The 57671-nt window shown below is 46.0% G+C and carries 40 protein-coding genes (2 of these 40 only partly in view); 26 read left to right on the top strand and 14 right to left on the bottom strand.

Annotation, left to right across the window (positions count from 1 at the left end; all coding sequences use genetic code 11):
* From EAH55_RS14000 to EAH55_RS13980, 4 genes are all read left to right on the top strand, one after another.
* Positions 1 to 6129, top strand: the 3' portion of a protein-coding gene (locus EAH55_RS14000) for a DUF6443 domain-containing protein (protein WP_121810217.1). It extends 798 nt beyond the left edge of the window; the window shows 6129 of its 6927 coding nt (coding positions 799–6927); its start codon lies beyond the left edge, outside the window; it ends in the stop codon at positions 6127 to 6129.
* On the top strand, positions 6126 to 6563 hold the full coding sequence (locus EAH55_RS13995; RefSeq protein ID WP_121810216.1) for a hypothetical protein: 438 nt from the start codon (positions 6126 to 6128) through the stop codon (positions 6561 to 6563). Before EAH55_RS14000 ends, EAH55_RS13995 begins: the two co-directional genes overlap by 4 nt.
* Positions 6564 to 7222: 659 nt before the next feature.
* Positions 7223 to 14122 carry a DUF6443 domain-containing protein gene (locus tag EAH55_RS13985; RefSeq protein WP_121810214.1) on the top strand — a complete coding sequence of 2300 codons (6900 nt, stop codon included), beginning with the start codon at positions 7223 to 7225 and terminating at the stop codon, positions 14120 to 14122.
* Positions 14119 to 14619 (top strand): hypothetical protein, encoded by a 501-nt coding sequence (locus EAH55_RS13980; protein ID WP_121810213.1) that lies wholly within the window; start codon positions 14119 to 14121, stop codon positions 14617 to 14619. The genes EAH55_RS13985 and EAH55_RS13980 overlap by 4 nt, the downstream gene beginning before the upstream one ends.
* Positions 14620 to 14653: 34 nt before the next feature.
* Here EAH55_RS13980 and EAH55_RS13975 read toward each other — a convergent pair whose 3' ends face one another.
* The 4 genes from EAH55_RS13975 to EAH55_RS13960 form a co-directional block, all read right to left on the bottom strand.
* On the bottom strand, positions 14654 to 17536 hold the full coding sequence (locus tag EAH55_RS13975; RefSeq protein ID WP_162996869.1) for a gliding motility-associated C-terminal domain-containing protein: 2883 nt from the start codon (positions 17534 to 17536) through the stop codon (positions 14654 to 14656).
* A 551-nt stretch (positions 17537 to 18087) separates the two neighbouring features.
* Positions 18088 to 19014, bottom strand: coding sequence for a hypothetical protein (locus EAH55_RS13970; protein WP_162996868.1), 927 nt, complete (start codon positions 19012 to 19014; stop codon positions 18088 to 18090).
* A gap of 11 nt (positions 19015 to 19025) precedes the next feature.
* Positions 19026 to 20111 (bottom strand): S8 family peptidase, encoded by a 1086-nt coding sequence (locus EAH55_RS13965; protein WP_121810210.1) that lies wholly within the window; start codon positions 20109 to 20111, stop codon positions 19026 to 19028.
* Positions 20111 to 21343: a cell envelope integrity protein TolA gene (locus EAH55_RS13960; protein ID WP_121810209.1), complete on the bottom strand. Its 1233-nt coding sequence runs from the start codon at positions 21341 to 21343 to the stop codon at positions 20111 to 20113. The genes EAH55_RS13965 and EAH55_RS13960 overlap by 1 nt, the downstream gene beginning before the upstream one ends.
* A 721-nt stretch (positions 21344 to 22064) precedes the next feature.
* Between EAH55_RS13960 and EAH55_RS13955 the strand changes: the two genes are divergently transcribed.
* The 8 genes from EAH55_RS13955 to EAH55_RS13920 all read left to right on the top strand — a co-directional run bounded on the left by EAH55_RS13955 (position 22065) and on the right by EAH55_RS13920 (position 35148).
* Positions 22065 to 22745, top strand: a complete 681-nt coding sequence (locus EAH55_RS13955; RefSeq protein ID WP_121810208.1) for an RNA polymerase sigma-70 factor — start codon at positions 22065 to 22067, stop codon at positions 22743 to 22745.
* A gap of 28 nt (positions 22746 to 22773) precedes the next feature.
* Positions 22774 to 23946 (top strand): FecR family protein, encoded by a 1173-nt coding sequence (locus tag EAH55_RS13950; RefSeq protein WP_121810207.1) that lies wholly within the window; start codon positions 22774 to 22776, stop codon positions 23944 to 23946.
* A gap of 285 nt (positions 23947 to 24231) precedes the next feature.
* Positions 24232 to 27522: a SusC/RagA family TonB-linked outer membrane protein gene (locus EAH55_RS13945; RefSeq protein WP_162996867.1), complete on the top strand. Its 3291-nt coding sequence runs from the start codon at positions 24232 to 24234 to the stop codon at positions 27520 to 27522.
* 6 nt (positions 27523 to 27528) lie between these two features.
* Positions 27529 to 29037, top strand: a complete 1509-nt coding sequence (locus EAH55_RS13940) for a RagB/SusD family nutrient uptake outer membrane protein (RefSeq protein WP_121810205.1) — start codon at positions 27529 to 27531, stop codon at positions 29035 to 29037.
* Positions 29038 to 29091: 54 nt separating this feature from the next.
* Positions 29092 to 29628, top strand: coding sequence for a hypothetical protein (locus EAH55_RS13935; protein WP_121810204.1), 537 nt, complete (start codon positions 29092 to 29094; stop codon positions 29626 to 29628).
* A gap of 17 nt (positions 29629 to 29645) precedes the next feature.
* Positions 29646 to 30413 (top strand): hypothetical protein, encoded by a 768-nt coding sequence (locus EAH55_RS13930; RefSeq protein ID WP_121810203.1) that lies wholly within the window; start codon positions 29646 to 29648, stop codon positions 30411 to 30413.
* 14 nt (positions 30414 to 30427) lie between these two features.
* Positions 30428 to 32899, top strand: a complete 2472-nt coding sequence (locus EAH55_RS13925) for a zinc-dependent metalloprotease (protein WP_121810202.1) — start codon at positions 30428 to 30430, stop codon at positions 32897 to 32899.
* 86 nt (positions 32900 to 32985) lie between these two features.
* Positions 32986 to 35148 (top strand): TonB-dependent receptor, encoded by a 2163-nt coding sequence (locus EAH55_RS13920; protein WP_162996866.1) that lies wholly within the window; start codon positions 32986 to 32988, stop codon positions 35146 to 35148.
* Positions 35149 to 35368: 220 nt separating this feature from the next.
* Here the strand turns inward: EAH55_RS13920 and EAH55_RS13915 are convergent, their stop codons facing one another.
* Positions 35369 to 35692: a M15 family metallopeptidase gene (locus tag EAH55_RS13915; RefSeq protein WP_162996865.1), complete on the bottom strand. Its 324-nt coding sequence runs from the start codon at positions 35690 to 35692 to the stop codon at positions 35369 to 35371.
* Positions 35693 to 36375: 683 nt separating this feature from the next.
* Here EAH55_RS13915 and EAH55_RS13905 point away from each other — a divergent pair.
* The 9 genes from EAH55_RS13905 (at position 36376) to EAH55_RS13865 (ending at position 45098) form a co-directional block, all read left to right on the top strand.
* A complete protein-coding gene (locus tag EAH55_RS13905) occupies positions 36376 to 37062 on the top strand; it encodes a hypothetical protein (RefSeq protein WP_121810198.1) in 687 nt (228 codons plus the stop codon).
* A complete protein-coding gene (locus tag EAH55_RS13900) occupies positions 37059 to 37376 on the top strand; it encodes a hypothetical protein (RefSeq protein ID WP_162996864.1) in 318 nt (105 codons plus the stop codon). The genes EAH55_RS13905 and EAH55_RS13900 overlap by 4 nt, the downstream gene beginning before the upstream one ends.
* Positions 37377 to 37891: 515 nt before the next feature.
* Positions 37892 to 38317: a type IV pilin protein gene (locus tag EAH55_RS13895; RefSeq protein ID WP_121810196.1), complete on the top strand. Its 426-nt coding sequence runs from the start codon at positions 37892 to 37894 to the stop codon at positions 38315 to 38317.
* 1 nt (position 38318) lies between these two features.
* Positions 38319 to 38846 (top strand): hypothetical protein, encoded by a 528-nt coding sequence (locus tag EAH55_RS13890; protein ID WP_121810195.1) that lies wholly within the window; start codon positions 38319 to 38321, stop codon positions 38844 to 38846.
* On the top strand, positions 38846 to 40276 hold the full coding sequence (locus EAH55_RS13885) for a GspE/PulE family protein (protein ID WP_121810194.1): 1431 nt from the start codon (positions 38846 to 38848) through the stop codon (positions 40274 to 40276). The genes EAH55_RS13890 and EAH55_RS13885 overlap by 1 nt, the downstream gene beginning before the upstream one ends.
* Positions 40277 to 40284: 8 nt before the next feature.
* On the top strand, positions 40285 to 42213 hold the full coding sequence (locus EAH55_RS13880; RefSeq protein ID WP_244228186.1) for a general secretion pathway protein GspD: 1929 nt from the start codon (positions 40285 to 40287) through the stop codon (positions 42211 to 42213).
* 4 nt (positions 42214 to 42217) lie between these two features.
* Positions 42218 to 43432 carry a hypothetical protein gene (locus EAH55_RS13875; protein ID WP_121810193.1) on the top strand — a complete coding sequence of 405 codons (1215 nt, stop codon included), beginning with the start codon at positions 42218 to 42220 and terminating at the stop codon, positions 43430 to 43432.
* 1 nt (position 43433) lies between these two features.
* Positions 43434 to 43955 (top strand): hypothetical protein, encoded by a 522-nt coding sequence (locus tag EAH55_RS13870; protein WP_121810192.1) that lies wholly within the window; start codon positions 43434 to 43436, stop codon positions 43953 to 43955.
* A 102-nt stretch (positions 43956 to 44057) separates the two neighbouring features.
* Positions 44058 to 45098, top strand: a complete 1041-nt coding sequence (locus EAH55_RS13865; RefSeq protein ID WP_121810191.1) for a hypothetical protein — start codon at positions 44058 to 44060, stop codon at positions 45096 to 45098.
* A gap of 103 nt (positions 45099 to 45201) precedes the next feature.
* Here the strand turns inward: EAH55_RS13865 and EAH55_RS13860 are convergent, their stop codons facing one another.
* From EAH55_RS13860 to EAH55_RS13830, 7 genes are read right to left on the bottom strand one after another with little or no spacing between them, the layout of a single operon-like run.
* Positions 45202 to 46350: a type II secretion system F family protein gene (locus EAH55_RS13860; RefSeq protein ID WP_121810190.1), complete on the bottom strand. Its 1149-nt coding sequence runs from the start codon at positions 46348 to 46350 to the stop codon at positions 45202 to 45204.
* A complete protein-coding gene (locus EAH55_RS13855; protein WP_121810189.1) occupies positions 46350 to 46832 on the bottom strand; it encodes a hypothetical protein in 483 nt (160 codons plus the stop codon). Before EAH55_RS13855 ends, EAH55_RS13860 begins: the two co-directional genes overlap by 1 nt.
* Entirely contained in the window at positions 46822 to 47190 is a 369-nt protein-coding gene (locus EAH55_RS13850) for a hypothetical protein (RefSeq protein WP_121810188.1), read from the bottom strand. Before EAH55_RS13850 ends, EAH55_RS13855 begins: the two co-directional genes overlap by 11 nt.
* Positions 47172 to 48440 (bottom strand): hypothetical protein, encoded by a 1269-nt coding sequence (locus EAH55_RS13845; protein ID WP_162996863.1) that lies wholly within the window; start codon positions 48438 to 48440, stop codon positions 47172 to 47174. Before EAH55_RS13845 ends, EAH55_RS13850 begins: the two co-directional genes overlap by 19 nt.
* A gap of 2 nt (positions 48441 to 48442) precedes the next feature.
* Positions 48443 to 49042, bottom strand: a complete 600-nt coding sequence (locus EAH55_RS13840) for a toxin-antitoxin system YwqK family antitoxin (protein WP_121810186.1) — start codon at positions 49040 to 49042, stop codon at positions 48443 to 48445.
* The gene (locus EAH55_RS13835) at positions 49039 to 49539 is read right to left on the bottom strand and encodes a hypothetical protein (RefSeq protein WP_121810185.1); all 501 of its coding nucleotides are present in this window, start codon (positions 49537 to 49539) and stop codon (positions 49039 to 49041) included. The genes EAH55_RS13840 and EAH55_RS13835 overlap by 4 nt, the downstream gene beginning before the upstream one ends.
* An 8-nt stretch (positions 49540 to 49547) precedes the next feature.
* On the bottom strand, positions 49548 to 50507 hold the full coding sequence (locus EAH55_RS13830; RefSeq protein ID WP_121810184.1) for a fibronectin type III domain-containing protein: 960 nt from the start codon (positions 50505 to 50507) through the stop codon (positions 49548 to 49550).
* 323 nt (positions 50508 to 50830) lie between these two features.
* Here EAH55_RS13830 and EAH55_RS13825 point away from each other — a divergent pair, with 323 nt between their 5' ends.
* The 4 genes from EAH55_RS13825 to EAH55_RS13810 are packed head-to-tail and all read left to right on the top strand — an operon-like array spanning position 50831 to position 54543.
* Positions 50831 to 51745 carry a hypothetical protein gene (locus tag EAH55_RS13825; RefSeq protein ID WP_121810183.1) on the top strand — a complete coding sequence of 305 codons (915 nt, stop codon included), beginning with the start codon at positions 50831 to 50833 and terminating at the stop codon, positions 51743 to 51745.
* A gap of 40 nt (positions 51746 to 51785) precedes the next feature.
* Positions 51786 to 52706: a hypothetical protein gene (locus EAH55_RS13820; protein ID WP_121810182.1), complete on the top strand. Its 921-nt coding sequence runs from the start codon at positions 51786 to 51788 to the stop codon at positions 52704 to 52706.
* On the top strand, positions 52703 to 53617 hold the full coding sequence (locus tag EAH55_RS13815; protein ID WP_121810181.1) for a hypothetical protein: 915 nt from the start codon (positions 52703 to 52705) through the stop codon (positions 53615 to 53617). The genes EAH55_RS13820 and EAH55_RS13815 overlap by 4 nt, the downstream gene beginning before the upstream one ends.
* Positions 53614 to 54543, top strand: a complete 930-nt coding sequence (locus EAH55_RS13810; RefSeq protein WP_162996862.1) for a hypothetical protein — start codon at positions 53614 to 53616, stop codon at positions 54541 to 54543. The genes EAH55_RS13815 and EAH55_RS13810 overlap by 4 nt, the downstream gene beginning before the upstream one ends.
* A 441-nt stretch (positions 54544 to 54984) precedes the next feature.
* Here EAH55_RS13810 and EAH55_RS13805 read toward each other — a convergent pair whose 3' ends face one another.
* Together EAH55_RS13805 and EAH55_RS13800 are read right to left on the bottom strand one after the other, a co-directional pair.
* Positions 54985 to 55875 carry a winged helix-turn-helix domain-containing protein gene (locus EAH55_RS13805; protein ID WP_121810179.1) on the bottom strand — a complete coding sequence of 297 codons (891 nt, stop codon included), beginning with the start codon at positions 55873 to 55875 and terminating at the stop codon, positions 54985 to 54987.
* A 199-nt stretch (positions 55876 to 56074) separates the two neighbouring features.
* Complete coding sequence (locus EAH55_RS13800; protein WP_121810178.1) at positions 56075 to 56641, bottom strand: NUDIX hydrolase; 567 nt, start codon at positions 56639 to 56641, stop codon at positions 56075 to 56077.
* Positions 56642 to 56709: 68 nt separating this feature from the next.
* On the opposite strand from EAH55_RS13800, the gene EAH55_RS13795 reads away from it, so the two are divergent.
* Positions 56710 to 57671: the 5' portion of an FAD:protein FMN transferase gene (locus tag EAH55_RS13795; RefSeq protein ID WP_121810177.1), read on the top strand. The gene runs 43 nt beyond the window's last position; the window shows 962 of its 1005 coding nt (coding positions 1–962); the start codon lies at positions 56710 to 56712; the stop codon falls past the right edge of the window.

Here is a 57671-nt window from a genome sequence, read left to right as displayed (position 1 = left end):
CCTATCTCAGGGGCGACATCCTCATCGTATAGCCCACCTGTACTGACGCAGACGATGTATTATCAGTTGCGTGTGACCTGCGGCAGTGAATCAGCCAATTCGAGTACGGCGGTAGTAAATGTTTACCCTCATCTGGCGGCAGGTAACATCAGCTCCGCAGGGTCAAGTATAAACTACAACAGTGCTCCAGGAACGATCAGTGCGGCTGCGGCAACCGGTGGTAACTGCGGCGGAAGTTACGGATACCAGTGGCAGCAAAGTACAGATGGGAATAACACCTTCACGGACATTGGCGGCGCTACGGGACTTAGTTATACGCCTGGAAACCTGACAGCGACGACGGGCTACCGTCTGCGCGTAAGCTGTAATACAGAGACGGTTTATACGGGGATCTATACAACTACGGTGTACCCACAGGTGAGCCCCGGAAGTATAAGTACAGCGACAGGTACTGTTAATTATAATACAGCGGTGAGCCTGAGCGGTACGGCCCCCGGGGGCGGAAATGGGAGCTATGTTTACCAATGGCAGAGCTCACCGGGAAGCGGTGGCACGTATACGGACATTTCCGGGGCCACGGGAGCGAACTACGGCCCGGTGAACCTGACGGCGACAACGACCTACCGGCGGGTGGTGACCAGCAACGGTGCGCCGGCGACAAGCAATACGTTAACAGTAACGGTTTACCCTCAGGTGGTGGCCGGAACAGCAAGCGGTACTCAAAGTATCAATTATAACACGTCGCCCGCCGGCCTGAGTTCGGCTGCGGCTACGGGCGGTAACGGGAGCTATAGCTACCAGTGGCAAAGCTCAGTAAATTCAGGCGGGCCATTTACGGATATCAGCGGGGCAACCGCACTAACGTACAGTCCCGGGGCGTTGACGTCGACGGTGTACTACCGGTTGGTGTCCACGAGCAATGGTGCAACGGCTACGGGGAATACGGTAACGGTGACGGTATACCCGCAGTTACAGACAGGTACCCTTTCTCCGGGTTCTCAAACGATCAATTATGGGGCGGTGCCGGCCACGATGACGGCCACGGCAAGCGGAGGGAACGGCAGTTACACCTACCAGTGGCAGAGTTCAGCAGCGTCAGGCGGCCCTTTCTCCGCGATCAGCGGCGCAACAGCTGCGACGTATACACCGGGGGCCCTGACGTCAACCACGTATTATCAGCGAAATGTTAGCAGTAACGGCGTTACGGTAAGTACGGCAGCGGCGGCAGTGACGGTATATCCTCAATTGTCACCAGGTAGTATAAGCGCGTCGCCCTCAACGATCAATTATAATGCATCGGCTACGCTGTCCGGATCAGCCGCTACGGGCGGTAACGGCACTTATACTTATCAATGGCAAAGCTCGCCGGGAACAGGTGGCACCTATACGGATATCAGCGGGGCGACGGGCAGCAGCTATGCGCCCGCCAACCTGACGGCAACGACGACATACCGTCGTGTTGCTACCAGCAACGGGGCGAGTGCTACGAGCAATACGGCGACAGTGACAGTTTATCCGCAGCTTGTGGCGGGAGCGGTTACGGGAACGCAGACGATCAATTACAATACCAGTCCTGCAGCATTGAGCTCGGCGGCGGGTACCGGGGGCAACGGCACCTATACTTATCAATGGCAAAGCGCACCGGGAACAGGGGGGACGTTTACCAACATCACGGGAGCAACGGCGCAGAGCTATAATCCCGGTCCGCTGACGGCAACAACATCCTACCGGGTTGTGTTGACCAGTAATGGCGTAACGGCGACCAGCAATCAGGTGACGGTAACTGTTAATCCTCAGCTGACAGCGGGAACGATCAGCCCTGCATCGCAAACGATCAATTATGGCGCGGTGCCGGCGGCGATGACGGCGACAGCAGGCGGGGGTAACGGAACATTTACTTACCAGTGGCAGAGCTCGGCAGCAGCGGGAGGGCCATTTACGGATATCAGCGGGGCGACGGGCGTATCTTATACGCCTGGTGCACTGATCTCTACGGTGTATTACCAGCGTAAGGTGAGCAGTAACGGGATATCGGCCAGTACAGCGACGGCAACGGTAACTGTTTACCCGCAAGTCTCCGCAGGAACGGTGACAGCCTCGGCGACAACGTTGAATTATAATGCTGCGGTGACCCTGTTCAGTTCGGGGGCATCAGGCGGGAACGGTACTTATAGCTATCAATGGCAGAGCGCGCCTGGAACTGGCGGTACTTATACCAATATTACAGGGGCGACAGGATCAGGTTACGGCCCTGTGAACCTGACTTCGACAACGACGTACCGTCGTGTAGTAACGAGTAACGGGGCGATTGCCACGAGCAACACGCTGACCGTGACGGTGTATCCGCAACTGTTAAGCGGGCAGATCAGCCCGTTAAGCCAGACGATCCCGCCGAACACAAGCCCGGTAGCGTTTACGGTAGGAGCAGGAACTGGGGGTAGCGGGACATATACCTATCAATGGCAGCAGTCGGCGGACAATACGACCTTTACGAATATCAGCGGAGCAACAGCGCAGAGCTACCTTCCGCCGGCAGGTGCGGCAACGGTATACTACCGGGTTGTTACCCAGAGCAACGGGGTGAACGTAAACAGCGCGTCGTCGGCCGTGATCGTAACAGCCTGTGTGGCATTGAATACGGCACCAAGCCAGGACCGGAATTATATCATGACAAGCGTTCCGCTGAAAGAAGGGATCAACCCGGATAATGCAGGCAACACTGCCTGCCAGGTACGTCAGAGCATCTCGTACATAGACGGGCTCGGCCGTCCGGTACAGCTGGTACAGGTAAAAGGCTCTTTTAACGGGCGGGACGTAGTTCAGGCAAGGTCTTATGATCAGTACGGACGGGAAGACAAAAAGTACTTACCTTATGCGCTGAGCGACCTGTCCGGCAGCAACGGGAGCTATAAACCGAATGCGCTGTCCACGGGGGATGGTTTGTGGGCATTCTATTACCCGGTCGGAAGCACGGCGGTTTCCGGCGCACAGCAGGGGAGCGGCATGGTATATAACCCGCAGCCGGTATCAGTAAGCCGGTTTGAGAGTTCATCGTTGTCCCGGATAACCGAACAAGGCGGTCCTGGTGTAGACTGGCAGCCGGACCCGGCAGGCCCTTTCGGGCATACCAAAAAATTAGACTATTATACGAATAACACGATCACCTTTGCGTCCGATACGGCGAATGCGTATTCCGCAGCATTATATCGTGTCAGCATCAATGCAGATCAGAGCCGTACGCTAAGCCGTGGAAGCGGTACAGACGGATATTACCCTGCGGGTTCACTGTACATAACGGTAATGAGAGATGAGAACTGGAAGTCAGGCCGCGGAGGCACGACAGAAGAGTATAAGGATAAGAACGGGCATATAGTGCTCAAGCGGACGTTCAATTATGTAACTGTACCTTCGGTTGCGCTACAGGTGATATCGACTTATTATGTATATGACGATTTGGGCAACCTATCCTATGTGCTGACACCGATGAGCCAGGCAGATGCTTCTCAGCCGGTACCGGCCCTGATAGATAATGTGTGTTACCAATACCGTTATGATGTGCGGGGGCGGCTGACACAGAAGAAACTTCCGGGGAAAGGCTGGGAGAAGATATATTACAATAAGCTGGACCAGCCGGTACTGACCCAGGATGCCCGTCAGGCGGCTGTCAATCAGTTTACAGTGACAAAATACGATGGCCTTAACCGGGTAATCATGAACGGGCTTTGGACAGCGACAGCAGCGCAGTTATCCACCCTGCAGGCGGACATGGACAGCCACGCGCAATGGGACAGCCGTGATAACACAAACACCGTCACAGGATACACATCTTCGAGCTATCCAGTTCCCGATAAAATATTGTCGGTCGATTACTATGATGATTATACTTACACAAATATTACAGGTATCCCAGCTACCTTTGCGGTGAGCGGTTACAGCAGTATGACCAAAGGCGTTTTGACAGGAAGCAAGACAGCAGTCTTAAATACCCTGGGCAATACTACCCCGGATATGCTTTGGACTGTACATTACTTTGACGATAAAGGTCGGGCGGCTAAAAGCTTTACCCAGCATTACCTTGGCGGGGCACTGAGCGTGAACAACTATGATGAAGTGTCTAATGAATACAGCTTTGTCAACCAACTGTTCAAAACGACGCGTATCCACCGGAAAGATGTAAGCGGCAGCGCGGCAACGCAGTTCACGATATATAATGAATACGGGTATGATAACTGGGGACGTAAGCTTACTACGCTGGAGCGGATCACCAATGGCCAGAATCCCGTGGATCCGAAATCACTGATCATATTGTCCCAGTCATCCTATAATGAAGCGGGCCAACTGCTTACCAAAAGCCTTCACGGCGATGGAGGCAGCTTTAAACAGCCGATAACCTATACCTATAATGAGCGTGGATGGATGCAGTCAGCCAGTTCGCCGCTGTTTACGGAGACCCTGCAGTATAATACGGATAATGTAGAAAATACGATGACCCCATCCAAGCGGTATAACGGGGATATATCAGCACAGACCTGGGGCGTTCCCGGGGCTATGAATAAGACGTATGTGTATAAGTATGATCAGTTGAACCGTTTAAAAGACGGCCTGTCCTCGGATAAAAACAATGAGCAGAACATCAGCTACGACCTGGCAGGCAATATTCTGAAACTACAGCGCACCACGGGCAGTACCACATTGACAGACGACCTGGTTTATACTTATACCTCCGGAAGCTATACGACGAACCAGCTTCAGAATATCAACGACCAGACCCTGAGTGATGCAGGGCTGACGCATGGTTCATTTGCCTATGGTTATGATGTTTGCGGGAACATGGTATCGGACGGCAGCAAAGGCATCACCGGGGCTAACGGGATAACCTATAACCTACTGAACCTTCCGGAGACCGTACCTGTGAAGAATATCACCTATGTCTACGATGCGACGGGCCGGAAATTGAGGAAGCTATCAAACGGTGCTACCACAGATTATGTTGACGGGATCCAGTATGAAGGAACCACGACGATCACCCCTGTACTGAGCTTTATCCAGACGGAAGAGGGAAGGGCGATCCCGGACGGCCCTTTAAATTACAATTATGAATATGCGCTTGCCGATCATCTGGGGAACGCGCGGGTGAGCTTCGATACCGGTACGGGAACAGCAAGGCAGGTACAGACGGATGATTATTACCCTTACGGGCTGGATATCGCGCGAGGTACGCGTCCGAATCCGCCAAATAACTATCTTTATAATAAAAAAGAATTGCAGGCGGACCTGAAGCTTTATGATTACGGTTCCAGATTCTATGATCCTATCATTGCCAGGTGGATAAGTGTTGATCCACTGATGGAAAAATCGAGGAGGTTCAGCCCTTACAATTACGTTGAAGGTAATCCGTTAAGAAATATAGACCCGGATGGAATGGCTGCTTATCCTGTGATAACAGTAACGAATGAGGTCGTAGGCTCTGCCCCTCAGCATGTTCTTGGAGATGGCGGTCAGGGTTATACTAATCATAAACATTCCACAACCCGAGTGTCTACTTACAAAGTTGTGGTGACAGATACGGAGGACAAAAATTATCGTTTAGAATTTCAGGTAACAAGAGATGCTTATGTTGTTACAAGTAAGAGCTATATTGACGCGTATAACAAAGACCGGTCAGGCGACGGTCCAAGGACTGCATCGAATATAGCATTTGATCCGGCCAGTTCTAGCGATAATACATTTGAAGCACATCAGAAAGAGGGGGGATTTCCAAAGGGTAGTCCGGCGTTATATCTTACCCAGAACGGGGATTTAAGTTTGGATTCAAAACCGCGTTCTGCTGCAGTTGAATTAGGTTATTCGAAAGCCGCAGACAAAGCCTCTCAGGTGATGTTTCATATCGGGGGATGGTATCTGGCGAAAATAGGGCCTATTCTTGCCGGTTCGGAGGCCTGTTACGGTATTGTAAATGAAAATAATTCAAAACGAAATCCATCCAATGACATTACCGCAATGGTTATCAGGTCAATACTTGAACAGGCTGCTAAAAGTAAAGAGGCGCCGGGGAAAATTGAAGTTATCATACAGCCTCGGGCGAAAGTTCCGGGCGACAAAACCGTTACACCAAATCTTACACCATGAAGAAAATATTATTAATAACACTGGCCTTCCTGTTTTTAGGTATCCATCAGAGGATTAAAGTACGTGAACGGTTAACCGCGAGAAGAATTGAAAAACATTTTCCGGTACCGAGTACAGGTGAAATTATCAGATACCGGAATAATACTTATGTAGTGAAAACCATTGAGGGGTTTGATGAGGACGGAACACTTAATGATGTGCAGTTCTGGAAATCAGAAGGTTTTCTTGAATTCAAGAGGGACGAATTTTTAAAGCTCAAAAATTTTCTGGAAGAGAACGATCTGCAAGCAAAAGTAGAGTTCAGTTTAATAGATAAGAAGTTAATGAAGGTTAACTCCGATACGGTCGCATACGAGTTAAAGCATACCAATCGCCACAGGATTTATTATTTTAAAAAAGGTAATGACAAGGAGTTGTTCATTTTGAAATTTTAGCAGATTGGGCGCGTCCCATCCAATGGACCTTTATCTTGGCGATTTTAGATTGGAGCATATTGGGATACTTGATTTTCCGGTATAGGAAATAATGTTAAACGTAGGTGCTGGTTTGATGGCAGTATCGGAACGTTATACTTTTATTTATCAAGGGCGACTTTTAGTGTTTCTCAAATAAGAAATATGCGGATGGCAGGATGATGGCCGATCAAAAGCACTTAATCGGTAACAACTGAAGAGAACACAGTCAGCATCAGCGGACACGAAATACTATATAAACCACTTATCATATATGACAACAATAACTGCTCCTGCCCTGCGACGACCTATTTTAGCCTTTAAAACTGAAGCGTCAGTATTCCGGTTTCCGCAAAGGGTCACTTTTTCTTGAAATTTAGAAAAGTTGCGCAGCCGTATTTTCAACCTTTGTTTCTTATTCAGATGGCAAATAATAAGCATCATTTATCATGCACAGTTGAAAAGAAAGAATTCCGGTGCGACTGCATATTGCAGGGCGTTGAAGGGATTGGCAGCATATTTTCAAATTGTCCATGATTGCTTGCAAAGCGGATTGTGTTTTAATTGATTTACAACATTAAGGACCGGTTGGTCTTTATTACCAGCAATAACCGAGACCAATAATTTATCACAGATTGAGTATGAAAAGGAGCAGTATGGCCCGGGTTACGGGTCGTTATATCGGGATGATATTGTTCATTGTTTTATGTTTTTCGGGTGTGGGGGCATCTGGCCAGATGACGATATCAGGGCCGACATGTGCGACGATAGGTCAGAGCAACACGTATAGTGTGAGCAGCAGTTATACCTCGGGTTATCCAACGCAATGGCAGATAAGCGGGGGGACGATTACGGCGACGGGATCGATCAGCCAGAACGGTACGGGCCTGTCCTCGATCACGGTGGTTTGGAATTCGTCCTCCTGTACGGTTAACGTGCACGTTTACAGTCCCTCGGGGCCGAGTGCAACGCTGAACGTCAGCGGGACGTCAGCGCTGGTACCGGGAACGATATCCGGTAATGCAAGCCAAACGGTGTATAATACGACACCTGGAACGATCAGCTGCACGGCGGCAACATATGGGGGGTGTTCGCCGGTAACGTATAATTATCAGTGGCAGCAAAGCACAGACCAGTCTAACTGGTCTGATATCTCCGGGGCAACGGGCCAGAACCTGAGTTTTTCGGGGGTGCCGGCGGTAACGACATATTACCGGCGTTACGTGGTTTCGAATGCCTACCAGAACGGCTATTCGGGTACCGCTGTCGTCAATGTATTGCCTCCGCTGAACGGAGGTACAGCCTTACCCTCCACGCAGACTATTTTCAGCGGTTCAGCACCAGGTTCGCTTAGCGTGAACACGATCAATTCGGGCGGTAATTGCGGCGGGAGCTATAGTTATCAGTGGTTGAATTCCTTTAACGGGAGTTCGTTTTCGCCTATCTCAGGGGCGACATCCTCATCGTATAGCCCACCTGTACTGACGCAGACGATGTATTATCAGTTGCGTGTGACCTGCGGCAGTGAATCAGCCAATTCGAGTACGGCGGTAGTAAATGTTTACCCTCATCTGGCGGCAGGTAACATCAGCTCCGCAGGGTCAAGTATAAACTACAACAGTGCTCCAGGAACGATCAGTGCGGCTGCGGCAACCGGTGGTAACTGCGGCGGAAGTTACGGATACCAGTGGCAGCAAAGTACAGATGGGAATAACACCTTCACGGACATTGGCGGCGCTACGGGACTTAGTTATACGCCTGGAAACCTGACAGCGACGACGGGCTACCGTCTGCGCGTAAGCTGTAATACAGAGACGGTTTATACGGGGATCTATACAACTACGGTGTACCCACAGGTGAGCCCCGGAAGTATAAGTACAGCGACAGGTACTGTTAATTATAATACAGCGGTGAGCCTGAGCGGTACGGCCCCCGGGGGCGGAAATGGGAGCTATGTTTACCAATGGCAGAGCTCACCGGGAAGCGGTGGCACGTATACGGACATTTCCGGGGCCACGGGAGCGAACTACGGCCCGGTGAACCTGACGGCGACAACGACCTACCGGCGGGTGGTGACCAGCAACGGTGCGCCGGCGACAAGCAATACGTTAACAGTAACGGTTTACCCTCAGGTGGTGGCCGGAACAGCAAGCGGTACTCAAAGTATCAATTATAACACGTCGCCCGCCGGCCTGAGTTCGGCTGCGGCTACGGGCGGTAACGGGAGCTATAGCTACCAGTGGCAAAGCTCAGTAAATTCAGGCGGGCCATTTACGGATATCAGCGGGGCAACCGCACTAACGTACAGTCCCGGGGCGTTGACGTCGACGGTGTACTACCGGTTGGTGTCCACGAGCAATGGTGCAACGGCTACGGGGAATACGGTAACGGTGACGGTATACCCGCAGTTACAGACAGGTACCCTTTCTCCGGGTTCTCAAACGATCAATTATGGGGCGGTGCCGGCCACGATGACGGCCACGGCAAGCGGAGGGAACGGCAGTTACACCTACCAGTGGCAGAGTTCAGCAGCGTCAGGCGGCCCTTTCTCCGCGATCAGCGGCGCAACAGCTGCGACGTATACACCGGGGGCCCTGACGTCAACCACGTATTATCAGCGAAATGTTAGCAGTAACGGCGTTACGGTAAGTACGGCAGCGGCGGCAGTGACGGTATATCCTCAATTGTCACCAGGTAGTATAAGCGCGTCGCCCTCAACGATCAATTATAATGCATCGGCTACGCTGTCCGGATCAGCCGCTACGGGCGGTAACGGCACTTATACTTATCAATGGCAAAGCTCGCCGGGAACAGGTGGCACCTATACGGATATCAGCGGGGCGACGGGCAGCAGCTATGCGCCCGCCAACCTGACGGCAACGACGACATACCGTCGTGTTGCTACCAGCAACGGGGCGAGTGCTACGAGCAATACGGCGACAGTGACAGTTTATCCGCAGCTTGTGGCGGGAGCGGTTACGGGAACGCAGACGATCAATTACAATACCAGTCCTGCAGCATTGAGCTCGGCGGCGGGTACCGGGGGCAACGGCACCTATACTTATCAATGGCAAAGCGCACCGGGAACAGGGGGGACGTTTACCAACATCACGGGAGCAACGGCGCAGAGCTATAATCCCGGTCCGCTGACGGCAACAACATCCTACCGGGTTGTGTTGACCAGTAATGGCGTAACGGCGACCAGCAATCAGGTGACGGTAACTGTTAATCCTCAGCTGACAGCGGGAACGATCAGCCCTGCATCGCAAACGATCAATTATGGCGCGGTGCCGGCGGCGATGACGGCGACAGCAGGCGGGGGTAACGGAACATTTACTTACCAGTGGCAGAGCTCGGCAGCAGCGGGAGGGCCATTTACGGATATCAGCGGGGCGACGGGCGTATCTTATACGCCTGGTGCACTGATCTCTACGGTGTATTACCAGCGTAAGGTGAGCAGTAACGGGATATCGGCCAGTACAGCGACGGCAACGGTAACTGTTTACCCGCAAGTCTCCGCAGGAACGGTGACAGCCTCGGCGACAACGTTGAATTATAATGCTGCGGTGACCCTGTTCAGTTCGGGGGCATCAGGCGGGAACGGTACTTATAGCTATCAATGGCAGAGCGCGCCTGGAACTGGCGGTACTTATACCAATATTACAGGGGCGACAGGATCAGGTTACGGCCCTGTGAACCTGACTTCGACAACGACGTACCGTCGTGTAGTAACGAGTAACGGGGCGATTGCCACGAGCAACACGCTGACCGTGACGGTGTATCCGCAACTGTTAAGCGGGCAGATCAGCCCGTTAAGCCAGACGATCCCGCCGAACACAAGCCCGGTAGCGTTTACGGTAGGAGCAGGAACTGGGGGTAGCGGGACATATACCTATCAATGGCAGCAGTCGGCGGACAATACGACCTTTACGAATATCAGCGGAGCAACAGCGCAGAGCTACCTTCCGCCGGCAGGTGCGGCAACGGTATACTACCGGGTTGTTACCCAGAGCAACGGGGTGAACGTAAACAGCGCGTCGTCGGCCGTGATCGTAACAGCCTGTGTGGCATTGAATACGGCACCAAGCCAGGACCGGAATTATATCATGACAAGCGTTCCGCTGAAAGAAGGGATCAACCCGGATAATGCAGGCAACACTGCCTGCCAGGTACGTCAGAGCATCTCGTACATAGACGGGCTCGGCCGTCCGGTACAGCTGGTACAGGTAAAAGGCTCTTTTAACGGGCGGGACGTAGTTCAGGCAAGGTCTTATGATCAGTACGGACGGGAAGACAAAAAGTACTTACCTTATGCGCTGAGCGACCTGTCCGGCAGCAACGGGAGCTATAAACCGAATGCGCTGTCCACGGGGGATGGTTTGTGGGCATTCTATTACCCGGTCGGAAGCACGGCGGTTTCCGGCGCACAGCAGGGGAGCGGCATGGTATATAACCCGCAGCCGGTATCAGTAAGCCGGTTTGAGAGTTCATCGTTGTCCCGGATAACCGAACAAGGCGGTCCTGGTGTAGACTGGCAGCCGGACCCGGCAGGCCCTTTCGGGCATACCAAAAAATTAGACTATTATACGAATAACACGATCACCTTTGCGTCCGATACGGCGAATGCGTATTCCGCAGCATTATATCGTGTCAGCATCAATGCAGATCAGAGCCGTACGCTAAGCCGTGGAAGCGGTACAGACGGATATTACCCTGCGGGTTCACTGTACATAACGGTAATGAGAGATGAGAACTGGAAGTCAGGCCGCGGAGGCACGACAGAAGAGTATAAGGATAAGAACGGGCATATAGTGCTCAAGCGGACGTTCAATTATGTAACTGTACCTTCGGTTGCGCTACAGGTGATATCGACTTATTATGTATATGACGATTTGGGCAACCTATCCTATGTGCTGACACCGATGAGCCAGGCAGATGCTTCTCAGCCGGTACCGGCCCTGATAGATAATGTGTGTTACCAATACCGTTATGATGTGCGGGGGCGGCTGACACAGAAGAAACTTCCGGGGAAAGGCTGGGAGAAGATATATTACAATAAGCTGGACCAGCCGGTACTGACCCAGGATGCCCGTCAGGCGGCTGTCAATCAGTTTACAGTGACAAAATACGATGGCCTTAACCGGGTAATCATGAACGGGCTTTGGACAGCGACAGCAGCGCAGTTATCCACCCTGCAGGCGGACATGGACAGCCACGCGCAATGGGACAGCCGTGATAACACAAACACCGTCACAGGATACACATCTTCGAGCTATCCAGTTCCCGATAAAATATTGTCGGTCGATTACTATGATGATTATACTTACACAAATATTACAGGTATCCCAGCTACCTTTGCGGTGAGCGGTTACAGCAGTATGACCAAAGGCGTTTTGACAGGAAGCAAGACAGCAGTCTTAAATACCCTGGGCAATACTACCCCGGATATGCTTTGGACTGTACATTACTTTGACGATAAAGGTCGGGCGGCTAAAAGCTTTACCCAGCATTACCTTGGCGGGGCACTGAGCGTGAACAACTATGATGAAGTGTCTAATGAATACAGCTTTGTCAACCAACTGTTCAAAACGACGCGTATCCACCGGAAAGATGTAAGCGGCAGCGCGGCAACGCAGTTCACGATATATAATGAATACGGGTATGATAACTGGGGACGTAAGCTTACTACGCTGGAGCGGATCACCAATGGCCAGAATCCCGTGGATCCGAAATCACTGATCATATTGTCCCAGTCATCCTATAATGAAGCGGGCCAACTGCTTACCAAAAGCCTTCACGGCGATGGAGGCAGCTTTAAACAGCCGATAACCTATACCTATAATGAGCGTGGATGGATGCAGTCAGCCAGTTCGCCGCTGTTTACGGAGACCCTGCAGTATAATACGGATAATGTAGAAAATACGATGACCCCATCCAAGCGGTATAACGGGGATATATCAGCACAGACCTGGGGCGTTCCCGGGGCTATGAATAAGACGTATGTGTATAAGTATGATCAGTTGAACCGTTTAAAAGACGGCCTGTCCTCGGATAAAAACAATGAGCAGAACATCAGCTACGACCTGGCAGGCAATATTCTGAAACTACAGCGCACCACGGGCAGTACCACATTGACAGACGACCTGGTTTATACTTATACCTCCGGAAGCTATACGACGAACCAGCTTCAGAATATCAACGACCAGACCCTGAGTGATGCAGGGCTGACGCATGGTTCATTTGCCTATGGTTATGATGTTTGCGGGAACATGGTATCGGACGGCAGCAAAGGCATCACCGGGGCTAACGGGATAACCTATAACCTACTGAACCTTCCGGAGACCGTACCTGTGAAGAATATCACCTATGTCTACGATGCGACGGGCCGGAAATTGAGGAAGCTATCAAACGGTGCTACCACAGATTATGTTGACGGGATCCAGTATGAAGGAACCACGACGATCACCCCTGTACTGAGCTTTATCCAGACGGAAGAGGGAAGGGCGATCCCGGACGGCCCTTTAAATTACAATTATGAATATGCGCTTGCCGATCATCTGGGGAACGCGCGGGTGAGCTTCGATACCGGTACGGGAACAGCAAGGCAGGTACAGACGGATGATTATTACCCTTACGGGCTGGATATCGCGCGAGGTACGCGTCCGAATCCGCCAAATAACTATCTTTATAATAAAAAAGAATTGCAGGCGGACCTGAAGCTTTATGATTACGGTTCCAGATTCTATGATCCTATCATTGCCAGGTGGATAAGTGTTGACCGGTATGCCGAGAAATATGATGCGTTGACCCCATATCAATATGGCGCGCTGAACCCTTTGAATACCCTGGATATGAACGGAGATTCCATAAAGATCATATATAACAATGAGGCTATCATATACCATAACGGAAAGCTTTATGGATCTGATGGAAAGGAATATGCCGGAAAAGGGTTAAAAGTGAAAAAGGATGGTAGTAAGGAATATCGTGGTTTCCTGGGACAAGCAAAAGATGCCCTGGATAAGATCAGCAGCGGAGCGGCCGGAAACGAGTTAGTTTCAGATCTGGAAATCAACAAGGAGACGGTCTGGCTCCGCCAGGTGTCATCTTATAATGATGATAATAACAACAGCACCAGTGGCACCCGCGTTGGATGGGACCCATTTGCAGGAAACAGTGGTATTGATGACCAGGGGCAAACAGCGAGGCCAAGTTACATTGGCCTGGCACATGAACTCGCACACACATATGATTTCTTACATGCAGTAACCGGCGCAGAGGGTCAGAAAGCCTGGTTTAAAATGTCAAACGGAAAAATAATATATAATGCGGAGAAATATTCTACGTTTTGGGAAAACAGGATAAGAGCGGAAAACGGGCTTTCCCTGCGCGAATACTACGGAAAGGACGACGACAAAAATGTAGGAAGGTTGTTGATACCTTTTACAAACAAATTAGGAGGGACGAGCACCGTAAACAGCATACCGATCGGACCGGTTTCAGTTCCGTATTTTTACTCCAAGAAAATACCAGCACAATGAAAAAGATAACGTTTATGTTGATTGCAGCACTTTATGCTGTCACTTCTGTGGCTCAAACGCCGGTAGCCATCAAACTTTCTGAAAATTGTAAAGTTGCCGGTGTGGTGTTTAGCAGCGACTACAATCCGCATGGTAACCTGAGTTTTGCAAACTCGCGTTCACGATTTGAGCCTGCTTACCCGAATTTAATGCTGACAGAGCAATATTTAACGGAAAACAGACCGGAAGTAAATTACAAGGATTTGGGGCCTTATTACAGTGCAAATAAACTTAAGCAGTTACTTTGCACTTTTAGACGTCAATATTTGGGATATGTAAATTCAGCAGGTGATTCAGTGATAATTGTTCATCTTTTGAATTTTAAAAATAAGAAAAAGGCAAGGGCAGCTTTCCCCGATTGGCAAAAATCTTATGTATTCGCGTACGGCTCATTTTATGAACAAAACATGGTGACTTTTTCCGTTAATCTTAACAAAAAAATCGTTGAAATATATTGATTTAACTATTATTCATTAATCTGATGGTGCAGGATTAATAAATAATAGTCAATGGCCCGCTCAGCTGTTGCCGCCCGTTCTTTGAGCTGATCATATAATAATAAACACCGGAAGGCAGTCTTTTTGAATTGAATGTACCGTTCCATGGTTCGGGGGGGCCTTTTCGTTCATATACCTCTTTGCCATATCTGTTAAATACCCTGATTCTGGTTGACGGATCAGTTTCCAGGCCCGATATGACCCATGTGTCGTTAAACCCGTCGCCGTTGGGTGTAAAAGTATTGGGTATATGAATGTCGGCGCACCGGCTGTTGACCATGATATTCTGTGTGGCGCTGCAGCCATTCTGGTCTGTAACCGTAAGTGTAACTGTGCCCGCCTTATGGATCATGTAGGTATTTCCCGAGCGCTGTCCGTTCCACGTATAGGTTACGAAATTAGCGGGTGCGGTAACCCGCACTGTTTCATCGGTAAATTCGCAGATTGTCGCGTCCGGAATGAGGAGAACCGGTTTGGGATTAAACTGTACATCAATGCTGGTGGCAGCAGTACACCCGGAGTTGCTCGTTAAAATAACTTTATAGATACCGCTATGCTGCACCTTGATTTCTTCACCGATATCGCCTGTGGACCACTTCAATTGCCCCTCCGTATGACTGGCACGTAATGTTATAACCTCGCCCTCGCAAAGATTGCTTTGGGTGTTTTTTGTAATAGAGACGATCGGAGAGGAGCTGAAGTCTAATTGTATAACTGCAGATACCTGACGGCAACCCTTGTTATTTTGTATCACCACTGAATAGTTGCCGGCAATAGGCGTATGAATACTCTTTAGTCCGTTATATTCCGGAAGCAACGTTTGATTGCGATACCAGTTAATACTAAAATCCCCGGTGTTTCCGGATAAGATGGTTGAAAGGAAAGCTATGTCCCCCTCGCAATAATGGTTTTTGTCGGCTTTAATCGTTGGGACGGGGAGGCTATGAAATATGATGCTAATTTCTTTTGAACTTATCGATGTTTCCGGGCAATTGCTGACTTCAACTTTGTATTTCCCGGACAAGGTTACTTGAATTGATGGCAAATGGTTGGGTTGTAATACGCCGTCCTTATACCAATGGTATTGATAGGCAGTACTTCCATGGGTATCAAGCGTGACAGATTCACCGTCACATCGATCAATCTGGTCATCATAATCGAAAGAAAAAGTTGGGGTTTGTACAAATTGTATTGCTTTTTCAACAGAAGACTTAATACATTCACCCGAATCGTATTTAACATCGACACGGTAATTGCCCGCTAACGCGGTTTTTATTTCAGGCAGGTTCTTATCATTCACCATGATGGTGCCGTTTCTGTACCAATTGATCGTATAGCCAGCGCCTGAAGACAAATTACTCGTCAATACTGCGAGGTCGCTGGCACAATAGGTTGATTTATCTGACGCTATGGAAGGCGTCGGTAAAGAGAGGTTTACTGTAACAGATTTGGATGTCAGCCAGGAGTTGGTACAGGAGCTGACCTCTACCTTATAAGTTCCGCTGACTGTTACATTAAATTCATTACCTGTATTGCCGGTAAGTAAGTTATCTTTGTACCAGCGGTATTTATATCTGGTATCGTATGTTGTTTTTAAAGTAGTTTGTTGCTGGTCGCAAAGATTTATTACATCTGGGTAATGAAATGAGATTACCGGAGCTTCAATGATATCGACTTTCAGGTGATTGGTAGATACGTGTACGTTCTCGCAGGAATTGTAAAATATCGCAGTGTAATCGCCCGTTTCTGTGACGGAAAGATTGTCGCCGCTTTGACCGGCAATTTCAACGCCATCCTTTAACCATTGAATGGAATTGTTTTCGCTGAAATAAGGATTGACCTTTAAATGTAGATTGCTTCCTTTGCATAACTGCATTTCTGAAGCGTTTTCTGACCCGGCGTTGTCAAAAGAGATTGCTTTGACATTCGTTTGCGGGTCAAGATGATCAGCGAAGTCCGGTTTAAGAAAATAAACACCGTTATCGGTGCCAAGCCAAACACCATTTTCGCATCCTGAACGGATATTGAGGACATCGGATGCTGTGCTGTTGACACAAATATCATTAATTGCGAGGTCCCCCAACTGATCATAGTGGAATAAACTCAGTTTATTGGCGCCTTCAGATGTGTATTGACCATAGATTGACGCACTGTAGTAGAATCCTTTTGCGGTGCCTATGAGTAGGTTCTGCCGGGTGAGGGAATTATTCGAGCTGTTGGGGTCGCCGAAATTCAGGAATCCGTAAATATCTGTTATTTTATTAACCGGAATATTTTCAAGGTAATGATTGAATACGCCGTTGATCTGCGCCTGTTGGTAAAGCCCCGAATCGTTTCCCCAGAAGATGTTGAGAAGAAAATCACCACCCTCTGAAAATACAGTCGGGAACGAATAAAAGCCGGTGTTGATTTTTCTGCCACTCTCCACGAATCGGTAAAGCGCAACCGAATAGACGGTGGAATAAGAGCAGATAATAGCGGGAAAATAATCAGGATTTTCATCACTGCCATAGTTATCCTGGAACATTTGCTTTCGGTAAGTTGATTCGAAGATTTTTACATTTACTGATCCGGTATAGATATTATTGTAAATGAATTCGCCGTTATCCAAATGATAATTGGCTAGCCCTTTGCTGGTTCCGATAACCACATCGCCGGTTCGTACCGGGCCGCCTGAAAAATTGCTGATACCGATACCTGTAACGTTATCCGATAAGCCCACCGTCGCGTCAAATTTGCTTATTGCGCCGGCATTATAATCAAGCACGAGTGGAGCGCTGGTCGCTATAAATACCCGCTCTCCACTCACGCCGGCGATGTCAATGAACTGGTAATTGTGAAAAGAACTGAATTGGGCAGAATAATCATCAATGTCCATCGTTATGCTGTTTACCCGGTAGACCTCATTATTGTTTGCGAGTATCCACAAATAAGGATCATGGAAATCCCTTTTTAATTTTAGAATTTTCTTGCCGGAAAGGAAATTCTTATTTAGATGGAATGAGATGTCCTGACCGGATACGCTATTGGCCATAAGCAGAAAGATACATGCTAGAAATGCGGTCCGGACAGCGAAAATTAGTTTTATATGCAATTCAATGGCGCGTGAAGGTTTGGTTGATAACAAGTGATAGCGGCACATGATGTGGACCGCCATTTAAAAATTTCAGATAGCGAATTAGCGAATTTTTTTTAAAAAAAACAACTCTATTCCCGAAGGAATCGATTACGGGTTTTGTATTCTTATTCTTCAGGAAATCAATTACTTTCATAAAAAATGCCTTTTTAACACCATTGCTGTATTCGATAAAAACAGCGCTAGTGCGGTTCCTGAAAAGCACAGGATGCCCGGTTTCGGGTTTGCCGGGCACAACGAGTTCCGGTTCGTCCGGGATATCGAAGTGTACAACTTTTCCGTCTGGACGGTTTTTACTGATTCAACCGAAAACGGGTTAGATATTTATTAGTCGTTATATCATCGGCGAACATCGTTTTGAGTTCAGTTGGGGTGACCCAGCTCCTGGATGGGGTAGTGCTGCTAAGGCTTTCGGAAAATATTTTAGCGAAGTGCACGGTAGCGACCAGGTTTTTGAAGCCATCACTGGCATTGGTGTAAAAGGGCTTTCCTTCGATATCGCTGATGGCCTGATCGATGTCGACGATGACTTTATCCGGGGATGCTCCGTCCTCAATCTCGTGCATGAGTTTAACACAGGCAATGGCGGCGGGTACTTCCGGGAAGTTCTCCATCAGGGTCTGGTATTTGGGCAGTTCCAGCACGGCTTCCAGATTATACGTAACCTGTTGCAGGTCGTCAAAAAAGCCGTCCCTGAGTTTGGGCAGCATCTGCGGATAGGTAAAACTCAACAGGTTCCGCAGGTTATCTGATGTTTTTGGAAACATAAGCTGGAACTCGGGATATTTGTCTGATAGTTTTTTGAAGCGGTTAAAAAAGGCGACGGTGAGTTCCTGCTTGGCGCGGTCGATCATTAGATCAGCGATGGCGTTGGCGAATTTTGTGACGTCGACATTGCCAAGGGCGGTGATCCCTTTGCTGAACCCCGCGGGAAGGTTTCCTCCGCCCATAGCGCCCGGGTCTTCAAATAAACCTTTGAAGAAAGGATTTTTATCGAGCAGTGTTTTATTGATCGGGGTTCCTTTTTTATAGTAAATATCGTTTGCTAAAAGATCCTGTATCTCCTTTGTGATGGTGATTGTTTTGGCATCCGTATCGTAAAATTTTTTCACGTAGGCGGCGCGGTAATAGTCCGAGCTGCTTGTAGGATCTGCACTGTACGCAGCGGTGCCGGTCAGCATAAGAAAAAGAGGTAAGAGAAGGTAAAGGTTTCGTTTCATATGGTTGGAGTTTAAGTGTTAATTAGTATTTCAAAAAAATTGGCCGGATCGATTACTTTTTTTCCCTGGAAGCCATTTAGGTCGCTTCCGCTATCATATAGCGCAGACAGAAGTTTGGCGGCATCCCAATTGCCGGTCTTTTTTTTGCAGGCCGAGACCCCCAGAGCTGCTATTGCGGCGATGATCGGTGTAGAAAAGCTGGTGCCGCTTTGAGCTGCAGGTGTGGAAGCTGTACCGTAAGACTCGATATCGGTGCCGCGGCTATGTATGATCGTGTGTTCGCTACGCACGGTAATATCGCTGAGTTGTCCGTTTGCATCGGTGGCGCCAACGGATACAAAATTGCTACAAGAGGCAGGATAAAGATCCTGGCTGATCACGCCGCCCGCGAAATTGTTGCCTGAAGCCGCAAACATCAGGACATTTTTATCAACTAATAGTTGATTCAGCTGGCTTTGGAAGTTTGTCTTGTCCGTATCGTTCAGGGGGGATCCGTAACTAACGGAAATAATATCGGCCCCTTTGCCGATAGCCCATTTGATACCGGAAATAATACTATTAAAATTCCGCAGTTCGCCACCGGAACTGATCTTGCCGCACAGCAGTCTGCACTGTGGGGCTACGCCGATATACCAGTGCAGGGTATTACGGGCGGCAATGAGTGAACTGCAATGTGTACCGTGCAGGTCATGGCTCTTATCCATGATGGTACTTGCGTAATCGATCAGAATATCACTATCGGTAACCGCCGGTGCAAGATCGGTATTGCCGATGTCATAGCCGGTATCGAGTACGGCCACGGTGGCCAGGGAACCATACTCGCCGTAGGTGTCCCATAGGTCTTTGATTTTTAGTTCATCGAACCAGGAGAAACTTTGTTTATCGGTCAGGTCTGTGGTTTGAAAGCCGCCGCTCCAATAGTAATTGTTGGCTTTGTCGCGAAACCAGGTGCCGATGCCGTCATAGGCATCGCCTGGATATGCCGTATCGTCGACTTCCACTTCGTCGCCGGGCTCCAGGTAGCGGTCGCTTGGGGCATTAACGCTGGGCCGACCAGCCCGGACATTCAGGTAATTATCTTTAACTGTCAATTTCATCAGCCAACGGTTTTAAGGTTCTTGGGTGCAGGGCCTTTTTTGCCGCTGTTTTTACCGTCTTCATTCGGGGCCACAGCACTGCGCAGCTGCATGAGTTTGTTGAGCAGGTCGAACCAGAAAGGTGCACCCAGGGAAATGGCTATGGCAGTTAGCAGCCAGCCGAAAGGGGTTAGGCGGTTGACGTTCTTCCAGAAGCCTCCTTCGTAGCCGATGCCTAAAGTGTGTGTGGCTTCGGGCAGGTATTTGCTGACGATCTCCACTTCCTTATCCTGCATGGCCTTGGCCGGGTTGGCATTGATCTTCTTTTGTAGTTCGGCTTGTTTGGCTAAATAGGCCTTTCTTGCGGCAGTGTCTTTGACATTAGGCGGCGGGTCTTTGAGCGCTGTTTGGTCGGTCTTTAACTGATTGACGAGGTCGGGGTGGGCCTTTGTGAAAGCGCTGACCTGGCTGATAAGCTGGCTGCGCATTTCGGGGTTGGCTTCGAGCGCTTTGGCGATCCGGATGGTGTCAACATTGAAGAAACCTGCAATGAGTAGACCGATTATCAGCAGGTAAACCTGGGTATATTTTTTGTACCAGCCGGTGGTGCGGTCCATCATTTCATTGAACCAATCGCTAATAAATCCCCGAAATTTACTGACATCGCCCTGGGCATCGGCCCAGACGGACTCCAGGTAGATGGCGGTGTCTTCTTCAAGTTTGGGATATGTCCAATCTTTATGATGATCCTTTAGGTGTCTGCCGCCTATGAGCTTATCCCTATTTACCTTCCAGGCGATCTCCCGGTGTTGCAGACTGTGCTCGATGAGTTTACGGTCGGAAATGCCTGGCTTTGCATCGGGGCCGCGCAGCAGATCGACCAGTACCTTGGTGAAGGTTTCCGGGTCGATATAGGATGGGCGTTTTCGCTGGACCAGGAAGGTATCGGCCCGAAGGTATTTGATTAGCGGGTGGGCAAAAAAAGCATCGCTGACTTTAGGGGCTGCCTTGGCTGCGCTTCTGGCTGATTTATATGCCTGATCACCGCTCAACCACTTCCAGGCCCTGCCCAGCCTTCCCGGCCGTGCGCTCCTGCCGTCATCCAGCATTCTTTGGATAGCTCTGGCCAGTAACCTGCCACGAAGGCCGGTCCGGGACGCGAACATTTCCTGGACAACAGTTGCCAGTAAGCTATAGAGGAGGTAGATAAAAATAAGCCCGATGGCTACGTCGAGTGCGGCGTTGTTGAACATGACAGTGGATTTAGGCGAGCCTACTCTATTATCCTTTTCGGCATCCGGAAAATGTTGTGAATGATATGTTAAATATAATAAATATTATTTAACTATCTAATAATCAAATGGGGGAAATGAAATTTAATATCCGGCCATAAGCTGAATTGGGGCTGTGTATATATTATTAAATGATAGAAGCACTTCAGTTAATTTAAAATATCAATTATAGTTCTTTTTCAATGAGGTAACACTACCGAATAATTGGAAGTCGGCCTTTGGGAGCTTATTTCTGCGCTACGATGGCCGCAATTGGTTTGGCGATTATCGCTGTATTTGCTAACGAAATAGGTTGATGGTTCCGTTTTTGCGGAACGGTACACTAAAGATGAATTAGTCGTTGGTTAAGAATGGATACCTTTTGAATATAGAGTTCTCTTTGAAATGGGTAAAATTTAAGCGGAATAAAATGTTTTAGGGGTGCGTTTTGTTATTTGTAGCGTGATTTAATAGGTTTATTAATGGTGTTGGGCGGATTTTAAGGTGTGTTTTTATTTACCTATTCATTTTCTTTGAGTTTTTGTGGTTTTTTAGAGTATGCGTTTTGTTTTTTGTATTGAAACTGCTTTAGAGGTACTCTTTTTTTTGTTTGTGAGTTGATTTGGTCGTTTTTGGCGAGTCATAAGGTGGTAGGATTGGATAAATAGAGAATATTTATATCTTTACTCCTATTGATTAACCCATGAAGTCTTATCGTTCATATTCGGACTTAGAATTGCTTGACCTGGTAAAGGAGGAAGATAGAAACGCTTTTGTTGAAATCTTCGAACGCTATAATAAACTTTTATATAGCCATGTGTACAATAAGCTCAGGGACGAAGACACATCAAGAGATCTGGTGCAGGATGTGTTTGTGGCATTGTGGGAAAAGAGGGATATGATTAAAAATGTTAACCTCTCAGGATATCTTTTTACCATGAGCCGTAATAAGATATTAAATCTTGTCAGCCACCATAAAATAGTGACTGACTATGCAACAACAATTCAAAATTTTGCAGAGGTTTCAGAAGGCCTTGCGGATGAAAGAATAAGAGAAAAGCAATTAGCAGAGATCATCAATAAAGAAATTAATGCCTTGCCTGAAAGAATGAGGGAGGTTTTTTTAATGAGCCGCTTTGAACATCTTAGCAACCGGGAAATTGCAGAGAAGTTGAACCTTTCAGAACAAACTGTTGCTACTCATATCAAGAAATCGCTTAGGGTTTTACGTCAAAAAATTGGTATGGCCATATTTCTTACTTCTTTTTGTCATTGTGGTGGTCTTGATACCCCTCTGGCGCCAGAGAAAAATGAGCATAAAAAAAATATTTTACTTTTTTTTCCTTCCGGGATACCCGATCGATCCGACTCAACTGTTATGTAATTGTTAAGTCATTATTGACTTATTGATTATGGCAGAATTTGATCACGAACAATTATTAAAAAAATTCAGGGAAGGTAACTGCACGGAAGAGGAGCTTGCTATCATCGAGTCGTGGTATGCGGACTGGAATATGAATGATCATATCCGTCTTTCTGAAACTGAACTCAGAAAAGCAGAGTCACTGATGCGGAACCAGGTAATGGGGCGCATTGGTATGAGGACCGTACAGTTCTTGCCTCGTATATCTATGATAGCCGCGTCGCTAGTGTTGATCACCTCTATATGCTTTTATTTATTAAAACTCGAGACCTCCCGTAAATATATAGCGAAACCAGCCATCGCCGGTACAGAGATTTTAGCGGGGAAGGAAGGGGCTACACTCACACTGGCTAATGGTCAGAAAATTAAATTAGGTAAGAGCGTTCAGGGGCATTTGGCTTCGCAGGGAGCGATAAACATCACCAAATCTGTTAGCGGAGAAATTACCTACACTGTACAGGATCAAAGTATCTCAAAAGGTAAAGCCAATGGCGGAAATCGGGAAATGCTTTTGAATACTTTAAATACCGGCAAGGGAGAAACTTTTAAGGTCAAACTTCCAGACGGATCCCTGGTGTGGTTAAATGCGGATTCGAAGATCACTTTTCCGGTTAATATGGAAGCTGCAAAGGAGCGTAGGGTTAATCTTACCGGCGAGGGGTATTTTGAAGTAGCTAAAGATGCAGCTCATCCTTTCGTGGTTAGTGTGCCGGGTACTTCTGATTTTTCGGGCCAGGAAATCAGAGTGCTGGGAACCCATTTTAATATAAATAGCTATCCTGGCGAAAGTAATGCCGCCACTACATTGCTTGAGGGAAGTATCAGCCTTACTGTGGAGGGAGCAAAATTTACCAGGAAACTAACACCGGGACAGCAAGCCGAGGTAAAGAGCAACAATGTCCGGATATCGGAGGTTGATACCGAAAACGCGGTGGCCTGGAAGAATGGCTACTTTTATTTTGACCGGACGGATATAACCACGGTAATGAACCAGATTTCGAGATGGTACGATGTTAATGTGGTTTATGAAGGCAAGGTCCCCGATGCTCACATCACCGGAAAAGTACATCGTAATGCTAATCTGTCTGAAGCATTGCAGATCCTGAAATACCTGGATATTAACTACAGTGTGGTTGACAGAACCATTAAGATCCGGCCTTGATAACAAACAAATTAAAATTAAACAAAACTTAAATAAGCTATTGCCTATGGTGAGATTTTACTAATAAGAGCGCACGGGGCTTGAATAACCGTGGAAGTGTTGGAACCACAACCACGGTAAGTGTTCAGGTTATCCTATTCTGTTCAGGTGGTGCCTGGGCCGAATAAACAATTGACTATTGATTTCATTAACCTCAACCCATCAAATATAATGAATAAATATCTAATCGGGAATGGCTCCCGGCCTGGATGGCTATGGCCTGTTCCCGAGAAAATTCTCTTAATAATGAGGCTGACAACTTTATTACTGGTCATCTCCTTTGTACATGTAAGCGGAAAAGTACTCAGCCAGATCACCCTTAACGAATCCAACGCGAAACTTGAAACTGTTCTGAAAGCGATTGAAAAGCAATCGGGCTACGTTTTCGTTTATAATGCCGACAAGGTAAACCTGGACAATGTTACCGTTAGCCTGAAAAACGCAACTATAGAACAGGCGCTTGAGGCATGTTTCAAAAATACCCAGATCCAGTACCAGATTGTTAGCAAAAATATTGTGCTTCGCAGGCGGGAAGTGGTGCCGGAAAAGCCTATCGCCTCCGAGCCAATACTCATATTGGGAACGGTAATCAATACTTCCCGGCAACCCCTAAGCGGCGCCTCGGTTATCGTAAAAAGAACAAAAAAGGGGGTATCTACCGATGCCCAGGGTAAATATTTAATTAAAACTGCAGAAATTACCGATACCTTACTTTTTAGCTATCTGGGATATGTTACAAAAGCTATCCCCGCCAGGGTTGCCGCTAAATCACCCATCCTTGATGTGATTATGGAAGAGGCAACCAACGGGTTGGATGAAATTGTTATACAGGGATATGGCAAAACCAGCAAGCGGTTAGCTACAGGTGACATTACCCGGGTATCCGGAAAGGACATTTCGGATCAGCCTGTGATGAACCCCATACTTGCCCTTCAGGGTAGGGTAGCAAACGTTGATATTACACCAGTTAGCGGAACGGCGAGCGGACCTGTGAAAATAGAGATCAGGGGACGAAAGGCCTTAAATGATCAGTTTCCGTCCGATCCGCTTTATATTATCAATGGTGTCCCCCTAACCGTATTGGAGGTTCGTGGTGGAACTGCCAATGCAGGAAGCGCCGCGTATTCCAGGGGCTATGATCAAACAGGTGCTGGCCCAGGCCAAAGCCCGTTTTTTAGCTTGAACCCCGATGATATCGAATCCATTGAGATATTGAAAGACGCGGACGCGACAGCTATTTATGGTAGCAGGGGCGCAAATGGGGTCATCCTTATCACTACCAAAAAAGGGCAGCCCGGTAAAATGAAAATAGATGCCAGCTTCAACACCGGTTCCAATTTCGTAACGCGATATTTTGATCTGCTGAATACTCAGCAATATATTGCCATGCGAAAAGAGGCATTTGCCAACTCCGGTGTACAGCCTACTGTAAATAATGCTGTCGATTTATTGGTTTTCGATCAATCGAAAGATACTAACTGGCAAAAATATCACAGCGGCTCTTCCAGTCAAACTAATTATACCGGGAGTGTAAGTGGCGGTAGCGAACTTACTACCTACAGGATTGGGGCCTCGTATGGAACAACGCACGATCTGAGTACGATCACCGGGGGGAACAGGCGGGGAACAGTGTCCCTTTCGCTGCAAAACCATAGTGCAGATCAGAAGTTTTCAATGGATTTGAACGCTTCATATGCGGCAACGTCGGTTGATGCCGTTCAGATGGATATTCCGCTTACCCTTCCTCCAAATGCGCCGGATCCTTTTGATTCGCAGGGGAACCTGAATTTTGCTGCATGGGGAGCTGCTCATGCCAATTACCCGTTCAACGCATTGAAGAATACCAGCGACCAGCGGGGAAATACATTGTCAAGCGGGCTGCTTTTAACCTATAATGTTGTTAAAGGTTTATCCTTATCTACTTCCCTGGGATATACCAACACAACCAACCTTAATACGGTTCTTAATCCGATAGCCTCTCTTGATCCCTTCGGTACTCCTCCTTTTTATGGCAAGTCTCAGTTTGGAACTACCCGGGTAAGTAACATGATTGTGGAACCGCAACTTAATTACCATACACTATTGGGTAAGGGCAGCCTTGCTGTTTTGGCAGGTGGAACGTACCAGCAGAATTCTACAAGCGGTGCTAATGTGCGCGGATCGAATTATACAGATGATGCACTTTTGGGAACCATCACTAATGCGCCTGTGGTAACGGCTGATGACATCTCAGGTAAATACAAATATACGGGGGTATTTGCGCGGGTGAATTTCAATTGGGATGGTAAATACATATTGAACTTAAATGGAAGGCGCGATGGAAGCTCAAGGTTTGGGGCCGATAGCAGGTTCGGTAATTTTTATTCAATCGGTGCTGCCTGGAATATCAGTGATGAGAAATGGGTTAGCGATTTCCTCCCGAGCTTTTTTTCATTGGTTAAAATCAGGGGAAGTTATGGCATTACCGGGAGTGATCAGGTAGGCGATTACAAATATCTAACCCAATATGGAAATACCGCTATCAAACTTCCCGACTATAATGGAATTTCTCCCATTATACCATTGATCCAGCCTAACGCGGACTATCATTGGCAAGTGAACAGATCTACTGAACTTGCACTTGAAATAGGCATGTTAAAAGATCGCTTATCGTTAAGTGTATCGGCATACCGTTCTTATTGTGATAACCAGTTAGTTGATTTTTTAACGCCCGCAATCACCGGTTTTACATCGGTTATCGCGAATTCGCCGGCGAAAGTCGCAAATGACGGTTTAGAGATAGCACTTAATGGTACTTTGATCAAAACAAACAAATTTAGCTGGTCGGCCTCTTTCAACACAGGCTTTAACCGTAACCGCTTATTGGCTTATCCTAACCTAGAAAAATCGCCTTATGCCGACAGATTGAAAATTGGCACCTCGGTTAATTCTGTTTACGTGCTTAAATACCTTGGTGTAGATCCGCTCACTGGTTACTATACTTTTGAAGACCACAACGGTGATAATAACATTACTACAACCGGCGGGCCGGAATCAAGAGGGGATAGGTACATTGCAGTAAAAACAACGCCTGATTTTACCGGCAACCTAAGCCAAACGTTCCGGTATAAAGGCTTTTCCCTATCTGCTAATTTTTATTTAGTTAAACAAAGGGGCAGGAACTCTTTATACAACAATACCGCGATAGGTTCAACAAATATTTCGTTGGAACGCTATTTAACCAGATGGCAGAAACCCGGCGATCAGGCCCTTACCGCCAAACTGAGTGTGGTGACCACGGCAGAAAATTCCTTGATACTTCAAAGTGATCAGGCGTATACAGATGCAAGCTTTATCCGCCTTAACAGTATCAATGCATCTGGTGCGCTTCCTAAAAGCTGGGCGAAACAAATAGGCGCATCTAATATCAATTTCATGGCGTCGGCCTCAAATATCTTTGTGATCACCAAGTATAAAGGGCTTGATCCGGTTATACAAAGCGTGGGAAGTGCCCTTCCAAGCAGAACTATCACTTTTGGTTTAAACTGTTCATTTTAAAAGGAAATGATGAAAAAGAAAATTATTTCAATAACAGGTATTTGTATTGCATTGCTTTTCGTTTATGGGAGCGGCTGCAAAAAAATGGTGGATGTGGGTGATCCAACAACTACAATCACTACCGAGAAAGCCTTTACTACAGATGGAACTGCTAATGCCGCTTTGGCTGGATTATATTCTTACCTGCTTAACGGCGACGGGCCGCAGGCTATAACACTATCTAATGGTGGAACAACGGTTTATGCAGGTATGTCTGGCGATGAACTGACCAATTTTCTGGGTACAGGCAACGATATAGATTACAGTTTTGTGAGTAACAGGCTCACCAGCCAGACCGACCTGGTAAATGGCATATTTTGGACTCCTCTTTATAAGAGTATTTATAATGCTAATTCTATTATTGATGGCATAGCGGCTTCAACTTCAAATTTGTTAAAGCCCGCTGCAAGGAAACAGATCACTGCCGAAGCCAAATTTATAAGGGCTTTCAATTATTTCTACCTGGTGAACCTTTTTGGAGATGTACCCCTTGTAACCGGTATTGACTGGAAGGCTAACGCGCAAGTGCCACGAACCCCGCTGGCAGATGTTTATACCCAGATTATAAATGATTTGCTGGATGCACAGCGCGACCTTCCTGAAGATTATGCAATAACTGGTGGTGAGCGTATCAGGGTTAATAAATACGCAGCTACTGCAATGTTGGCCCGTGTTTATCTTTATCGCAACGACTGGAAAAACGCTGAAGCACAAGCATCGGCAGTAATTGCCAACAGTCAGTTTGCTATTGATCCTAACCTGGATAATGTATTTCTGCCGTCCAGTAAGGAAAGTATCTGGCAGTTAAAGCCCGCATCAACCAATATTAATATACCATCGTACGAGGCAAAGGCTTTTACGCCGCAGATGTCATGGGAAAAAGATATACCAGAAGATCAGCGCCCGCTTTATTTGGATCCGAGCGTTTTTACGGACGTTGCAATATTGTTTTTTCCGTCATATTACATGACTGATGATCTTTCGGCTGCTTTTGAGCCTAGTGATAAGAGGCTAAAGGCGTGGACAAGTTTTGTAGATACACCGGATGCTCCCCCATATACGGGTGCCACAGCGCACTTTCCTACTAAATATGCCAGGCAGGGACTATCCGCTACACAATACCTTGTGGTACTGAGATTGGCAGAGCAGGTACTGATCAGGGCCGAAGCAAGGGCGCAGCAGGGAAATCTTTCAGGTGCCGATGAAGATCTGAATAAGATTAGGACACGTGCGGGACTTGGCATCATAAGTTCAGCTTCAAAGGATAATGCGCTTGCTGCTATCGCGCATGAGCGCCGGATCGAATTTTTTTCAGAATGGGGGCATCGCTGGTTTGACCTGAAGAGAACAGGTAAAGCGATGGAGGTTCTTGGTTCATTGTCATATAAAAAAATCATAGCAACACAGCTTCTTTACCCCATTCCGCTGGATGAGCTGCAATCAGCACCAAGCCTGGTCCAAAATCCTGGTTATTAAAATGACAGCTTCTGAAGATTAAGTATTCAATATTCAAACAATAAAAAGAAAAACATGAAAAAGATATATCAATACACATTACTTTTTGGTGCCGCGATTATGCTGCTTACAAGTTGTACAAGCCCAAGCAGTGGACCCGGCCGGAAAAAAATGCCCGAATTTACCGAACAGGGAGATGATTTTAGCAATATGCATTTATTTCAGTCTTCGCCCGGTCTTGATATGGGTAGCTCAAGGTTTGGGTTCAGCACCTCATTTACATCAGTAGCCTTTAATGGCGGAGCGAAGGATTGTGCCGCCGTTACCTTTCCGGAATCTTTAGATCAGCAGGCCTTCGCTTTGATCGGCCTTTATAAGCCCTTTGCGCCAACGTTAATTGCCCAATGGTCAAAACAGTCGAATAACGGTATTGTAATTGATTTTTCGGACGGTACCGATCAAAAAAGGAGCGATTATATGATTGAAAGTAAAGGCAATCCGGATGTTCCTGTTATTGTACTTTGGAACGATAAATCGTCGAAACGGTTGGCAACTTACCTTGCGCAGCTATCGGATGTTCCCGGAATATCGCTGAAAACATTAAGTAAATAATCAATCCTTAATTGCATATGAAACGTACAAATTATTATGTATTGGGGCTTTTTGCTTTGATAGCATTATTCGTTTCCTGTAAGAAGACAGAAGATGTGGTGAAACCAACAAGCTCCATTACGGTGTATAATGGATTAACTGACGGTAGCGCAATTTTTGCCAATTTTTACAAAACCGGGAAGCTTAATTTTTCCAGTATCTTAAACGGGATACAGTCCGCATCTTTAGGGGCCGGCACTTATATCCTTGAGAAGGGGGTTATATCAGGAACTATCCCGATTGATTTTTATGCTTATCCGGATAGCGCAAACGTGGCATTAAGTGTTACGCGTGATTATAAACCATCAGGGATGTATTCTATATTCTTAGCAGGTACCAGGTCGGCGATTGATACATTGATTACGGAAGATACCATCCCGGTTGTGCCCTTAACTGATAGCCTGCTTTTGATCAGAACGGTAAACCTGTCTAATTTTTCGGTGCCTGTATCTGTCAATATATTAGGTAAAGCAAGTCCTATACCGGGCTGTGAATCAATAAAATATAAAAAAACAACCGGCTTTTTGAAAGTAAGCGTGAAGCGTGCGGATGTGCCTGGAAATGATCTTACCCTGCAGATCAGGAATGCGGCTACCGGCGCTTTGTTGACTTATACGGCATTTGCCTGGCGCTTCGTAGCCGGTTCAGAATCTTCAAGCTATATATCAAAGCCTGCTACCCTGATTATTACAAGCGCCGGAACTAACACGGTTGCCAAATTTATTTATCCTATAAAAACCAAATAGAACTTTAAAAAAATATGAAAAACTATATCAAAAAGCTCCTCTTTTTAGGGTTGCTGGCATTAACTGCGCATTCTTCTTTCGGACAGACGGGAAGGGGCTGGCCATTTAACCTGTTTTCTAAAAAAGATACCGTAAAGAAAGATACGGTTGCTAAGGTAGTGCCAAGGCAAGCTTTGAAGAGTTATGCATCGGTTATTACCAAAGCATTCAAAACACAGAACGGGCTCTTTACAGTTCATAGCTCAAAGGATATCATCTATTTTGAAATTCCTGATTCGCTTCTCAAACGCGATATTATGGTGATTAACAGATTAACAAAGGCACCTGCAGGGCTTGGTATGTATCCTGGTGAGGAATTGGATGAAAACACCATCCGGTTCGAAAAGACCCAGGACTCAAGTATCAGGATCCGATATCACCTGATAATAAATGAGGTAGATTCTGCCGACGCGATTTCCAGGGCTGTACGCGATGCCAGTGTAGACCCCATTGCAATAAGTTTCCCCATCGTGTGTTACGGCAAGGATTCTAAGAGCTATGTAATTGATGCTTCCAAATTTCTGAAAGACAGGAGTATGGTTAATAACATAGACCAGAGTACTCAGATTGCAAAAGGAGTTAACACCTTTTCAATGAAGGACTATCGTGTTGAATCAATTCATGTGTATCCGGAAAATGTTGAAATCAGTATCAGTAAAAACATGGATTCGAAATTGGTTCCGGCTACAACTCCGCAACTTACTGTAGAATCGCATACTTCATTCATTGTTTTGCCACAGGTGCCAATGCGCCGCAGGCTTTCCGACCAACGCGTTGGATATTTTGTGGATAAGCATTTTTCATTTAACGATCAGCAGCAGCGTTCGGAAATTAAGAATTTCATTGTACGCTGGCGTTTGGAGCCTAAGCCCGAAGATGTTGAAAAATGGAAGAAGGGCGAGCTTGTTGAACCCCGCAAACCAATTGTAATCTACGTGGATCCGGCTACACCCAAACAATGGCGCCCATATTTGGTTGCCGGGATCAATGATTGGCAGAAAGCCTTCGAACAAGCGGGCTTTAAAAACGCCATTATTGGTAAGGAATGGCCCGAGAACGACACTACCATGCACATGGATGATGCTCGGTATTCTATGATCAATTACTTCCCATCGGATGTAGCCAACGCCTACGGCCCCAATATCCACGATCCAAGAAGCGGGGAAATTATCCAGACTCATATCGGTTGGTACCATAACGTAATGAGCCTTTTGCATGATTGGTATATGGTGCAGGCGTCAGCGGTAGATCCGGCTGCCAGAAAACCAAAGTTTGATGAAAAGCTGATGGGGGAGCTTGTCCGATTCGTATCGAGCCATGAAGTAGGACATACACTTGGCCTCAGACATAATTTTGGAAGCAGTAGCCTTACCCCCGTGGATAGCCTACGCAGTAACAGCTATCTTACTAAATACGGGCATACAGCAAGTATTATGGACTATGCCAGGTTTAATTATGTAGCTCAGCCCGAAGATCATATCGAGCAGAAAAATCTTTTCCCGCGTATTGGCGACTATGACCGATGGGCGATAGAATGGGGCTATAAGTATAGCGGCGCAAATACCGAAGATGAGGATAAGAAGATCATGAACGGCTGGATCATGAATAAATCGGGCTCCGGAAAACGCACCTGGTATGGTGATGGTGAAACCCGCAAGTGGGATCCCCGTTCACAAACTGAAGATCTGGGCGATAATGCCATGAAGGCAAGCGCCTACGGTATTAAAAACCTGCAGCGTATTGTTCCCAACCTGGTAAACTGGACAAAAGGTGAAGGAGGGGTTAATAACAATCTTCTTACCATGTACAAAGCGGTTCAGTCACAATATTTCAACTACATGGGGCATGTGCTAAAAAATGTTGCCGGTCTTTACTATAATCCAAAAAGTGAGGAAGAAAAGGGGCTTGTTTACGTTCCGGTAAGCAGAAACCGCCAAATAGAGGCCCTGGCATTCTTTAATCAATATTTGTTTAAAACACCCGACTGGCTTTTAGATAAATCAGTAATGGCGAGGATTGAGGCCCCGGCAGACCCCGATTTTATTTCGGATACGCAGATCAGGGTATTGAATACATTGCTGGATTTCGGAACATTAGGCCGTATGCAGGCCCTGGTAAATAAATTTGGTACAAAAGCAGTTCCGGTGGATGACTTTGTGGCGGTTATACATAAAGGTATATGGAAGGAAATTGAGACAGACAAAGCAATAAAAGTAGATAAGTACAGAAGGAATCTTCAAAAGGCGTATCTGGGAAATCTCATTGCTATGTTGACCACAAAAGAATCGGAATCTGCCGAAAATGACGCGTTCTCAATCGTTAAAGCCGATCTGTACAAGCTTCAGGCGGAGCTTAAACGTGCTATCCCAAGATCCACAGATAAGTTGACTACATATCACTTGCAGGATTTGGAAAGACGTATCGAATCAATGCTGAGACTAAGCTAAGCACCATGAAAATTTTTGGATAATCAAAATAACCTGGCCGATAAGCGGTCGGGTTAAATAATACTGTCCGGAGTTTGAATATTATAGTGAAAAATTACAAATGTTTGTTATGGGCAGTCATGCTATTCCCGCTGTCGGCCAATGCTCAGGAAAAGCTTAAAACTATATATGGAAAAGTATCCGATGTGGAATTTAAGGCGCTTTCTGGTGCTACCATAAAATTAAAAGGGAAGCAGATAGGGGCCTTTACGGATAGTCTTGGTTATTTTATGGTAAAGACACGTTTTAGCGGGAAACACTGGCTGTTTTGCTCATCTGTAGGTTTCAGAACAGATAGCGTTTTAGTCGATATCGGAAAGGATAGTACCCGTGCTGATTTTCAGTTAAAAACCACAAACAATGATTTAAGCGCTGTAAACATTGTACTTAAACGAAAAATTGGTGAAGTGCCCAGAACCTACACGCTCAACGAATACGATATTGTTACAACCGCGGGAGCTGTGGGCGATGTTTCGGCTGCGTTACAGACATTTCCAGGCGCATCGCCTGCCGGGAATGAAACCGGACTTTTTATTCACGGTGGTACCTCACAGGAAAGCCAGGCCTTTTTTGATGGCATGCTGGTGAAAAACGCGTTTGGAAGCAGGTTGCCGGATGTGGCCAACAGAAGCCGTTTTTCGGCGTTTTTGTTTGAACGAACAACTTTTACCGGCAGCGAAGGATACGGTGCCGAGTACGGCGAAGCACTTTCGTCTGCTTTTATAATGGATACCAAGGGAATTCCCGGGGCGTCATCAACCGAGTTTTCGCTCCTTAGTCTTGGGACTGGCGCCGCGCATACAGAACGTTTCAAAAATAGTTCGTTAATGGTTGGTGGCAACTATTATAATTTTGGACTAAATAATAGTGTAATACCTCAAAATACATTGTGGCGCGAGGATCCCCGGCAATACCAAACATCCACTCATTATAAATTAAGAACTAAAACAGGAGGCATGTTTAAGCTATACGCCGATTACAGTGATACCCGGTTGGCTTTTGATATCAGAAACCCTAATAAAAATAGTCTTGATCTGTTAGGTAACATCAATAAGAACCTTTATCTGAATGCTACATACAGGGAATATCTTGGGCCGTATTGGAAGCTTTTTGCCGGGGTTGCCTATAACCGCACCCTGGAGAGTGGAAAGGTAAACGCTGATCCTTATAATCAAAATGATAACGCCTGGCATGAAAAAATTACATTGTCGAGGAGCTTTGCTAATAACAGTTTAATTACTGTAGGGGGGGAGCAGTTTCAAAATTCAAGGGCTGAGGGTTATGCGGGGATGTCGCGAAGTTATAGTGATGTGCTTTCTGCTTTGTTTGTTTCTGCCGACGTTTTTGTTAACAAGGTTTTATCAGTACGATCTGGAATACGTGGAGAATATTCGGCCTATTTAAACAAGTATAACCTTTCGCCACGGTTAGGTCTTATCTTTTTTGCGGGCAGAAAAAGCAGCTTTACATTAAATTATGCTTCATATTATCAAAAACCGGACGACAGTTTTCTGGCCCAGACGGCTAAGCTTAAATATGAGGAATCGATCAATTATGCGCTCTTATATGAACTGAAAATCCCGCACAGAAATCTTAAGGCAGAAGTTTTTTATAAGGATTATAGAAATCTGACAAAGATCACAACTCCGGTGTTTTCAGGATTTCAGGCGTATGGTCCCCCCGTAGTTATTTACGACTTTAATAATCAGGGAAGCGGATATTCGCGCGGCTTTGATTTGTTATGGCGGGATCAAAGTTTTGCCGTTGGCGAATACTATGTTTCTTACTCTTACCTTGATACCAAGCGCAATTATATTGATTATCCCGTTGCCGGCCGGCCTCCATTCGCGCCCGAGCATGTGCTTAATATAGTGGGACGAAAATATATAACGGGGTCTAATATCCAGGTAAGCGGGACGTATACTTTCAGCAGCGGAAGAACCTATTTTAATCCGCTGAATCCCGTGTTTCTGTCAGATAAGACCAGGGATTTCAATAATCTGAGTCTCGGCCTGAGCTACATACCCCCAATGAAAAAGAATTTTGCGGTGTTTAACGTCACTTTTGCCAATGTACTTGGCTTTAATCAGGTATATGGCTACCGGTTCAGCTATGACGGAAGCAGAAGCGAGGCGATACTACCACCAAGTAAAAGGGGCGTTCTGATCAGTTTCTTACTCAATATCGGAGATGGGCAGTTTAACCATTAAGGAAATATATCGAGGCGCTTCTAATTAAATATATCATAAAAATAAAATCAGTTTTAGTTAACCAAACCTTTCCAAATTTTCAAGTATTGAATTAGTTAGTTGATTATGTTGTGCGCAGACGGCGAATGCCGCTGCGCTCTTTTTTGAATATTTTGAAATGCGACTTTGGTACTTCTATAATTAAATTTATACCCTCTTAACTCTTTTCCGACACGCTATGTTAAGCGCCGGTTGCAAACTGGACGTGCATAGGGTCCGGAGTCTTGAAATGGCGGCCGTCGCTCCAGCCATGTTTAGTCCAGATGTTATACCACCAATCCGGAAGGGGCTTGGTAAGCGGTTTCTTGTGAGGATTATGGACTGGGTCCCAATCTATAGCAATACCATAGCTGTGAAGAGATAATGCAGAGGTATTACCAGTGCTTTTTCGAAAATTAAATCCACCTCCCGTTTGATCAAGCCGGTTTTGGTGTAGCCAGCACCTGACATCATCATCAGTAGGCGAATTAAGTTGTACAACCGCATATTCCCATATTTCTGTCATGACCTGAGAGAATATGGGTGCCAATAAAGTATGCATTTGGATTCCTGAGATGGGTTGAAGCTGCTTGCCTGTTTCCTGATAATATAGTTTCCAACCTTTCAGGTGGTTTTACCAATTGGATATGGGCAGGTATCCAAGCCTTGTTTTCTGTACCATCCGCATTGGGCGGGGTTGCCGAATAATGCGTTTATTTGCTGATAGCCATGTGGTGTGTTCATAAAGATTTGTTTAGGTTAGTAAAATATATAGCAGTATATTATTGTCTGCAATGTGATATTTATCTATCAATAATTCAATGGGTTATCATATTTAAAAAGTGATAATTTTCTATGGGTTATCATATTGATTATTTCTTTCTTGAATTTGCTACGGATTTAATATCTCTTCGACGTACAAATCCCTGCAGGGACATACAAATGGCGTAGCTCTTGGCGCCCAGGAGCTTTATTTTTAAGCGTTTCTGTCCTTTACAATTCCGGCCCTTTATGTGTAAATCAGATTTTAGGAGATTTAGGAGCGGCTGAAACATTCCTTTAGCCCGGGTTTTTCCTCTATAAAGGCTACCACTTTTTATTAATTAAGATCAACTAATGCAGGTCATGTGCAAAGCTTTGCGTTTTGTTTGTGAGAAATAGGAAGTATCTTATTAGGTAGGCTAAGTTTTTAATCTGACAGTCAATAGGTTGATCAAAAAAAGCCATGCCTTTGGCCTTGTTACTTATACAAGTTTTGCTGCTCCTTTGTATTCAGAAAAATATCGGTTTTTTTTAAAGGGAAACAATCCGGCTGCTAACTGCAGGTTATGGATTGACGGGCAACTGATGGACGCCAATAAAAATTTATTGGAAATTGATTTGGATAATATTAAGCGTTATTCCATCAAATTGGAATGTGCCGGCTCTGCTATCCAGAAAAATGCCGTTCAGCTTTATTGGAAAAGCGCAAACCGGTCTGTACAACCAATTCCTGACGACCGGCTTTATAACCTGAGCGAACCCTTTGATCCAACGACAATCCAACTGATGGACGGCCTGCCTTTTAACAGTCCGCTTGAGGACGGCCGCTACGGCTGGAAACGAAACCCTGTAGCAGAGGATAATACAGATAAGTATACACAAATGTGGAACATACACACCAATGTTAAATCCTATCGCAAAGTAATACCCGATATTTATGTAAACTACCGCCAGCAAAACAAAACCGCTTTTTTAAGCCGCAACCTGGGTACGGCGGGAAACCTGCCCCTCTGGACATTATCAGGCATTCTTAACTTTACCATCAATTGTGTTAACGTAGGTGCAGGCAATAGTGTTGACGAAAAAAATGCAGTTTTCCTCCGGGTGCTGGATTGGATAAAAAACAAAAGGTGATTGCGCGGGTCTGTTTAAATTCGCCTTATTATAAAGGGGATGTCAGTTTACTGGTCAACTCAACCCCGGTTGTTAAACTTAAATATGATGAGGTACAGAGCCTGGCAGATCGCTGGCCTGGCATTACCTTAAAAATGATGAACGGTCGCCTGGTGGCCGGTTTTGGTAATCGTTCGCTGGTACCTATTCAGCCTCTGGATAAAAACGCTGACCTAAAAAATCCTGCGGCTATAAAGTTGGTTTGTGCCTTGCTCAATAAGACAGGAGGCTATACTTTAGGCCTGGATAGCTGGAAGTTTGAACCGGGGAAGTAGTCTGAAGATGTTGATCATGTGGTAACAAAAAATGGTATTAGCTTTAGTCAATATTTGCCGCTGGCTGGCGGAACCATGACCGGCAATTTGGCTATGAGTGCCGGTCATGGTTTCAGCGCCCTATTTTAGCTTTAGTGGTCTTTACCCGCAACCATCTACGGTTTCCGATGTCGCTTTGCTTCCTAATGTATCTATTGGAAATATTTGACCTGGTTGGTTGGGCCCCGATTTTCGTTTTATACTAAATTGAAAAACCGCGTACGCCATCTCATTGCTTTGGAAATTAAAGAAAAATCCGGTGGAAGATGAAATAGCAATATTGATACTATATTAACCAGAAAATGTTGAATTGCATTGCCTTGAAAAGCGAATAGGGCTTCACGTCATCAGGAAGAGGTAGGTATAATTATACACCCAGTATTTTTTCACGATATATTAGCCGGAAATAATCAGTTACTTTCAAAGTTTCTTGCGTTAAAGGAAATATTGTTTTAGTTTAGTGCGGAATTTGAATAATGAAATTACCTAAATTGAAATCACAAAAGCGTTTGCAGGCTTATACGCTTACTGAAATCCTGGTGGTACTGGTTATCATCGGAATCCTCGTTTTACTTGTATTGCCCAACCTGCTTCCTTTGATTACCAAAGCCAAAAGTACCGAAGCCAAATTGCAGCTCAACCACCTCCAGGTGCTGGAAAAAAACTATTTCTATGAGCATTCCAAGTATTCCAAAGATCTCGTCGAGATCGGCTTTATCCAGGAAAAACTGAGTACAGAGGGAAAAGACGCGAAAGCGAATTACCGAATAGAGATCACCGATGCCTCCAATAACGGTTTCACAGCACGGGCAACCTCTGTTGTTGATTTTAACGGTAACGGTACTTTCAACGTTTGGCAGATCGATCAGGATAAAAACCTGAAAGAAGTAACACCTGATTAACGTGTCGCTGGTTTTAAAGCTGGTGGTACTTGCAGTACTGGGGGCGCTCGCGGTGCAGGATTTTAAGAGCCGGTCTGTGTATTGGTTTTGGACGCCTATTATGATATTTATCTTTGTGGGTTTAAACCGCGCCCGGATAAGTGATCTGAACGGATATTGGTTAGCGGTTTTTTGTAACCTTGGTTTTATCACGTTACAACTGGTTATCCTGACATGTATTTTTTCTCTGAAAAAGCGGCGGCTCATTAATATCACTGAACAAATGCTGGGCTGGGGGGATATCCTTTTCCTGGTTTCAATAGCGTTCTATCTGTCGGTGCTGAATTTTATTTTTTTCTATGTAATAAGCCTGATCGGGGTATTGCTCTGCTGGTGGCTGTGGCACTTGATTTCAGGGGGAAGGCACCGCTTTATCCCACTCGCAGGCTTTTACGCCGTCTTTTTATTTTTTTTGCTGGCGGGCGACTGGTTTCGTTTCCATATAAATGTTACCGATGATTTTTGGATTTGGCGCACGATTTATAATTAATGGACAACGACGATATATTATTATTAACGGAAAATATTCACCTGCTTAGCAAGGAGCAGGCATGGTATTACCGCGTTTTGCCCAAAAGCGGTTCCGGTGATGCGTTGGAACTTTATTGTGAAGATGGTTCAGATGAAGATAGCCTTACCGCTGAACTGGAAGTATTGCTTGGAAAGAACATCTTACTTGAGCAATTACCTTCCACAACCGTGGCCCGGCTGCTCTCCAAATACTATCTCCGGGAGAACGCGGTAGAAAGTACCACACAAATGCAACTGGGCAAGCATGCCGATGATTTTCTTGAAAATCTGATCTCGGAGGCAAAAAGCTTGAAAAGCAGCGATATCCATATTGAAAGATATGAACAAAAATGTCGGGTTAGGATCCGGATAGACGGGAACATGGTGGAGCGTTACCTGCTTAAGAACGATGATTACCCCGCGCTGATTAACAAGATCAAGATCTTCGCCAACCTTGATATCGCCGAGAAGCGTTTGCCACAGGACGGTAGGATTAATTTTAGAAGCGGAGATCACCAGTTCGATATCCGAGTGTCCGTACTGCCGACACTCTACGGAGAAAAAGTAGTGCTTAGGTTGCTGAACAACGACGCCACCAATATCGATCTAAACAGCCTTGGGTTTTCAGATACCGACCTGGAGAATTACCTGCAGGGGGTTAAACGCCCGAATGGGATCCTGCTAATCAGCGGGCCTACAGGCTCCGGTAAAACAACGACACTTTATGCCACGCTGAAACTATTGAATAAGGAAACCCGGAATATCCTGACCATTGAGGACCCGGTGGAATATACCCTGGAAGGGGTCAACCAGGTACAATTGAAGGAATCGATCGGTTTGGGCTTTGCTGCGGCGCTTCGTACCTTCCTTAGGCAGGATCCGGATGTGATCATGGTGGGAGAGATCAGGGACCCCGAAACGGCAAATATGGCTATCCGGGCGGCGCTCACCGGTCACCTTGTGCTGTCAACGATTCATACCAATTCAGCATGGGGCACAGTATCCCGTCTTATTGATATGGGAATCCCCTCTTTCCTTGTGGCCAATACGCTTAGCACGACGGTCGCTCAACGGTTGATCCGGCTGTTATGTCCGAACTGTAAAACGCAGCATAGTTTTGACCCTTCAATGTATCCGCGTCAATATCGTCCTTCCCGGGAGGTGAAGCACCATTACCGGCCGCATGGTTGCGAAGAATGTTATTACACCGGTTACAAAGGCAGGAAGGCTGTTTACGAGGTGATTCCGGTTGACCTTGACCTGGCGGACGAGATCAAGAAAGGGAATGCTAATATTCATGGTTTATTGGCGGAACGCAGCATTCATACACTGGCAGAAAACGCATTTGATATTTTCAGTGAGGGGCTTACGTCTATTGATGAGATCTACCCGCTGTTATTTAATTATTAGGAAGAGATATGGGGAAAAGACTTTTACTTTTTTTATTTTTTGTTTGGGCGATATCATCCGGATTTCCCGCAATGGGGCAGGAAACGGAGCGTATCCAGGGCATTCATCAAAAGCTGGACGACCTGGCCTTAAGGGTGCCTGGGCTTGGTCAGCGTGTACAACTGCGGGTGAGCGGGGGGTCGATCCGGGAATACCTGAACACGCTTGCGCGTGCTAATAACCTCAACATTAGCGTGGACCCTGCGCTGACCATTGTCGTATATGATAATTTTAACAATGCGACAGCGGCCAATATCCTGATGTTGATGGCGCAGAAATATAATTTGGATGTTACTATCGTAGGAACGATCATTTATATCACGCCTTTCCAGGATCCTAACCGTTTTGTGAAACCATTAGTGAAAGATATCAACGCGAAATATAACACTGCCGGTAATGCGCTGTCACTGGAGTTGCAGAATGACAGCCTGCCAGCAGTAGCTAAAAAGATCAGCCAGGTTTCGGGTAAGAATGTGATCGTACCGGGGGCACTGCAGGGCAAGCTTGTAACCGCGTTTATTGAAGGTGCTCCATTTGAGGGGGCATTGGAAAAGCTGGCTTATACCAACGAGTTGAAAATGGTGAAGACAGCGGACGGTTTTTATTTGTTTCAGCCATTAGGGGAGAATGAAGAATTATATATCAATGGCGACCGCAATACCTCTGTAAGGAAGAATTTCAGGCCGTCAGGGCCTTCGCAAGGGGGACCAGCAGGTTTGTATGTACGGATGGTGAATGGACAGAAACTGATTACCGCTGATGCTGTAGGCGCACCAATCAACGATCTGGTAAAACAGGCCTCACAGGAAACTGGCAAAAGCTACTCGATTTATTCAGAGATCAAGGGTAATATTACTTTGCACGTAACTGATGTTAGTTATGATACCTTTCTAAACCTGCTTTTTAAAAGCACGGAGTATACCTTTCATTCTGAAGGTGGGATCTACATCATTGGTGACCGGAAGCAGGAGGGCCTGAGGTCATATAAAGCCATCCACTTGCAAAACCGGGCTATCGATACCGTAGTAATGATGATCCCCGCTGACTGGAAACGCGGACTGGAGCTTAAAGAGTTCCGGGAGCAGAATACTTTGCTGGTATCGGGTTCCGATGCACAAATTAACGAGGTAGAGGCTTTTATTAAACAACTCGATGTGCTGGTGCCAAGTGTGCTGGTTGAAGTGACCTTGATCGATATCCATAAGTCACGTTCAGTATCTACAGGTATTACGGCCGGCGTTTCGGACAGTGTCAAGACAGGAGGTACCGTATTGTCGGGATTGGATTATACATTCGGCGCTAAGTCGATCAATAATTTCCTAAGCAGCCTGAGTAAGAACAGTTCGATCAACCTCGGGCGGGTGACCCCTAATTTCTACATCAGCCTGAAAGCGCTGGAGGAAAGCAATAACGTGGATGTCCGTTCTGTGCCAAAACTGGTTGCTTTGAACGGTCATACTGCAAAAATGAGCATAGGCAGTAAACGCTATTATAAAAACACCACGCAAAACGTGATTACTACCACTGCTACACAGTCTATTTTTTCTAACGTTTATGAGGCGGTAAACGCTGACTTGTCTATTGGGATCAAGCCGCTTGTTTCCGGAAATGATGAGGTTACACTCGGCATCAGCGTTAATATTTCTGACTTTACCTCCATTCCTACAGACGGTTCTCCGCCACCGCAGTCAATCAGCAAATTTGAAACCAGTTTGCGGGTGCATAGCGAGGATACGATAGTTTTGGGAGGGATTGAGCGGACCGAAAGCGATGAAAGTGGCTCTGGCATCCCAATTCTTTCACGCATCCCGGTACTGAAATGGATATTCAGTAGCAGAACCAAATCTAAATCTAAGGTAGTTAGTGTACTGTTTATCAAATCAACTATCATCAGATAAGAAGATGGCGATACTGGACCGGTTCTACGAAATTAAACAGGCAGGGGGATTAGCGCTTACGATCCGGAAGGATGGTAACCCTTCGGCTGATTATTGCCAGGTAGCACTGGAGGGCAAAAATCTGTCCCTTGAGAAAAAAATTACCGGGCTGGAATTCCAGGAGCTAGGAAAGCAAATAAGCAGCGCGGTACCTTTAAGTATCAATATTTCAGGCCGGGGCGTATTGTATAAGCAGTTGGACAGGGCAGCGGAGATAACGTCCGCGAATTTTTCGGTGGTGTTGCCTAACGCTGACATGGATGATTTTTACGTACAGCATTTTCCTTCTGGAAATTATTCTTTTGTTGCCGTTATCCGCAAGGCAGAAGCGGACAAATGGCTGGACCTGATCCGCGAGCAGGGTTTGTTTCCCCTTATGCTCAGCCTGGGGCCTTTTCCGACAGATCACATCCTGCCGCAGTTGAATATTTATAATGAAGAAATCATATTCGGCGGTATTAAGATCGAACGGTCTGAAAACAAACACTGGGAAAAATTGAGCTTCAATGATAGTTTCCAGGCGATTTATGCCATTAAAGTGGAGAACGAAGTGCTCGACCAACAGCTGATTGTTGCTTATGGTACAGCATTTCAATTACTGTTTGCTGGAAAGTTGGATCAGGTGAAGACGAATGTGCCGGACCTGGAACTGGCTTTTTCGAGGTTGATTAGCCACCGTAAATTTAAAGCCAAGGGGATGATTGTACTGGCCATCTTCTTTGTTTTACTGCTTGCGAATTTTATGTGGTTATCAAGCTTGAATGCTGAAAATACAAGGCTGGCTGCTGAAGTCAGCACGTCAGCCAGGACAAGTACCGACCTGCAGGCCCTCACTGACCAGATCCGCCAGAAGGAATCTCTATTAATAGCGCTTGGGTGGGACAGCGGGATCAACAAAAGCGGCCTGATAGACCAGGCCATGGCATTGATGCCGGCTGAACTGACGTTGAAGCAAATCGACATTAATCCTGTAAATGCAACCGCCGGTCATGGCTTCGGCGGATTGAAATTCCAGGATCGAAAAATGCTGATCCGTGGCGAATCTGCACAGGTCATTCCGGTTAATGAATGGGTTGCCAGGTTGAAATCAAAGAAATGGGTAAAAGGCGTGGAGCTGGAAAGCTACAATTTTAGCAATGAATTGAATACCGGGGTGTTTACTATAACTTTAAGCTATTAATATGCTGAATCACTGGCCATTTAAAAAAGATTACTTATTGGTATTGGTAGTAGTGATACTGGCATTGGCCGGTTATGAGCTGGCCTTCAGGCATACCCTTGAAGCAAATGACCTTAATAAACAGTTGCAGGAACAGCTCGCGCAGCAGCACAATGTTGCCGATCAGCCGGGTTATACAGATCGTAAGAATGCCAACCTGGATCGCATTATCACCCTTTACCGGGCGGATACCGTAACCTACAGGAGTAACGCCATCAACACGATAGCTTTAATGGCAGACAGGAACCAAGCAAAATTTGTCAGCGCGCCTGGGCCCGATAAAAATTACCGCACGGAAACATATATGATTCAGAAGCTGAGTTTTTCGGGGGACTTTTTTTCCCTGTTGAAGCTGCTTAATCAATTGCAGGCAGCCAGAGGAACGGGGATGCTCCGTTCTTGTTCATTCAGAGCGCCTGCAAAGCAGGATGGACCGGCTGCTGGAATCTTGTTGGATGTATTTCTGGAGATTACTATAAAGTAAATCAGGCGTCTTATCCAGAAAGCTGATGAAACAAAAACCATAAACGCCGACTGGCAGCATTAGTCAAAACAACTTAATTTAAAAAGATAACCCAACCGATTTATGAAAAAAAAGTGTTTGTTATTATTGGCCGGAAGCTTATTCGTATACCAGCTTACGAATGCCCAAACTAAAACAGTTACTGTTGATGCAAATGATGCGCTGAACAACAATACTAAGATTGTGGCCCAGACTTCCGTCGGACAGTCTTTTTTTACCGGGCATCAGATCGGCGCAGGATATTATTACCCGGCAGGAATCTTCCGCGCCATTACCGACAATAACAATAACGCGGCGAATTACTATTTCGACGGGATAACCAATGGTGCGACCAATTTTAGTGTAAGGGCGGATGGACAAGGCTATTTTGCGGGGAATTTAGGGATAGGGAACTCAAATCCGGATGCCAAGTTGACCGTGTTTTCATCAGCCGGATTAGGTAGTGTTGCCAAGAACTTTGTTCTGGTGAGTTCCGTGGGTGGAGCTTCGGGCGCAAACAATTTCAAAAATAATATATGGCTTGTGAGAAACGCAGCCGGCGGGGATTGGTTGACAGCCAGACTGCATGATGGCATTTCTATTGATGTTTCATTTTTAAGTCCGCAAACAAATACCCGTACCTGGTGGGAAAGAGATCCCAACCAGGATGTTCAATCCTGGGGAACTTCAGCGAATACCTATATGACGATTGTTCAGGGCAATGTGGGTATCGGTATAACAAACCCACAAAACAAGCTGGATGTTAACGGAACTATCCATACCAAGGTGGTAAAGGTGGATATGACCGGTTGGGGAGACTATGTTTTCAAGCCGGACTACCGGCTACTATCTCTATCAGCGCTAAAGACATATATCGACCAGAACCGGCATTTACCGGAAATACCATCAGCAACGGAGATCGAAAACAAAGGCCTGGACATTGGCGAAATGAATAAGCTACTGATGAAGAAGGTGGAAGAACTGACGCTTTACCTGATCGAAAAGGATAAACAGGACCACGTCCGTGATGTAGCTGCCAAAGTCAAAGATAAACAGCTGGCGTCTCTGCAAAAGCAGATCAACGAACTGAAGAAAAGCCAGGCTGCTTATTCAGCAAAAAAATAATTGGATGGGCGGATAAAATGTAAATCCGGCTGCGTTAAACATCCGGATTTGCATATATCCTCTATCACTGATCCTGAAAATTTGAGGATGCCTGAAGCTGCTGCTACTGAAAACTGTTGCTCATCTGGAACATCGGCAAGTACATGGCGATCAGGATGATACCTACAATAAGCCCTAAAAAGATGATAATGAGTGGCTCCATCATGCTGCTGATGGTGGAGGTTTTATATTCTACTTCATCAATGTACTGTTCGGAAATTTTAGCAAAGAAATAATCAAGCTGGTTGGTTTCTTCTCCCACTTTTAACAGCTGGATCAGCTTGGCAGGGTAAATTTTAAACTGCTGCAGGCTCTGGTGCAGAGACTTTCCTTTCATGATGTCGTCCTCTACCTTTTGCAGAGTAGATTCGATGGGATAATAACCGATCATCTGCCGGCTTAGCGCGATAGCGCGCAACAGCGGCAGGCGGGCGTTGATCAGCAGACGCATGGAATTACAGAAACGTGCAAGGTAGATCTTTTGTACGATATTGCCGGCCAGTGGCAAGCGAAGTACTACCTCTGAGACCAATTGACGGTACCGCTCCGTTTTTCGGTTATACCAGATTATGGCGGCGACGAGGGCAATTGCGATCACAAATTTGTAAAAGTTATTTTCCATCGCCTGGGAGATGTTGATGATCTTTTCCGTGATCCAGGGGAGCTGACCGCCAAAACGTTTGAATACATCTCCAAACATAGGAACTACGAATTTCAGCATGAAAAATACCGCCCCTAACGAGGTACTTAATACTACACAGGGATAAGTCAGCGCTGATACGATTTTTCGGCGCTGTTTGATCTTATTCTGATAGAATTTAGCAAGGTCTTCAAGCACCTCGGTAAGTTTGCCGGTTTCTTCGCCGATTTGCAGGCTATAAACCTCGTAAAGCGAGAATTTTCCGGTTTGCTCCAGCGCCTGAGAAAAAGGTGCGCCCTTTAGTACAGCCTGTTGGATAGTCTGGAACAATTGTTTATCCTTTTCCTTTTCCTGATCGGCGGTGATCAATTCGAAACTGCTTTTAAGATTGATGCCGGCCAGTAGGAGGGAGCTGAGTTCAAGGTATAAGGCTTCTTTTTTTTTATCGCTCAGCTCCTTACTGCCGAAACTGATATCCTTGTTCAGCAAGTCGGACAGACTATTCCCGCCTTTTGATCCCGACGGTTTCGGCGTTTTTTGTGGCTCATACCTGCTCAGGTCGATGGAAGGCATTAGTTGAGTAATTTAAAAAGGTTAACGGAACTATAGATCTTGTGGTAATGATACGGAATTTTCCGTCCTTCTGCCGCGAGTACCACGCGTAGGTCATCCACGCGCCCCCCCGATTCGGAAGCTGGGCCAGATTCAAATGTCATCACGAAACTTTCCATACTTACTTTAAAGGTATCAGCATGCATTTTTTCCCGGATCACCCTTTCCGTGCGGAAACGGTAAACGACAGTATCTTTTGCGCCTTTCATGGTAATAGTATTGCTGTCCCGAAGGATGATTTCTGCTTTATCAATATCTCGCTTTAGCCGCTGATCGAGCATGGCGATGGTACCGGTGCTTTCATTGCGGGAGGCGAAGGATAGATAGGAATGGCTTATGATCGCGTAAGCACTGTACATCAGGCCAATCGCGATGGCGGAAATAAGCATGGTTATTGTAAGCTCCATAATCGTGAAGGCCGGAATGCTGTTTTTATTTTTCATAGGCAACAATCACTTTTTTCAGCTGGGCTATCTGCTCATGATTTGGGTTGAAAGCGGTTAGGGTGACAACTGATAGTCCAGGCTGGTTTTCCAATGGTTTGATTTCCTGAGTGATGGTCAGGTCTTCAATACTTATCTTCTCGTCTGTCTGGCCGCCTGTTTGCTCGGCAGCGAGCAGCGTTTCCTGTAATATGGCCTGCGCGCTTAGTTTTTGAACAGAAAGTGACGAGCGGCTTACATTGGTAAATATCATCATGGCGATCCCGAACACAACGATAATAATGATCATGGATATGATCACCTCCAGCAGGGTTGATCCCTGGATTCGCAGACCTGTCCTCAGTTTGCTTCCAGCCATTGTAGGATCTTTTTGTGTGAACCCGCCACAGGCGCCAGATCACTGCTTAGGTAATAGGGAGAAAGCGCCCGGGAATCAATATTGACATTGATCAGATAATTTTCATAGCGGGTGAACTCGCTCTGGTATAAAAAACGTTTGGTAAATGTGCTGCCGGCTATGGCCGTTTCTGCCCTCAGGTTTAAAATGCCGGCAGAATAAATCTGGCCCGATACCCGCGACTTTTTATCAAGAGATATGACAGGGGCTAATTGCTTATCGTCCTTTTGGTAGCTAAAAACCAGGCCTTCGCAGACTGTCTGCTCGCCAATAGCTAATTTAGCGGGTAGCCCAACGGTGTTGCCCGTACTGAAACGCAACACCCCGAGGCAGGAGGGATAATTGAAGCGACAATCGCGTTCGACGCTGATGGAATCTGTTGCGAAGAGCTGGCAGCAGCCGTGGAAGCCGCTTTTGACAGAAATCCCTTTTGCGAATACAAGGACATTGTCCAGGTGTGCGGTGCTGTCAATGATAAGCGTGGTATCAGAATATAGGATAATGTTTCCCTTCAGACCGATGTTGCCGATTTTCTTGACCTGTTTTCCAAAACTATATACAAGGCTTGTTTTAAGAAAAGACCGGCTAATGTTTTCCGTGTCGGCAGGGAGGCCGGCGATGGGTTGCCGCAGCGTTAATTGTTTTTGTAACTGTTGCAACCTGGTATCTGACAGAACAGGAAGTTTTCTTTCACTGTCGAAAGTTTTACCTCCGATGATATTCTGATCCCCGGTATAAGCCAGGTTATCCACATAAGCGGTTCTGATACCAGCCTTAGGGATATAAGCGTTTCCACGGATAAGGGTATTTCCGCCAACTGAAACCGGGCGGTCTTCATCGATCAGGTATAAGGCGGCCCATTTGGATGAATCGATACCGCTTGCTATGGAAAAGGTTTTGTAAAGCGTATCCCTGCTGATAAACGCGCTTACAGCACATACGTCAAATATTCCCCAATTTGTTTTTTTTAGTGTTACTGAATCCGCATCACCATTAAACAGGCTGATCGTGCGCCCCTCCCGGTAACTGCTGTCCCGGTTGTTAAGCAAAATATTGATCCCCGAGCCCAGGTTGTTCTGTAATTGATCGGTACGAAATTTTGCCTGGTACCGGGATTTGTACAGGAAAGCGGTTACGATAAGTGCGGAACATATTACCCCGATGATCAATGTGACCACAATAACCATATATAATGCGGAGGCCCTGAGCATGATTATGATTTTGGAGCCGGAGCGGCTTTTTCCTTTTTCTTTTTGAAAATATTGATCCTTTTCAGGAAGCTGCCGGTTTTTGGAGGAACAACTTTGCCGTTTTTATAAACAATCGTCTTAACAGAATCCAGTCCGGCATGATAAACGATCTTTCCGTCGAGCAAGCCACGGTCATACCGCCCGGATTGCGTCTCGTTCCCGTTCGCGTCGTAATAAGCGAATTTTCCATTTTTGATGCCTTCGTCCCAGGTGATAACACCGCTGAGGCGGCCGCCTTCGGTCCAGGATTTCCAGGTCCCGTCCTTAAGCCCATTCTTAAACGCGCCCTGGACAATCAGATGATGGTGATTATCGGATTCTTCGTAAGTGCCGTTAAGTAGTTTACCACTGAAGCCGCCCTGCTGCTCGTGTATAATATTGCCGCCAAACCAGTAATATAACAGCCCTGCACGCGGGTTAACAGAACCTGAAACAGGGTTTACCTGCGTTTTAACCGTCTTTGTCGAGTCTGTGATATGAATATTATAAAGGCCGTAATCCGGCATCTGGGCCATTACGCTGCCGGACAGCAGTAAAAAAAGTAAAAGGAATAATTGCTTCATGGGTTCGCGGGTTTCAGGGGAATAAATGTTGTTTTGCCCTGGTAGCTGATCTTGATCGAATCCTGGTAGTTTTTGATAAGCTTCAGGTTACCGTTTAGTTCGCCCTCATTCATCATTAGTTCCGTTCCGTTCAGGTGCACCATGGCGACCAGTTTTTTTGAATCCGGATTGCGGATATAGCCAACATACCGAATGAAATCCCAGTTCATAACAGGCCTTGGCATTCGCACCGCCGATTGTGCGGCAGCGACGGCAGGTTTACGGGTGGAGGTATCCTTAGCCCGGGCAACACCAAACGGGTCACGATAGTTGAGCTGCAGGTGCGTGGTGTCTGCAGGGATCGCGTAATCATTATAAGTTTCTTTTCGTGTGGGACCGCTGATAGCGGTCTCTTCCGGTGCCTGATCGCCCAATGCGCCGAATACACGGAAAAGGATAAGTCCCCAGACAATTAGCACTGCGGCGCCCAACAGGTAAGTGGATTTTTTATTCTTCATATAAGACCTTATTGAAGCACAAAACTTTGCAGGGGTGACGCCACACTTTCATTACCTGCTGCGTCCAGCACGCTAACCTTCCAGTAAATTCTTTCCCCCGAAGCTCCCAGGTTAAAGCTATATGTGTTGGTATTAACTAAGGCCGGGAAAGCGCTGCTGTACAACGTAGCGGAGTCCGACTTATATACATAAAGTTTATAATTGGAAGCAGCGGCAGATTTGGTCCATTGCAGGTTTACAGGTTTAGCCACTACTGCGTTGTCTTGCGGAGAGCTTAGCGTAACGCCGGCCGGCGGGGTAGCATCAAAACCGATATTATTAACGGTAGACCATTTAGATTGCTCGGTGGCATTTTCCGCCCTGACCCTCCACTGATAGTTTTGATCCTTTGGAAATTTATAGGTGTATTGCTGGCCTGGTATTGTCAGGTCTATGAGTAGGTGACCGGTATCAGCAAAGTTATTGGTGTCTACCTGGATATGGTAACCGGTGGCATTGAAAAGCGTACCCCATTTGAAAGTTACATTAGCCTGGTTGGTAACCGTATTGTTGGATGGAGCACCAAGCGTAACAATTTGAGCGCTTAGTGTTGAAGGGATAATCGTAAGCCGGTTGGGTGTACTGAATGCGGTTTGGGAACTCCCGTTTTCCGCCCTTACCCGCCACTGATACTCGCCGGGATCAAGTGTCAGCGTAAAACGGTTGCCTTTAACAAGGGTATCGGCGATCAAGCCACCCACAGTATCAAAACCAGGCGTCACCACTTGTAGGCGGTAAGAAAGTGCATCTTCTGTCTCGTCCCACCAAAAATTAACGTTATAGTTGTTGCTCTGGTATTTGTCTGATGGCGCCCTGAGCGTAACCTGACGTTTACTGATGTTAGGTTCAATAAAGTCCTTACATGCCGAAAGGCAAAACAACAGTATCACGTATACATAAAAATGGCACTGGACAGGTTTAAGTTTCATCCCGGCTAAAATAAGCAATATTTACGAAAATGTTGTGCTGCTTTTCTTTAAACGAAAACAATGAAGAGACATGAAATTTAATGATATGATATATATATCATATCATATTTTATTTTTTTTTTCTGATACATTTGTGTCACCTAAACAGCATCAGTATGTGTCTTTTATTTTCCCTGTTTTACATTTTAAACAACGGGCAGAAGCCTGCCCATCCAGGTTCGTTTACACGGATACCTAACTAACATTCTTGATAGCCTGCTAAAGCTCATACGCTGATTGTGGGGCTCGTTATTCTTAATCAAAATTATATTTATCAGAGTTTTATGAAAAAATACTTGATTGCGCTTGTTCCTTTATTTTTAATATATAACGTCGCACGCGCGCAATGGGTGAACAACGGTTCCGTGGTCTCGACCTCGAACATAGTTGGAATTGGGACGAATGCTCCTTCGTCGGCACTGTCTTTAGGGCCGGCTACAACCAATAAGAAATTATTTATTTATGGTGCCGGAAATGAAGCAAGCGGCTTTGGACAGGCCACTTCAGAATTCAGAGTTTTTGGCGTATCATCGGGTGTAAACCACATTAGTTTTGGTAAATACCAGCTCACAACGGATAGTTTTACAGAGCAAATGCGAATAGACAATGGGGGCAATGTGGGTATTGGCACAACCAACCCTCAAAATAAGTTGGACGTTGCCGGCGGCATAACAGGCTCATCTGAGTCCCGGCTTTATCTCACCAATTATACGGATCCATTGCTTGGAACCGGTTTTGCATTAAAAATAGGATCGGGGGGCCTGGCGGTAAACGGAAATTCCATATTTAATGACGGCATCAGCATTGGTAGCTCAAGATTACCGGCCGGCTATAAATTCGCCGTTAACGGCAATGTGATCGCGACTTCGGTCACAGTTAAACTTTACGCGGAGTGGCCGGACTATGTGTTCGGGCCAAATTTTAGCCTGCCGACCCTCAAAGACGTCAAAACTTATATCAAACAGAATCGGCATTTGCCTGAAATCCCATCTGCAAAACAAGTTGCTCAAGAAGGACAGGATCTCGGCGAAATGAACCGGCTTTTATTAAAAAAAGTAGAAGAACTGACGCTGTATCTGATCGAAAACGACCAGAAGGACAAGGAAAGGGAGGCAAAGAAGGAAAAACAGCTTAGCGTACTTGAACGGAAAGTGGCTGCATTGCAAAAAAAACTCGCCAACTCCGCCCTGAAGCGATAAGAATTTTGAATATCAAAGTAAATTATATAGATCATAGCTAATGAAAAAAAACTTACTGGCGCTCATACTGGTTTTAATGACCGGCACATTTCTGCATGCGCAAACCTACAGCAGCCTGTCGGGTGTAAACAGCGGGAATTCCAACTGGGTCAACCTTGGAACCTTTACCATGTCTCAGGCAGGAGTTGATGGTTTTATCCGGGTTATAGGCGGAGGCGGCTATAACGCATCAATCGACCAGATGGGGTATACCGAAATCCACATCAGGACAAGCAACGCGGTGTCCGTGGACGCCAACGGGTTCGCTTTCTCGGCGACAGCGACATCGGTAGGACGAGGGTTCTTTATCAGTGCCGTCCATATCGTACCGAATGCGGCGGGTGTAAATGCATCCGCGTATACCGTTTACGCCTATTGCGCACCCTACCTTGGGAATACGTTTTATTCCGCCGAAGTTTCTCCAGGGAGCGGCTGGGCGCCTTCCAATACGATCTACGCGGGTACCCCCGGCGGTTATAACGTACCTTTCGAGCTTGTTACCAATAACGATGTCCTTTTGAAAGGACGCGTGGGGGTAAATGTTCCCGCCATGCCAGGCGGCTATCAGTTCGCGGTGAACGGAAGCGCCATCGCGACTTCTGTAACGGTTAAACTTTATTCGGCATGGCCGGACTACGTATTCAAACCTGGTTTTCAGCTTCCCGTTTTAGAAGATACCAAAAAATATATTAATCAACACGGGCACCTGCCGGAGATCCCGGCGGCAGAAGAAATAGCGAAAAAAGGGATCGACCTGGGTGAAATGAACAGGCTGCTGGTTAAGAAGGTAGAAGAGCTGACCTTGTATATGATCGACAATAACGAAAAAAATAAGGAAAAAGATCAGCTGCTGACTACCCTGCAGCATCGAATTGCCCAATTGGAACAGCATAATTCAAAACATAAAAAACATCAAAAATGAAAAAGGTATTTCTTATTGTTTTTCTGATTTTTAATTCAGGAATATTATTTGCACAGAACACTTTTCCTTATCCGGCTTCGGGTAATATCGGCATCGGGACAAACACCCCGGCCAGTACGCTTGATGTCAACGGGGCGATTTCTGTAAAAGGATATAATGTAAGTGATACCCAAATCATTTCCGTGCCTGCTGACGGCACCTACGTCATCGCCAGCGGCAGCCGTATCAAAGGAACCTATACCATCAATTTTGAAGCCGCGAACCGGATACAAACATTGGTCCTGCTGGCAAGCGCAGTGCAGTATGATTACGGTAACAGCTCACTGTCCGTAATAAGTAATACTTCTTACGGTGGCTCGGTGGTGATACGCAACTTTCGCTATGTTTTCAACTCGGATGCTTCGGTTGTCTATTTGGTATTCGACATCCTGAACCGTAATGGCGGAACCTCGGTTACCGCCCATTTCGAAGGGACCGGCGCCTACCTGCCTAATTGGGGTGGCACGCTTCCTGCATCTCCGGTAACGGCCGGTAATTATCCGCTGGTGGTGAATTTCGGCAATATCGGGATCGGTACGGCAAGCCCGCAAAATAAATTGGATGTGAATGGCACCATTCATTCCAAGGCCGTGCTGATTGACCTGATTGGCTGGAACGACTATGTGTTCAAAAAAGATTATCGATTGGCGCTGTTATCAGAGGTAAAAGCGTACATCGACAAACATCAACATCTGCCAGAGATCCCTTCGGAAAAGGAAATGATCAAGAACGGGCTTGATGTTAGTGAAGCGAATAAGCTTTTGGTTAAAAAAATGGAAGAAATGACCTTATACATGATCGAGGCTAAAGAAGAGATAATGACCCTGCAAAAAGAGGTTAAGCAACTAAAAACTAGATTGAATAAACGGTGAAAAAAACTTTATTAACGGCATTGGTCGTCTCGGCCGGGGTAAATATTGCGCTGGCGCAAACCAAAACTGTGACTGTCGACGCGAATGACGCCTTGAATAATAATACGAAGATAGTTGCGCAAACCTCTATCGGGCAATCTTTTTTTGTAGGCCATCAATTGGGCAATACCTATTCGTATCCGGGTGCCGGTATATTCCGGGCCTGGACGGATCAGCCTGTAGGCTCAGCCAACTTCTATTATGATGGCGTAACGAACGGATTAATAAATTTCAGTGTAAGGGCTGACGGTCAGGGCTATTTTTCCGGAAATATGGGGCTCGGAACCACAAGTCCGGCCTCGAAATTACATGTTTATGTAGCGAATAATGGTTTAAATATTATCGGGGGATTCCAGAACGGTAACGGTATAGAAACCGGCGGCAACGCGGTTGGGGTCGGTTTCCTGAACGAGGCTTTGGGGAACTGGTGGAAGGCCGCAATCGTCCATGAACGGTTGGGCGCTTACGGGGTAGGCAGTCTGAAATTCCTGGTCAATAACTCAACAGATAATTCCAGCGTAAGCTTAGCCCATACCAAGATGACTATTCTGTCATCCGGTTTCGTCGGGATAGGAACCACCACCCCACGGGAAGAACTATCAGTTAACGGCAGTATCCGCGCGAAACAGATCAAAGTAGAAATCGCTAACTGGCCTGATTACGTTTTCAAGAGTGGCTATCAGCTAAGACCTTTACCGGAGGTCAAAGCATTTATAGGTCAAAATGGTCATTTACCGGAAGTCCCTTCAGCACAAGAGGTCTCAAAAGAAGGACAGAATTTGGGGGAGATGAACAAATTATTATTGCAAAAGATAGAAGAACTGACCTTATATCTTATACAACAGGATCAACGTATTAAATCGCTGGAGTCCAAACTTAATAAATAATGGAGGGCGGGGGGCATTCTTTTGGTTGTTAATGCCCGTCGTCGCTTATATCCAAATAAAAACTGTTTCCGCTTTTATATGCAGTCAAATATTTTCCAAACTATTATAAAACTGAATAATCTCCGGACAATAATTCATTAACAAAAAAAGCGATCAAGTGAAAGTTATCTTTTACTTGATCGCCTAAGTAATCCCTCTTTGTTGAGTTCCTTCTTTAATGCCCACCAGCGAGTGAAGGGTGCTTTTTGTTGTCTTTTTCGATATTTACTCATCCGACTATTAAAACAACCGTTTAATTTGATTCGCGCCGCAGATGATAGTGATCCGATCTTCGGCGATATTAATTCTTTTAATGATATAGATGTTAGCACCTTACTCCAAAGTTTTACAAATGCCAAGTTCAACGCTTATAAGGCCAGTTTGAAGCTTGAAGATTCCTTCTTATGATTTGATCTCTAACTTATATCCTTTCCCGCGCACAACAACAATATTGATATCCGGACCGGGTTCCAATTTTTTTCTGAGTTTCGATATAAACATATCCAGGCTGCGACCCACAATAACACCTTCATCTTCCCAGATCTCTTTTTGTAACCGGCTTCGCTCTATAGTTTGATTAGGTGCCAATGCTAATATGTTCAGTATGCGCGTTTCGGTTCCGGTCAGGTCTGTGGCTTTTTTATTGATGATCAACTGTCGTGCTTGAGCATCAAATAAAACTGAGCCCAAAGCTAATATGCCGGTAATTTCACTTTTAGGCTCCTCTTTTCGCGGTTTAGCAGATCTCAAAAAAATGAAACCGATAAATGCTAAAAGTGGCAAGCTGGCCAAGACGTATGCGTTCTTCGTAATATTGGTGGTCGTAGGTTTAAATTTAATATCAATCACGTAGCGGGCTGCGGGTTGTTTTCTTCCCCTACATGCTACAATGTCATCTTTTTTATTCCCGGATATAGCAAATCCATAGGCTACACCGGCGTTGTCACGGGTCAGGACATTAACAACATAATCTTTTGTGAGCGGGTCTTTGGCTAACAAACGCGTCGTGGTGCTTACCAGGGAGTCTGATTGAAAGGTAAGATCATGCTCAAACCTGATCTGGTATTCATTTTCTGCGACTTTTTGCACCGGGAGTACCCTTGATGTGCTGTCGCCTGATTGTAAAAGCAATTCATCGCCTATCTTACGGAGCAAAACTTCTCTTCTGGCGGTATCAAAGCTGTTGTTGCCGGTTAAACTGAACGCCATACAAATCATTGCGACAAACAGAAGTATCAATGATCCCCACAGGTACTTGCGTTTCCCGGAGAGCAGATTTAGCCTATAACGCATCGTATTGAGATTTTATTTACAAAGTTTACAATTTTAATTTGCAATAATGATTGCCCGGTCTTAAAAATACAAAGCAATTTTGCCGAACCAATTTTATACGATATGAAATTTTATCAAAAAAATAACGCTTAAGGTGTAGTTGAAACCAAAGATGTAAACATAAGTAAAGCGGATCTCGGGCAACTTTAAAGATTGGATTCTACAAAAAGACAGCCGGATACTTCCGGGCCGCAATCAAAATCAAATTCATCGAATCGGTCACCCAAATTTCACCGTTATCTACCATTTTTAAGGCCTCGGAAGCCGGGACTATAAACAACTCTATTTGTTCTGTCGCATCCGGTTTCGGAATGGCATTGATTTTCGCATCAAATAAAATATAGCCGTAGGTTACCTGGCGCAATTTTGTTGGGTTGATGGCCATTGTTGTTAATGGCACAAGCTCTTGTTCACTTGCTCTAATACCACATTCTTCTTCCAGTTCGGCAACGGCCGATTGCGTTAAGGTTTTATTGGATTGCTGCATGCCACCCGGAACTTCGATAAGTATTTCAGCCAGCCCGTGCTTATATTGCCTTACCAAAACAATTTCGTTGTTTGGGGTAATTGGCAATACCTGAACTACGTTGCCTAATGGCGAAAAATAGTAATCATCTATTACTAAATCATTCGGAAGTTTGGCCTTTTGTTTTCTGAGGGGGAACCAATGGCTCGGAGATACGTCGGTATCCTCCAACACTATCCAGGGTTTGATAAAGTCTGACATAAGATGTGTCAAATTTATGAAACCGGTTCAGATAAATCGACAGAAAGCTTACATTTGGCTATCTCACTATGAAAATAACCATACTGACGTGCACCTGCGTCTTTATTTTGTTATGCTGTGCTTTTATACAGCAGGAGCCACTCCGTCGCTTCGAGTTAAAGGGGTATGCCCAGGGTACCACTTATAGCATCGTTTATTACGCGGCTGACAGCCTGGTAAGTACTGGTCAAACAGATAGTTTATTAAAGCGTTTTGATGAGTCGGTGTCCCTGTATCAGCCTAATTCACTCATCAGTAAGTTTAACCAGTCTACGGGAGGTATTTCAATAGATGAAACATTCAGGGTGTTGGTAGCACGTGCATTGCAGATTAACCGGGCAACCGGCGGATTGGTTGATCCAACAGTAAAACCTTTGGTTGATGCCTGGGGATTTGGTGTGGTTAAACCCGGCCACGACCCTGATCGGAAAGAAATACAGGCTCTTCTTGCCAATGTGGGCGCAGATAAGATCACCCTAAAAGGAAATTTTTTGCAAAAAAAACTGCCAGGAGTACAACTGGATCTTAACGGGATTGCTCAAGGCTATTCTGTTGATTTGCTGGCTTCTTTATTGGAGCAACATGGCATTCATAACTACCTTGTTGAGCTTGGCGGCGAATTACGTATTAAAGGCCATAAAACCGGGAACGAACCCTTTAAGGTAGGTATTGAGGGAATTAGCGGCGATGATCTTGATCCCGCCCCTATGCGTAAAGTGATTGAGCCGGGGGATGGCGCCATTACCACATCTGGTAATTACCGGAAGCATCACGAAGCGGGTGGTAAACAGGTATCGCACCTAATGAACCCGTTAACGGGCTACCCGGTACAAAACGAAATGATTAGTGTTACAGTTTATGCAAACGATGCCATTACTGCGGACGGGTATGATAACGGCTTTATGGCAATGGGATTGAAACGTACGCTAAACTTCCTGTCTAAAAGGAAAGATATGGGTGCTTATATCGTGTACCGGAAGCCCGATGGCCA

This window comes from Mucilaginibacter kameinonensis, assembly GCF_003675385.1.
Taxonomy (GTDB): Bacteria; Bacteroidota; Bacteroidia; order Sphingobacteriales; family Sphingobacteriaceae; genus Mucilaginibacter; species Mucilaginibacter kameinonensis.
The sequence above is the reverse complement of the archived record's forward strand: the minus strand, read 5'-3'. Positions and strand labels throughout refer to the sequence as shown.

Coding starts and splice junctions, on each gene's coding strand:
- EAH55_RS13875 (WP_121810193.1), top strand. CDS start 42,218: ATGGCGATACTGGACCGGTTCTACGAAATTAAACAGGCAGGGGGATTA.
- EAH55_RS13960 (WP_121810209.1), bottom strand. CDS start 21,343: ATGTTCAACAACGCCGCACTCGACGTAGCCATCGGGCTTATTTTTATC.
- EAH55_RS13995 (WP_121810216.1), top strand. CDS start 6,126: ATGAAGAAAATATTATTAATAACACTGGCCTTCCTGTTTTTAGGTATC.
- EAH55_RS13850 (WP_121810188.1), bottom strand. CDS start 47,190: ATGGCTGGAAGCAAACTGAGGACAGGTCTGCGAATCCAGGGATCAACC.
- EAH55_RS13885 (WP_121810194.1), top strand. CDS start 38,846: ATGGACAACGACGATATATTATTATTAACGGAAAATATTCACCTGCTT.
- EAH55_RS13940 (WP_121810205.1), top strand. CDS start 27,529: ATGATGAAAAAGAAAATTATTTCAATAACAGGTATTTGTATTGCATTG.
- EAH55_RS13825 (WP_121810183.1), top strand. CDS start 50,831: ATGAAAAAATACTTGATTGCGCTTGTTCCTTTATTTTTAATATATAAC.
- EAH55_RS13985 (WP_121810214.1), top strand. CDS start 7,223: ATGAAAAGGAGCAGTATGGCCCGGGTTACGGGTCGTTATATCGGGATG.
- EAH55_RS13820 (WP_121810182.1), top strand. CDS start 51,786: ATGAAAAAAAACTTACTGGCGCTCATACTGGTTTTAATGACCGGCACA.
- EAH55_RS13955 (WP_121810208.1), top strand. CDS start 22,065: ATGAAGTCTTATCGTTCATATTCGGACTTAGAATTGCTTGACCTGGTA.
- EAH55_RS13805 (WP_121810179.1), bottom strand. CDS start 55,875: ATGCGTTATAGGCTAAATCTGCTCTCCGGGAAACGCAAGTACCTGTGG.
- EAH55_RS13980 (WP_121810213.1), top strand. CDS start 14,119: ATGAAAAAGATAACGTTTATGTTGATTGCAGCACTTTATGCTGTCACT.
- EAH55_RS13935 (WP_121810204.1), top strand. CDS start 29,092: ATGAAAAAGATATATCAATACACATTACTTTTTGGTGCCGCGATTATG.
- EAH55_RS13925 (WP_121810202.1), top strand. CDS start 30,428: ATGAAAAACTATATCAAAAAGCTCCTCTTTTTAGGGTTGCTGGCATTA.
- EAH55_RS13800 (WP_121810178.1), bottom strand. CDS start 56,641: ATGTCAGACTTTATCAAACCCTGGATAGTGTTGGAGGATACCGACGTA.
- EAH55_RS13975 (WP_162996869.1), bottom strand. CDS start 17,536: ATGGACATTGATGATTATTCTGCCCAATTCAGTTCTTTTCACAATTAC.
- EAH55_RS13840 (WP_121810186.1), bottom strand. CDS start 49,042: ATGAAGCAATTATTCCTTTTACTTTTTTTACTGCTGTCCGGCAGCGTA.
- EAH55_RS13915 (WP_162996865.1), bottom strand. CDS start 35,692: ATGACAGAAATATGGGAATATGCGGTTGTACAACTTAATTCGCCTACT.
- EAH55_RS13865 (WP_121810191.1), top strand. CDS start 44,058: ATGAAAAAAAAGTGTTTGTTATTATTGGCCGGAAGCTTATTCGTATAC.
- EAH55_RS13845 (WP_162996863.1), bottom strand. CDS start 48,440: ATGCTCAGGGCCTCCGCATTATATATGGTTATTGTGGTCACATTGATC.
- EAH55_RS13870 (WP_121810192.1), top strand. CDS start 43,434: ATGCTGAATCACTGGCCATTTAAAAAAGATTACTTATTGGTATTGGTA.
- EAH55_RS13835 (WP_121810185.1), bottom strand. CDS start 49,539: ATGAAGAATAAAAAATCCACTTACCTGTTGGGCGCCGCAGTGCTAATT.
- EAH55_RS13815 (WP_121810181.1), top strand. CDS start 52,703: ATGAAAAAGGTATTTCTTATTGTTTTTCTGATTTTTAATTCAGGAATA.
- EAH55_RS13950 (WP_121810207.1), top strand. CDS start 22,774: ATGGCAGAATTTGATCACGAACAATTATTAAAAAAATTCAGGGAAGGT.
- EAH55_RS13860 (WP_121810190.1), bottom strand. CDS start 46,350: ATGCCTTCCATCGACCTGAGCAGGTATGAGCCACAAAAAACGCCGAAA.
- EAH55_RS13965 (WP_121810210.1), bottom strand. CDS start 20,111: ATGAAATTGACAGTTAAAGATAATTACCTGAATGTCCGGGCTGGTCGG.
- EAH55_RS13830 (WP_121810184.1), bottom strand. CDS start 50,507: ATGAAACTTAAACCTGTCCAGTGCCATTTTTATGTATACGTGATACTG.
- EAH55_RS13855 (WP_121810189.1), bottom strand. CDS start 46,832: ATGAAAAATAAAAACAGCATTCCGGCCTTCACGATTATGGAGCTTACA.
- EAH55_RS13970 (WP_162996868.1), bottom strand. CDS start 19,014: ATGAAACGAAACCTTTACCTTCTCTTACCTCTTTTTCTTATGCTGACC.
- EAH55_RS13945 (WP_162996867.1), top strand. CDS start 24,232: ATGAGGCTGACAACTTTATTACTGGTCATCTCCTTTGTACATGTAAGC.
- EAH55_RS13880 (WP_244228186.1), top strand. CDS start 40,285: ATGGGGAAAAGACTTTTACTTTTTTTATTTTTTGTTTGGGCGATATCA.
- EAH55_RS13895 (WP_121810196.1), top strand. CDS start 37,892: ATGAAATTACCTAAATTGAAATCACAAAAGCGTTTGCAGGCTTATACG.
- EAH55_RS13930 (WP_121810203.1), top strand. CDS start 29,646: ATGAAACGTACAAATTATTATGTATTGGGGCTTTTTGCTTTGATAGCA.